The sequence below is a fragment of the Mammaliicoccus fleurettii genome, from assembly GCF_002018435.1.
Classification (GTDB): domain Bacteria; phylum Bacillota; class Bacilli; order Staphylococcales; family Staphylococcaceae; genus Mammaliicoccus; species Mammaliicoccus fleurettii.
In genome coordinates, this window is the sequence record NZ_MWJM01000006.1 from 115,344 (window position 1) to 173,014 (window position 57,671).

The window sequence follows — 57,671 nt, forward strand, 5'->3', positions numbered from 1 at the left end:
TGTGAATTTACCTAAAACTTCAATATAATGTGGATCCATTAATTCTATTAAGTCGTTCATAATAACGTTCATGCAGTCTTCATGAAAGTCTCCATGATTTCTAAAGCTAAATAAGTACAATTTTAAAGATTTAGATTCTACCATTTTAACATTTGGAATGTATGATATATAAATCGTAGCAAAATCTGGTTGACCAGTTATTGGGCATAAAGAAGTGAATTCTGGACAATTAAATTTAACGAAGTAATCTCTACCTTGATGTTTATTGTCGAATACTTCTAACACTTCTGGTTTATATTGATCATGGTATTGATTGTTCTGGTTTCCTAATAATGTGATATCTTTTAATTCTTCTTTATTTCGTCCTTCTGACATTATGATTCTCCTTTTGTAATTGATTCTTTAGGTTTTGGATTTCTTTGAGCTTTTTTGAACATATAATATCCTGCAAGGAATATAATGATGTATCCTAAATAACTTAATAAATCTGGAACTTCTTTAAATATGATGAAACCGAGTAAAGCACTAAATATGACAGATGCGTATACAAATATTGAAATGTCTTTAGCAGCTGCATGACTATATGCGATTGTTATACCAAACTGTCCAACTGTAGCGAATACACCTGACATTAATAATATGATGATTTGTGATAAAGTCATTGGTTCAAATGTGAAAATGACAAATGGGATTAATGCTACTGTTGAAAAGAATGAAAAATAAAATACTGTAGTATAGGATTTCTCACGTTGTCCTAATGGTCGCAAAGCAGTATATGCACCAGCTGCAAAGATTCCGGATAATAAACCGATAACTGCGGGCATTGTATCTGAATCCAATGAAGGCTTAATGATGAAAATTGAACCAGCAATTGCAATAACCATTGCAATAATTTGATATTTCCGAGCTTTTTCATTTAAAAACAACGCACAAAGTAGTATAGTCCAGAATGGATTTAATTTCATTAACATATCCGCATCACTCAATACCATATGATCGATTGCATATATGTTGAGTAAAACACCAATTAAGCCCAGTGTAGAACGTAAAATAAGTAATGGTTGGTTTTCTAATTTTCCGAAAAATGGTGCTTTATATTTGATGACGAAGTAAATAGGTACAATCATCGCGATGAGGTTTCTAAATAGTGATTTTTGAAAAACTGGTAAATCACCAGAAAGTCTGAAGAATACAGCCATTAAACTAAAACCAATTGAAGAAATGAGTATTGCAATGATGCCTTTAACTGTAGAGTTCATTTAAACACCTTCTATTTTTTATCAATGAACATATATTATCATAATTCACTTTAAAAAGTATATGTCATGTTGACTGAAATCATTTTTGAAACTTAATTTTATGAAAGTAATTTTCAAATGTTGATTTATCAACGATTGTCATATGTGGATGGAAAGTCAACCCTATTTTTTTTAAAAAAATAAGGTAATATAAGTGTTATGAATCATTTATAGTGTTATAATAAATCACATAATATAGTATCTACATAAAAAAGCAGACACAATATCTTGTGTTTTGCACATTTAGAATAAAATTGAATAAAGTGTTGGATTTTTTGTATTGTTATTTTATAAATGCAATTTATTAAGTATATATATGTGGCAGGTGAAAGTTAATGAAGATAATTTATTACTCTTTAACAGGTAATGTAAGACGATTCATTCAGAGGGCTGGGTTGTCTGATACAATGGCTCTCACTGAGGCAAACAAAACAAATGCAATTAATGAACCATTTATAATTGTGACAGGTACAATCGGATTCGGACAAGTTCCTGATACTGTACAAGATTTTTTGAATGTAAATCATCAACATCTGAGAGCAGTAGCAGGTAGTGGAAATAGAAATTGGGGACAGAATTTCGCGAAAGCAAGTGAAGAAATCGCGAATAAATATCATGTCCCTTTATTGATGAAGTTTGAATTACACGGTAACCAAGAAATAGCAGATGAATTTAAAGAAAAGGTGGTTAATCTCTATGAAAATGATAAACAAACAGAAGCAAAATCATATTGAATTAAACAATAAAGTGACAAAGAGAAGAGAAGATGGATTTTTTGATATTGAAAAAGACCAAGAAGCATTAGAAGTATATTTAGAAGAAATTGCAGAAAAAACAATTCAATTTAATGACCCAATAGAGCGTTTGCACTTTTTAGTAGATCAAGACTTCTATTATGATCTATTTAAAGAATATAGCGAAGAATCACTAAAAGAGATAAACCAATTTGCAGATTCAATTCCTTTTCAATTTGCAAGTTATATGTCAGCAAGTAAATTTTTCAAAGATTACGCTTTAAAGACGAATGATAAATCAGAATATTTAGAAACTTACAAAGAACACGTTATTATTGTGTCTTTATATTTAGCAAAAGGTAATGTTGAACAAGCTAAGCAGTTTGTTGAAGGTATGATTGAACAACGTATTCAACCAGCTACACCAACATTCTTAAATGCTGGTAGAGCAAGACGTGGGGAACTAGTAAGTTGTTTCTTATTAGAAGTGGATGATAGTTTGAATTCAATTAACTTTATTGATTCAACTGCTAAACAATTAAGTAAAATTGGTGGCGGGGTAGCTATTAATTTATCTAAACTACGTGCTCGTGGTGAAGCAATTAAAGGTATAAAAGGAGTAGCTAAAGGTGTACTTCCAGTTGCAAAATCACTAGAAGGTGGATTTAGTTATGCTGATCAACTTGGTCAAAGACCTGGTGCAGGAGCAGTTTATTTAAATATCTTCCATTACGACGTATTAGAATTTTTAGATACTAAAAAAGTTAACGCAGATGAAGACATTAGACTTTCAACAATCTCTACAGGTTTAATCGTTCCTTCTAAATTCTTTGATTTAGCTAAAGAAGGTAAAGATTTCTATATGTTCGCACCACATACTGTTGAACGTGAATACGGTGTAACACTTGATGATATTAACCTTGACGAGTATTACGATGAACTTGTAGCAAATCCTAACATTATCAAAAAAGCTAAAGATGCTCGTGATATGTTAAATACAATTGCGCAAACTCAATTACAATCAGGTTATCCATACTTAATGTTCAAAGATAATGCGAATAAAGTACACCCAAACTCTGAAATTGGCCAAATTAAAATGAGTAATTTATGTACTGAAATTTTCCAATTACAAGAAACATCCATTATTAACGATTATGGAACAGAAGATGAAATCAAACGTGATATTTCATGTAATTTAGGATCATTAAACATTGTAAATGTAATGGAATCTAAGAAATTTAAAGATTCAGTCCATACAGGAATGGATGCTTTAACAGTTGTGTCTGATGATACAGAAATTAAAAATGCTCCAGGAGTTAGAAAAGCGAACAGTGAATTGCATTCAGTTGGCTTAGGAGTAATGAATTTACATGGTTATTTAGCTAAAAACAAAATCGGATATGAATCAGAACAAGCAAAAGACTTTGCTAATGTATTCTTTATGATGATGAACTACTATTCTATTGAGCGTTCAATGGAAATAGCTAAAGAAAGACAAGAAACATATGCTGATTTCGAAAAATCTGATTATGCTTCAGGTAAATATTTTGAAAAATACATTCAATCTGATATTAAACCACAATACGACAATGTTGGAGCATTATTTGAAGGCATTGAAATGCCAACTGCTGAAGATTGGAAAGCATTAGCAGAGGCAGTTAAAGAAAATGGATTATATCATGCTTATAGACTTGCTATTGCACCAACTCAAAGTATTTCATATGTACAAAATGCTACAAGTTCAGTAATGCCAATCGTAGATCAAATTGAAAGAAGAACTTATGGTAATGCAGAAACATTTTACCCAATGCCATTCTTATCACCAGAAACTATGTGGTATTACAAATCAGCATTTAATACAGATCAAATGAAATTAATTGATTTAATTGCAACAATTCAAGAGCACGTAGACCAAGGTATTTCTACAATCTTATATGTTAATTCAGAAATTTCTACGCGTGAACTTTCAAGATTATACGTATATGCTCATCATAAAGGTTTGAAATCACTTTACTATACACGTAATAAATTATTAAGTGTAGAAGAATGTACAAGTTGTTCAATTTAATCATTTTAATAAGATAGGAGATCTAACATGAAGGCAGTAAATTGGAATACACAAGAAGATATGACGAATATGTTCTGGCGTCAAAACATCTCACAAATGTGGGTTGAGTCAGAATTCAAAGTATCTAAAGATATGGCAAGTTGGGAAACACTGACTGAAGCAGAAAAAAACACATTTAAAAAAGCATTAGCTGGACTTACAGGTTTAGACACACATCAAGCAGATGATGGAATGCCATTAATCATGATGCACACTCAAGATTTAAGAAAAAAAGCTGTATATTCATTTATGGGAATGATGGAACAAATACATGCGAAAAGTTATTCTCATATATTTACTACATTATTGCCATCTAGTGAAACAAATGAATTATTAGATACTTGGGTTGTGGAAGAACCACATCTAAAATATAAATCAGATATGATCGTTGGAAACTACCATAAACTATGGGCTAAAGAAGCATCAATATATGATCAATATATGGCTAGAGTTTCAAGCGTGTTCTTAGAAACATTCTTGTTCTACTCAGGTTTCTATTATCCTTTATATTTAGCAGGACAAGGTCGTATGACAACATCAGGTGAAATTATTCGTAAAATATTATTAGACGAATCAATTCACGGTGTATTTACAGGTTTAGATGCACAAAGCCTGAAAAATGAACTTTCACAAGATGAACAAATTAAAGCAGATAGAGAAATGTATCGCATGCTAGATTTACTATATAAAAATGAGTATGAATATACAAAAACTTTATATGATGATATTGGTTTAACAAACGACGTAATGAATTACGTAACATATAATGCGAACAAAGCATTAGCAAACTTAGGATTTGACCCATATTATGAAGAAAAAGCATTCAATCCTATAATCGAGAACGCATTGAATACAAGCACTAAAAACCACGATTTCTTTAGTGTTAAAGGTGACGGTTACGTTATAGCATTAAACGTAGAAGCCCTAAAAGATGAAGACTTTATCTTTGAAGAAAAATAAGAATATAATGATCGTAGCCGAGACAAGTGAATTGTCTCGGCTCTTTTTTATGTGGAGAAAGTGGGCTTTATAGGGGTGGGCTAGATTATGGGGCGTGGTTGCGGGAGATGATTGTGCGCTAACTGGCAGAATTCCGGATTATGCTCCTTAGATTGCGCTAACTGGCAAAATTCCGAATTATGCTCCTTAGATTGCGCTAACTGGCAAAATTCTGAATAGTGCTCCTTAGAAAGTTCTAACTGGCATAATTCTGAATAATGCTCCTTAGAAAGTTCTAACTGGCATAATTCTGAATAGTGCTCCTTAGAAAGCTCTAACTGGCAGAATTCCGAATAGTGCTCCTTAGAAAGTTCTAACTGGCATAATTCTGAATAGTGCTCCTTAGGTTGTTCTAACTGGCAAAATTCCGAATAATGCTCCTTAGAGATAGCACCTCATACGGACATTATTCGGAATTATGTCCCTAACAGCGCCTCATACGGACATTACTCAGAATTATGTCCCTAACAACACCTCATACGGACATTATTCGGAATTATGTCCCTAACAGCACCTCATACGGACATTACTCAGAATTATGTCCCTAACAGCGCCTCATACGGACATTACTCAGAATTATGTCCCTAACAACACCTCATACGGACATTATTCGGAATTATGTCCCTAACAGCACCTCATACGGACATTACTCAGAATTATGTCCCTAACAGCGCCTCATACGGACATTACTCAGAATTATGTCCCTAACAACACCTCATACGGACATTATTCGGAATTATGTCCCTAACAGCACCTCATACGGACATTATTCGGAATTATGTCCCTAACGACCTCATGCTTTTTATTAATCTGTATTACAAAATAACAACTATTATCTTTTGCCATAAAAAGTTAACATATTTTTCAATATTAATTGATTTTAATAGAAAGTAATTGTTTATAATGAAGGTAATAGATGAAAGGTGGGTTTAATCTTGAAAAGAATTTTACTTGGCTTATTAACAGTATTAGTTATATCTGTGTTAGCTGCATGTGGAAATGATAAGAAGGAAGAAGAGCATAATCATTCGGAGCATAAATCGTCTGATAAACCTCAAGCTTTGGAAGTAGCATTAAATGTACCGAAAGAGGCGGAAAGTGGAGAAGAGGTTGAATTATCAGCTGAAGTTACACTTGGTAAAGAAAAGGTTAAAGATGCAGATGAAGTAATGTTCGAAATTGTGAAAGATGGAGACAAAGGTTCTTCTGAGATGAAGAAAGTTAAAGAAAATAAAGATGGCGTTTATAAATTGAAATACAAATTCAAAGATGCTGGTAAATACAATGTAACCAGTCATGTAACAGCTAGAGATCAACATACAATGCCTAATAAAGATATTGTTATAAAATAATTTTTAAAGAGGCTGAGACAAATTAAATTGTCTCAGCCTCTTATCATTTTTTGAAATAGCATTGCTTTTAATTTTATTCTTCATTACAATAGAGATAATGATAATCGTTATCAACTAATGAGAAGTAGGGTGTGACATGGGAAAATTTTTAATGCGTTTAGATGTTTTGATTGTATTATTAGTTATCACGACATTCTTCTCGATTTTTATAGGTGTGTCCGAAGTAAAACCGTTACACATATTTAACTTATCTGATGAACAAAAAAATATATTAGTATCGAGTAGAATTCCAAGAACAGTGAGTATTATAATTTCGGGTAGTTCTTTAGCAATTTGTGGTCTTATTATGCAACAGCTTACCCGTAATAAATTTGTTTCACCAACAACAGCTGGAACTATGGATTGGGCTAGATTAGGAATCTTAATTGCGCTCATCGCTTTTCCAGACGCAAATATATTAGTCAAATTACTATTTGCTACATTGTTGAGTTTGTGTGGAACAATGTTGTTTATGCAAATTCTTCAACGAATTCAATTCAAAGATGTCATATTCATCCCACTAGTTGGTATTATGCTCGGAAATATTGTTTCTAGTTTTTCTTCTTTTATTGCTTTAAGAACGAATACAGTTCAAAGTATTGGGAACTTTATGCAAGGTAATTTTTCAATTATTACTAGCGGTAGATATGAAATTCTATACATAAGCATTCCTTTTTTAATACTTGCATTTATATTTGCGAACCAATTCACGATTGCCGGAATGGGTAAAGATTTTAGTGTGAATTTAGGGCTTAACTATCAAAAAGTCGTAAATATCGGGCTGATTATCGCTTCGATTATTACTGCATTAGTTGTTGTAACAGTTGGAACAATGCCATTCTTAGGTTTAATTATTCCAAACTTAATTTCTATATTTAGAGGTGATCATTTAAAAAATGCTCTACCACATACTGCTGTATTCGGGGCGTTGTTTGTTATGATTTGCGATGTGTTAGGTAGATTAATCATCTTCCCATATGAAATTACAATTGGATTAACAATTGGCGTAATTGGTAGTTTTATTTTTATAGTAATGCTGATGAAAGGACGTTCAAGAAATGCTCAATAAATTATCGCCCATACATAAATTAATCCTTTTATCCGTATTAACTGTTCTAATTGCAGCTTTGTATTTATTTTATAATATTAATCCGAATATTTTAGAGTACCAATTAACCGGTCGTGTAAGAAAAGTAATCGCTATGTTGTTAGTAGGAGGAAGTATTGCTGTTTCTACAGTGATTTTTCAAACGATAACCAATAACAGAATTTTGACACCATCCATTATCGGTTTAGATGCTGTATATATGTTTATTAAGACTTCACTAATATTTATATTCGGTTCAACTTCATCAATTGTATTAAACTATCATTTGAATTTCATTATTACACTTGTTGGCATGATTTTATTTAGCTTGTTTTTATTCCAAATATTATTTAGATCTAAAGATCAAAATGTATTCTTTATACTATTGCTTGGTATTGTTTTCGGAACATTCTTCTCCAGTTTATCTAGCTTCATTGAAATGATGATTGATCCTGAAGAATTTTTATCTATACAAAGCGCGATGTTTGCAAGTTTTAATGCTATTAATGAAGAATTGCTTACAATATCAGGTGCGGCATTGTTAATTATGATCATTATAGCGTTCAGAATTAGACCATATTTAGATGTATTATCATTAGGAAAAGATCATGCAATAAACTTAGGTGTTAATTATACAAATGTTACGAGATGGCTGATGGTTATGGTTGCATTGCTTGTAACAATTTCAACTGCGTTAGTAGGACCTATTACATTTTTAGGTTTACTCGTAGTTAATCTCGCACATGAATTTATTAAAGAATTTGAACACAAATATATATTGCCAGCTTCTATACTCATAAGTTGGATTAGTTTGTTTCTAGGTCAATGGGTTGTCGAACATTTATTTGAAGGTAATACAGAAATTAGTATCATGATTAACTTTATTGGAGGTATTTACTTTATATTCTTAATTTTAAAGGAGCGTAATGTAGCATGATAAAAGTCGAAGGATTAACAAAAACTTATCATCAAAATAAAGTCGTAGATGATGTTGATATAGAAATTGAAAAAGGCAAAATCACTTCTTTTATAGGTCCTAACGGCGCTGGGAAAAGTACGGTATTAGCTATGGTCAGCCGATTGATTGAAAAAGATAAAGGAAAAATTAAAATAGATAATCAAGATATTGCTTCAATGAAAAGTAACGAACTTGCTAAAAAGCTCGCTATTTTAAAACAAACGAATCATACGGAATTAAAAATTTCTGTAAGACAACTCGTTAGTTTTGGTAGATTTCCATACTCAAAAGGTAAATTAAAAAGACAAGACAATATTATGATTGATAAAGCACTCGATTATTTAGGGTTAACAAATATTCAAAATAAATATTTAAGTGAATTATCTGGTGGACAGAGACAAAGAGCATATATTGCTATGACGATTGCTCAAGATACTGATTATATATTGTTAGATGAGCCATTAAATAATTTAGATATGAAACATTCTGTACAAATTATGAAAATTTTAAGAAGACTTGTTAAAGAAATGAATAAAACGATTGTAATTGTTATACATGATATAAACTTTGCTTCTTGTTACTCGGATAGAATTATCGCGATTAAAGATGGAAAAGTAGAAATCGCTGGTTTTAAAAACGAGGTCATCAATGAACCGGTATTGAGTGATATTTACGATCTAGATATCAAAATACAAGAAATAAATGGACAACGTATATGTGTTTATTTTGATAATGAATACATTGAAGTAGATGAAATTAAAACTTTAGCTATGTAGTTAATAATACTTTAATCATTGAAAGGAGTGATGCTTGATTTTACATGGGCAGATAGGTTCTTGGACACATTTTATATCATTTAATCAGAAGGAGAATCATGAACTATGAAGAAAGTATTTGGTTTTATTATAATTAGCTTGTTATCAGTAGTGCTTGTAGCTTGCGGAAGTAACTCAAACAGCAAAGACGAAAAGTCATCAAAAGATGATACTAAAAGTGGTTCTCAAACTATAGAAATTCAATCGAAATATGAAGTTAGTGGCGAGAAAAAAGACGGCAGTGACTCTAAAAAAATTGAAGAAAAAGTAAAAGTACCAGTAAATCCTAAAAAAGTAGTCGTATTAGATTATGGTGCTTTAGATACAGTAGAAGCTTTAGGTGCTAAAGATGCAGTTAAAGGTGTGCCAAAAGGGGAAAATGGCGCGTCATTACCTGGATTCTTAGACACGTTTAAAGGCGATGACGTTGTGAACACAGGTTCAGTAAAAGAAGTGAATTATGACAAGATTGCTGAAATTCAACCAGATTTAATCTTATTCTCTGGTCGTACAGCAGGTACAGAAGTACAAGATGAATTGAAAAAAGCAGCTCCAGATGCAGCTAGATTATACGTTGGCGCTGATGATAAAAACTTATTAAAATCAGTGGAACAAAATACAACTAATTTAGGTAAAATCTTTGATAAAGAAGATAAAGCAAAAGAATTAATTGCTGGTTTAGATAAGAAAGTAAAAACAGCAAAAGAAAAAGCTGAAAAATCAGATGACAAAGCAATGTACTTACTAGTTAACGAAGGTGAACTATCTACATATGGACCTGGTGCTAGATTTGGTAGCTTAATTTATGATGTACTAGGCGTTAAACCAGTTGATAAAAATATTAAATCAAGTGGTCACGGTCAACCAATCAGTTATGAATATGTAACTGAGAAGAATCCAGACATTATTTACGCAATGGATAGAGGTAAAGCAATCGGTGGTAAAGAAAGCTCAAACAAAGCATTATCAAACGATGTCATTAAAGATGTAAAGGCAATTAAAGATAAAAAAGTAGTTAATGTTGATCCACAATTATGGTACTTAGCTTCAGGTGGCGTAAGAACAACTGAAAAACAAGTAGACGAAGTAATTAAAGGTTTAGAATAAATAAAAAGAGGCTGGCACATAAATACCCATTCTCAAATAAAAAGAGCTAATCCATATTTTCGGATTAGCTCTTTTTTCTTTATTTATAAAATCTACGATTTTGTACGTGCATGCTTGCCTAGGGTATGGTTCGAGCCTGTAGTCTCTCACGCATACTATTCCCTCAGGCGTCAGCACTTTACAAAATCGTGACAAAATATCCATTCTTATACAAAAAAATAAAGCACTTTTAATCTTCTAACTGTTCTCCTATAATTCTAACTTCTCTTTTTAATTCTATGTCGAATTTTTCTTTTACTACATTTTGTACATGTTTTATTATATTTTCATAGTCTGTAGCAGTACCGTTATCTACATTCACTATAAATCCGGCATGTTTTGTAGAAACTTCTACTCCGCCGATTCTATGACCTTGTAAATCTGCATCTTGAATAAGTTTGCCTGCAAAATGATTAGGAGGTCTTTGGAATACACTTCCACATGAAGGATATTCTAATGGTTGTTTATCTTCACGACGTTGTGTTAAGTCATCCATCGTAGCTTGGATTGAATTAATGTCACCGTCTTTTAATTTAAATGTTGCTTCTAATACAACTAAATGTTTACGTTGAACGATACTTGTACGGTAGTCTAATTCTAAGTCTTCACCTTTAATTACATGTAATCGGCCTGTGTCATCAACAGCTTTAATGTGATCTATACAATCTTTCACTTCGCCACCATATGCACCAGCATTCATATAAACTGCACCACCAACAGAACCTGGTATACCACAAGCAAATTCTAGTCCTGTTAAATGATGATCTCTAGCACGTCTTGATACATCTATTATAGCTGCGCCACTTCCACAAGTAATTGTTTGATTATTAACGGTTATTTCGTTGAATTGTAATAAGCTTATTACGATACCTCTTATACCACCATCTCGAATGATGATGTTAGATCCATTTCCTAAAAATGTGAGAGGGATTTGATTGTTATATGCAAACTCTATAATTTTTTGAACTTCAATATGTGAAGTTGGTGATAAATAAAAGTCAGCTTTACCGCCTGTTTTAGTGAATGTATATTTTTTTAGTGGCTCGTTCACTTTTATAAGTGATTTAGGGAGGAAAGTAGATAACGCCTCCAAAATTGTATGATTGTCCAACGTACGACGTCCTTTCTATATTGTGCTCATATTACTATTATATCAAGATTTATAATCTTAAGCGAATAGGTTAATTTTTATGCTCATTTAATAATTGTTGAAACCATTTTTGTTTTTGATTTTCATAGTCTTTAATGCTAAATGAGCTATGTAGTGCTGCTAATTTAAATGAGTCATAAGTTTGTATAATATTTTTATCATTTGTTAAAAGTGACTCTACAGTTAAATAATCATAAAGCATTTGGTTGTTTTGTTCAAGAATATGTAAACGCGTAATTTGTTTTAAGCTGATCAAATCTTCAAATTGAGCCATCATAACTTTTTTGTTATAGCCATTATGTAATCGATATATACGGTGATAGTTCAGTCTTTTTTCATCTAAGCTAGTAATATCATGTAAAGATTTTACAGTTACAAGGACATCAACTATTGGCTCAGTAGAATAATTCGTTTGCTTTGTCCCACCTATATGGTAAACATCTAAAACAGGTGTATCTAATAAATGAATTAATAAATGTTGAATTCTTTCAAAATTTAGTTTAAAATCATCAGTTGACTTTAGTTGAATAAAAGGTTGAGGAAGTTTTAACATAAAGACTCCTTTCTTTAATCATAATTGAATATACAATATAACATTTTAATTATCCATGAAATTAGGTATAATACAAGTGAAACAGAGGTGCAATGATGAAAATTAAATTACTTTATTTAATGATGTTTGTTCTTGTCTTTATTATTGCAGCTTGTGGTAATGAATTACATTCAGATCTTCAAAATTATAAAAAGGATATGAAACCTATTTATAAAAAAGAAAATTCAATTCTTAATGATATAGATAAATTAAACTTAAACCGGTTAGATCAACTTATTGGCACGGAAGTAACAGTTGAGAAGCGTAAAGAGTTGGATGAACTTCAAAATAAGCTTGAAAAGCAGATAATACCTGAAGTCAAAGATCTAAAAAAACAAGCTGAAAATATAGATGCAAAGACAAATGATGTTAAAGATGCTCATAATATATATGTGAGTAACGTAGCAAAGAAAGAAAAAACAATAACAGAATTAAATGAATATATTTCATTGTTCAAAAAATCTATTGAGTCTAATGAAAAAATATTAGAATATACAAGTGTTTTTGAACAAAATAAATCTGATGCAGAGAAAAATGCAAAGCTAGCCAAAAATAATGCAGAAGAAAAAGAAGATTATGAAGCACTCGTTTCAGTTATTGATAAAAACAGTGAAGAGTTAAGTAGTAAAGCAAAATATTTAAATGAAACTCAGAATGTTCAAGATAGAGCAGATTATATTGAGAGTGAAATTATTCCATTGTTTTCTAAAAATGTTAAATCATTAAATCAAACGAATATCTCATCTAAAAGAGTTAATCAAATGAGACAAGCTCAAATAGAGGTATATTATACGCTCATTAATTATTATAAAGAACGTAAAAAAGGGATTGTAATTGAAGATAAACTTCAAAAAATACAAGTATCAAACGGTATGAATGCTCAATTTACTTATCTAGGTAAAGATGAAAAGTATGACAAAGCAATCGAAAGGTTAGATAAATAAAACACACCAAATACATTAATTTTGGTGTGTTTTCTTCATTTTTTATTTATGGTATCTTCATTTTTACGATTCTTTGATAAATATATGTTTTTGCCTACTAATGATACGAACCAAATAGAAAATGCGATTATAAGAATAAACGATAATGCAGGTTGATTTGTAAAATCAAATAAAAACAGTATAGAAATAATAAGTAAACATGCATTAATCGTATCAATCATGCCCCATCTTTTAATAAGTGTGGGTTTAGCATCTTTGGACAAAACTGGCACCTCCTTAATATATAACTAGTATACCAAAATTGTCTTGTGGTTAATATTATAGTTTAAGGGTAAAGATAATAAAGCCAATTATTAAAAATAGAATTTGCCATATAAATGGATAGATGATATAGTGTTCAATTGTATTGGTTAAATTATGATAGAGGTGAATTAAAATGGTCGTGAAATTAACTTCCATCGATCAATTTGAAAAAGTACTCAATGATAATCCAAACGTATTTGTTATGAAACATAGCGGTACTTGTCCTATTTCAGCAAGTGCATATGATCAATTTAACAAATTCTTATATGAAAGAGACATGGATGGTTATTATTTAATTGTTCAAGAAGAAAGAGAATTGTCTGATTATATAGCTGACAAAACTGGAGTCAAACATGAATCGCCACAAGCATTTTACTTTGTAAATGGGAATGCTGAATGGGATGCGAGTCATGAAAATATCACAGTAGCAAGTTTATCGAAAGCAGAAGAGTAATATTGATAATAAGCAAACAGTCAAAAAAGACTGTTTGTTTTTTTGTTAAATGTGTAAAAAAACAGTATAATGAATTATGATAAAAAGCATGAGGTGAAAATTATGAGAGTATTAGTTGCGATGGATGAGTTTGATAGTATTTTATCTAGTTACCATGCAAATCGATTTGTCGAAGAAGCAATAAAGTCTCAATTTAATGAAGCGGATATTGTACAAGTTCCATTATTTAATGGGCAAAGAGAAGTTATAGATTCAGTATTATTATGGCAATCCGGAACAAAATATTCAGTAGATCATCATGATGCATATATGAGACCGAAATCATCTGTATATGTAGTGACTGAACAGAATATAACAGTTATAGAAGCAGGGGATATACTATCTTCAAGTGAAGAAATCATTAGTCCACTTAATACAAGTTCGTATGGATTAGGTGAAGTCATTTTAGAAGCACTGAATGAAGAAAGCAAAGAAATGTTGATATCAGTAGGGAATGTAGCAAGTTATGATGGTGGGCTTGGTATGTTACAAGCGTTAGGTGCTAAATTCTATGACGCAGAAGGCGCTTTAGTAGATGTTAGTAAAGGCGCTAAATGGATGAAATATATTAGAACAATTGATTTATATGATTTAGATAAAAGATTAAAAGATAAAAATATCAAAGTCATTACAGACTTTGAATCTAAATACTATGGTAAAGACAGCCGAATTATGAAAGAGCAAGAATTAAATCAAATTGCTAAAGACGATGCTGTTTCAATCGATAATGCATTGTGGTATATCAGCGAATTATTTAAAAGTCAGCATAAAATATTATTAGGTAAAGAAGAAAGAGGCGGATCAGGAAGCGGATTAGCTGCTTTATTTAATAGTTTATGGGATGCCCAACTTGTTACTGGTGGGGATGTAGTCAATGAGCTTACGTATTTAGATCAATTAATAGAGCAAGCAGATTTAATTGTATTTGGTGAAGGTTTACAACCTAATCAACAATTGTTGGAGACAACTTCAGTGAGAATAGCAGAATTATGTAAAAAACATCAAAAAATAAATATTGCGATATGTGCAACAGATGAAAAATTCGATCAATATTTAGAACAAGATGTTACTGCAATGTTTAAAGTATTTAATAAAGACCAATATACGATGAGTGATTTAGAAATGGGCATTGCCTTGAGACATTTAACAACGCAGTCACTTAGATTACTAAAATCATCGTTATAATTAAAAGATTAAAAAAACCATGCATAGCCGTTAAGTAAATCTTAACAGGTATGCATGGTTTTTTGATTTATTATGATTGCTTTTCAAATTCAGAAACGATACCGATAATTGTGTGGACTGCTTTTTTCATGACATCTATTGAAGCATATTCAAATGGTCCATGGAAGTTTGCTCCGCCTGTAAATAAGTTTGGCGTTGGTAAGCCCATATACGATAATTGTGAGCCGTCAGTTCCGCCTCTTATTGGTTCAATGATAGGCGTTATACCTAATGACTTGATAACTTTCTCTGGTATGTCAACAAGCTCAGGATGTGGCTTGATTTTTTCACCCATATTGAAATATTGATCATGGATCGTTACATTAATCAATTCACTATCATATTTATGATTTAAAATTTTGGCTATATCTAATAAATGATTTTTTCTTCGTTCGAATTGTGCTTTATCATGATCACGAATAATATATTGAAGTGTTGCTTTTTCAACTGTGCCAGACATATCTGTTAGATGGTAAAAACCTTCGTATCCATCCGTTTGTTCTGGTACTTCATGATTAGGAAGTTGATCATTAAAAGCCATGGCTAAAGTATTAGCGTTAACCATAACATCTTTAGCTGAGCCTGGATGAACATTGACGCCATTCACTTCTACTATTGCAGCTGCAGCATTAAAACTTTCAAATTGTAATTCACCTTCAAGACTGCCGTCTAATGTATAAGCAAAATCTGCATTAAATCGTTCAACATCAAAGTTATGTGGACCTTTGCCTATTTCTTCATCTGGTGTAAAACTAAATCTAATGTCACCATGTTTAATTTCAGGATGTTCATTCAAATAAATAATGGCTTCCATAATTTCAACGACACCTGCTTTATCATCTGCACCAAGTAAAGATGTACCATCTGTCGTCATCAAAGTATGTCCAATTACTTTGTTTAATTGTGGAAATGTTTTTGGACTAAGTATTTTATCTGAATTTCCTAATTGTATATCTTGACCGTCGTATTTTTCGACTATTAAAGGTTTAACATTTGATGCGTTATAGTCTGGAGAAGTATCGATATGAGCTAATAAACCTATAGTTGGAACCTTTTTATCGGTATTTGATGGAAGTGTTGCCATTAAATAACCTTTATCATCTACATCTACTTCAAGGTTTAATGCTTTTATTTCTTCTTGAAGCAGATTAATTAAGTCCCATTGCTTCTCAGTAGATGGTGTAGTTTGGCTAGATGGATCAGCTTGTGTATCTATTCTTACATATCTTTCTAATCGATCAATTAGACGTTGTTTCAAATTGCTCGCTCCTTTTTACTTCTATTTACGTATTTATTATACGCTCTTTTGTTTCCTAGAAGCAAAAGAATGCTTTGAACGAACATAGATTTGGAAGATGATTTCTGAACATAAAATACCAAATGCGATAGCACCAGAAATCAATGTAGCTTGTAACGTTGTATTGATTGCAACGTCATAATTATTTATAACTAAATTTTTAGTAGCGTCATATGCTAGACCACCTGGTACAAGAGGAATAATACCGGCTACTATAAATATGATCATTGGTCGTTTGTAATAACGGCTCATAATATGACTCATTAAAGCTAATGCAAAGCTACCATAAAATGAAGCTTGTACTTTATCTATACCAAAATCTAACGAAATTGTGTAAATCATCCAACCCATTGCGCCAACGATACCGCAAGCTATTAAAAGTCTCTTAGGTGCATTGAAAATGACAGAGAAAAATAACGTTGCTGTAAAACTTAATAAAATTTGATATATATAATCTAACATTTAAAGCACCTCCTTAACTTAGTAATAACACGATTGCAACACCAGCACCGATAGCAAAAGCCGTTAGTGCCGCTTCAACGCCTTTTGAAATACCTGCAAGCAGTTGACCAGCCATTAAATCTCGAATTGCATTTGTAATAAGTACACCAGGTACTAGAGGCATTACTGAAGCAATTGTTATTAAGCTTAAATTTACGCCTATAAAGAAATTAACACTTATGGTTGCAATTGTAGCGATAATCAATGAACTTATGAACTCAGTAAAGAATTTAATTCTAATTGTGTTATGAACAATAGACATAGTTAAATATCCTGTACCACCAGCTATAAATGATGGAATCACTTCAGCTTGTTTACCACCAAACATAGGTAAGAAACAAGCTGAAGCAATCGCTGCAGCTAATACTTTTAACCAAAAAGGAAACTGCAATGAAGCATGATGCAAATGTATGAGTTCCGATTTAGCTTCGTCTATCGATAATTCATTATTCGCTATTTTTCGTGAGATTTGATTCGTTAATGAAATTTTTTCTAAATCTGTTGTACGTTCATCTATTCTTATTAGACGAGTGTTTGTTCTGTCGTTAAGAGAAAAGATAATAGCAGTAGAAGTTACGAAGCTATGTGTGTTTTCTAAGCCATAGCTTGTTGCGATTCTTGCCATTGTATCTTCAACTCTATACGTCTCAGCGCCACTCTCTAAAAGTATTCGACCAGCTGTCATGACAACATCAATTATTTTATTTTCATCTATAATAGTGAAGTCTTGTATCTCTTCCATATTAACCTCCAGTTTCACATTGAATTAATGTTAATACATATAATAAAAACTTTCCAACAAAAAACATAGAATTGCTATAGGCAATTCTATGTTCATTTTATAATTTAATAATTGGATTGAACATTACTTTGTTTTGACCTTGTAATTTTGCTTCATGTAACATATCATCGGCATCTTTGAAGACACGACGTTTAGATTTGTTGTCTTGTTCACTTAAGTAACCTACGCCAATAGAAACAGATAACTTTATCGTTTCTTTATTTGGTAAATGGAACGTAGACTGTTGAACACTATCACGAATGCTTTCAGCTAATTTAATCGCACTGTCTAACGTCTCACCAACAATTATAATCGAAAATTCTTCTCCACCGTTACGAAAAGCCTTAACATCTTTTGGTAAATAATTTATCAATAACTGTGACATTTGTTTAAGAACAGCGTCTCCAGCTTTATGACTATATGCATCATTTACATTTTTAAAGCCATCTATATCAATTAATAATAAAGCCATAGATTGATCATTTTCAGTAATTTGTTCTGTAGTCTTGTTTAAATAACGATCAAATTCTTTAACATTTCCTAATCCTGTTAAATAATCTACTGATTCTTCGTTTTCATATCTTGAAATTAAATTTTTCAATATCCAAATGTCTCGATAAACACTTGCACTTATAATACTAAGAATAAAGGAAACGGGTACAAGAAACAACCACTCATTTAGCCATGAGTCTGGATTTAAAAAGATAAGCGTTATAGCTATAATAATGATGCTTATCAAATATAATAATTGAATACTAACGAAATCACTTTGTTTAAGAAATGGACCAATCACACCAACTACAACTGCTATAATAAGCAAATGCAGATTATCTAAAAATGGTGTTCCAAATGCGAACATGTCAACAAGTAATACAACACCTGCACTTAAAACAGAATAAAATAAATTAGTAAACCTTCCTAAGAAGAGAATTGGAATAAAACTTAAAGTAATAACATATTCATGATATTGTATAGGATTTGATACTAATAATATAGAAACACCTGTCATTAAAAGGGTGATATAATTTTGAGAAAAAGTCACTGTTCTTGTTTCGTTATATTGCATTCGATGGTATAGATAAAATGCTGCAATAGTCACTGATATATTAAATATAATTGCTTGTATCATTTAACACCATCCTTCTTTTAGTAAGCCATATGATATTGTAATCTATTAGGTGGCTTTTGTCACGATATAATAGGATATTTTGTTAAAAAAGTTTCTTTTTTCACATGAACGATATAATGTTCTGTTATGCTTTAAAATTCTTCCTACTAAAAAATGTGGTATACTATTGTTTTTATAGCATGTAGAATAAAACTTTGATATTCTAAAAGTAATATATAAATTAAAATAATGCTTCAATTTAAAAATGAAGGTGAATCCATGTTTACTTTGCAACTAATATTACTAACCATGATTGTAAGTTTAATACTAACACCTTTAGTCATTGTTCTTTCAAAAAAAATTGGTGCAGTTGATATGCCAAATGTTAGAAAAGTTCATACTAAACCAGTATCTGTATTAGGCGGATCAGTCATTTTATTATCTTTTCTTATCGGATTATGGTGGGGAAAACCTGTTGAACATGAAACAATTCCTATTATATTAGGTGCAATTGTTATATATTTAATTGGTTTAGTTGATGATCTTTATGATATGAAACCACTTGTTAAACTTGCTGGACAGATTGCAGTTTCTTTAATTGTAGTCTTAAACCATGTAACGCTTGATTTTATTACACTACCTTTTGGTATAGTAATAGAATTTGGTATATTCAGTATTCCAATGACAATATTTTGGGTAGTTGCAGTTATGAATGCAATTAACTTAATTGATGGGTTAGACGGATTAGCGTCAGGAATATCTTGTATAGCTTTAATAACGATAGGATTTATCGCAATACTACAACAAAATATATTTATAATGATGATATGTGGTGTATTAATAGGTTCTTTATTAGGATTCCTAGTATTTAATTCACACCCTGCAAAAATATTCTTAGGAGATAGTGGGGCATTACTTCTAGGGTATATCATTGGTGTCTTATCGTTATTAGGTTTTAAAAATATTACATTAATATCGTTATTCTTCCCAATGGTTATTCTTGCAGTTCCATTTATTGATATGTTATTCGCTGTGATTCGTAGATTACATAATCGACAATCCATCGTACAAGCAGATAAATCACATTTACATCATAAGTTATTAGATTTAGGTTATACACATAGACAAACTGTCGTCTTAATATATATGATAGCTATTCTATTTAGTATATCGAGTGTGATACTTTATTTATCACCACCATATGGCGTCTTAATGATGTTTATTATGATTTTAATTACAATAGAGTTAATCGTAGAATTCACAGGTCTCATAAATGCAAATTACAGACCAATTCTTAACTTTTTAACAAGAACAAAATATAAAAAAGAACGCTAATAGAAATTAGCGTTCTTTTTTATGCGCATGCTTTTCGCGGGAAAAATAAGTATATAGGTTTTTAACGGCAAGTTTTGTGAGTATTGCTTGTTAGACTATATAAACAACCTTGATTAGCGTTCTTCTTCTTTATTATATGGAAATGGTAAGGCAATCATATCTTGTTTCGTTAAGTCATATTTTCCTTGATTAACTTCATTTAAGAAAGAGATGAAGTTGTCTTCTTCTGATGCGATGACGTTAATTGTATATGTTACTTTGTCTGTATATGATGTGTCGACTAATTGATAATCTGTTTGTTGTAATTCGTGTTCGAAGCGTCCTGTTTGATCGTAATCGAGTGTGATTTCAAATGGAATAGCGTCTAATAATATGATGCGTCCTATTTCTTTAATGACTTGGCTAACTGCGCTACCATATGCTCTAATAAGTCCGCCGGCACCTAATTTAATGCCACCAAAATATCTTGTAACGACGACTACGACATTGTGGAGCTGCTGCTTTTTTAATACTTCTAACATTGGTACACCAGCAGTTCCTGATGGTTCTCCGTCATCATTGGCTTTTTGTATAAGCATGGTTGGACCTATAATATAACTTGAACAATTGTGAGTGGCATCATGATGTTCTTTTTTCTTGCTTTGTATAAACGCTTTAGCTTCTTCTTCTGTTTCTGCAGGATATATACTTGCAATAAACCTTGATTTATTGATAACAATCTCAGTTTCATGTGCTGATTTAATTGTAATTAGTCCTTCTGCCATGTTTATACTTCTCCCTTTACATCTTAATCTGTTACGATATATTATATACTATTAAAAATGGACGGGAAAGGATTGTATGAATTGAAGAATAAATTATTACTTTTATGTATAGTGTTATCGTTAGTGTTAGTGGCTTGTGGTTCAAAAGAAGAGGAGAAACCAACGACTGATGAAGCAGGAGATAAACATGGTATAAAAATAGATGAAAAAGGAAATCCTAAAGAAACAATTCAAGTGAATGATAAGACTGAAAAGGCAGTAAAAGAAGTGATAGAACAAAATAGAAAGTCTTTAAATGAAGGGAATGTCGATGAATATATAAAAACAATAGATTCAAATTCTAAACAACTTGATGTTAAAGAAGAAGAAAAAGTATTAAAAGATACACTTAAAAATTATAAGTTTGATAAAAAGATATCCAATATTAAATTCTTAGAGGATAAAAAAGACCAAGTTGTTGTATTTTATAGTACAGAAACAACAGCACATCCAAAAGATGGTAGTAAAGAAGAGAAGAAATCCTTTAAAGAAGCTGTAACACTAATTAAAAAGGGCGATACTTACAAAATTAGTCATGTAGAACCGTATGCAATTTAGTCAATAAACTCCTTTTCAAATAAGTGAGAATTAGATATGATTGATATGGAAGAGAATCAAGGAGGATAACTTTATGAAAATTGCTGTTCTAACAGATTCAACAGCATATTTAGATCAAGCTTATTTAGATAAATATCAAATTAAAACAGTCGCGCTAAACGTTATTTTTAATGATGAAACATATAAAGAATTATCGGAACTGAAGACAGATGATTTTTATAAAAGAATGAGAAATGAAACGCAATTGCCGACAACTTCTCAACCTGCTATGGGTGAATATGTCGAGTTGCTCGAAAGCTTAAAAGAAGATGGCTATACAGATGTAATAGCCGTTCACTTATCAAGTGGTATAAGTGGTACTTTCCAAAGTGCAGTAACAGCAAATGCTATGGTTGATGGAATTCAAGTTCATCCATTCGATTCTGAAATTTCTTGTGCTGTTCAAGGGTTCTATGCTTTAAAAGCTGCTCAGCTTGTAGAACAAGGCATGACAGTTGTAGATAATATACTTGAACAATTAGAAAGCATGAAAGAAACGACAAACGCTTATTTCATAGTTGATGATTTAAACAACTTGAAAAAAGGCGGACGTTTAAACAGTGCACAGGCTTTAGTAGGTACAATGTTACAAGTTAAGCCTTTGTTACACTTTGAGGACACTAAAATTGTTCCATATGACAAAGTGAGAACTAAGAAAAGAGCTATAAAACGTATCGAAGAACAAATTGCTACAGAAGTGGAAGGTTACAAAAACTTATCTATTGTTATTATTCATGCTAATGACAAAGAAAGTGCAGTTTCTTGGAAAGCACAAATAGAAGAGAAGTTTCCTGAAGCGAATGTTATATTGAGTTATTTCGGACCAGTAATTGGCACACACTTAGGTGAAGGTGCATTAGGATTAGGATTTACAACGACAGAATTAGATTTATCTATATAAAATAACTACAGCACAAAAAGCTTAAGCTTTTTGTGCTTTTTTATTGGAGGTTACGATGAAATTATATGGACGAATATGTCATGATTTAAACAATTTAACAACGGAAACAGTAAAAGTCAGTAAACCTGGTGTTTCAAAGGTACATGAAAAATATATTTGTAACCAATGTGGTAACACTGATCAAACGTTATTCTTTAATTATTATTGTCATCATTGTAATGCAACAACAACTTATTGCAGATACTGTATAAACCTAGGCAAAGTTCAAAGTTGCAAAGCTATTTATATCATTGAAAGTGAGAGACAGAAATCATTATGTAAATATCGATTGAATTTTGAGCTTAGTGAACAGCAAAGACATGCATCAGACAAAATTAAACAAGCGGTATTAAACAGTGAACATTTATTACTTCATGCGGTGACTGGTGCAGGCAAAACAGAAATGATATTTGAAGGTATTTCAGTAGCTAGACAAAATGGAGATAACGTTGCTGTAGTTTCTCCAAGAGTCGATGTTGTTAAAGAAGTATATTTAAGATTAGCAGAGGCTTTTAAAGATGAGCAAATCGATTTAATGTATGAAGGCAATTTTGGTCAATATAATAGTACTTTTGTTGTAGCAACTGTACATCAATTAATGCGTTATGATAGTCATTTTGATGTTGTTATTGTCGATGAAGTTGATGCATTTCCTTTAGATATGGATAATCAACTTATGCATACGATTCATAAAGCATCTACACTTCACGCAAGTCACATTTATTTAACTGCAACTCCAAATCAACAACTCCAAGCGAAATTTACGGATTCTCAAATAATTAAACTTCCAGCAAGATATCACGGTCATTCTTTACCCCTTCCTGAATTTCAATTCAATGCGATAAAAGAAACAAAATTAAATCAAAAATTGCTAAAACTATTAAAGAAACAAATAGAAGATAAAAGGAAAACTTTTGTGTTTTTCCATGATATAAGTTACATGAAAAAAGTATTTAATATGTATGAACACTACTTTTCAAAAATTGAGTATGTTTCAAGTGTTGATTCAGAGCGGCATGAAAAAGTTAGCCTATTAAGAAATGATGAGATCGACATCATGTTTACGACGACGATTTTAGAGAGAAGTGTCACGCTTGAATACTTAGACGTCGTTATCGTGCATACTGAAAAATTTACAAGCAGTGCAATTATTCAAATAGCTGGTCGGGTGGGGCGTAAATTATCATGTCCTACTGGAAAAGTTGTTTGCTACCACGAAGGTATTACGAAAAATATGTTACATGCAAAAAATGAAATCTCAAAAATGAATAGTCTTGCACGTAAGAAAGGATGGATAACATGAAGAAATGTGTTATATGTCAAAATTCAATAAATGAAGAGATAAATTTATTGAATCTTTTTTCGTCCACATCTACTATATGTAAAAATTGTGAGCCACAACTTACCTTTAATCTCAATGATAGACGTTGTAAACGTTGTTTAAAAGTGCTTTCTTCAGAGGAAAATGAATGTCTAGATTGTCTTTGGTTATCCAATAGGTATCAATTAATCAATCAACTTTATACGATATATGATTACCAAGGACTTATAAAAGAATTAATGCATCAATACAAATTTATGGGAGACGTTGCAATTGCTCAAATATTTCAGTTACCTAAAAATATTTTGAAACAGTATGACTACATAATTCCTGCACCAATTCATCCAAATAAACTCGCAACTAGAACATTTGATCATGTTACTTTCGTATTAGATATTCAAAATGTAAATTATATACAAATATTTGAGACTGAACTCAGACAAAAACAATCTGATTTAACAAAAAAACAAAGGTCTTTACAACTCAACCCATTTAGAATAAATCAAGAAATAGAATTAGAAAATAAATGTATTTTACTCGTAGATGATATTTATACAACAGGGCTGACAATTCACCAATTAGCTGAACTTTTATTTATTAGAAAAATCAGAAAAATAGATACCTTAACATTTGCAAGAGGGGGAAATAATGGTAAAATATAAGTAGGAAGAAACACAAGAGAAATAGAGCGTTAAAGGAGTCGGTGCTTTATGATCAGATTTGAAATTCATGGTGAAAACATCACAGTGACTGATCCGATAAGAAATTATATTGAGGACAAAGTAAGTAAACTTGAAAGATACTTTACTAATGTCCCAGAGGCAATAGCTCATGTTAAAATTAAAACTTATCAGGATTCTCGCAGTAAAGTTGAAGTAACTATTCCGTTGAAAGATGTTACTTTAAGAGCTGAGGAAAGACATGAAGATTTATATGCTGGAATCGACTTGATAACAAACAAACTTGAAAGACAAGTGCGTAAGTACAAAACAAAGGTCAACAGAAAGTATCGCGATAAAGGGCGAGATAAAGATGTATTTGCAACAAGTGTAGATGCATCATCACCAGTAGAAAGTGAAGATAACGATAGTGATAATGAAATTGAAATTATCCGTTCTAAACAATTTGCGTTAAAACCTATGGATTCTGAAGAAGCAGTATTACAAATGAATTTATTAGGACATGATTTTTACATTTTCACAGATGCAGAAACAGATGAAACAAGTATTGTTTATAAACGTAAAGATGGAAAATATGGATTAATTGAAACTTCTATACAATAAAGTAAGAACACAAGGACTGGTGCAGAATTTCTGCATCAGTTTCTTTGTCTATTAATAGCTTTTCATTTACAGAGGTGGTAATCTTAAATAGTATAAAAAGTGATATAAAAGTGTTATGATATATTGTTGTAAGATTACTAGTTTCCTAGTTGAAGGAGAGAACAAAATGGGTTTTTTATCAAAAATAGCTGATGGTAATAAACGAGTAGTAAAATCACTCGAGAAGTTAGCAAATCAAGTCATTAATTTTGAAGATGAAATTGCTAAGTTAACAGATGAGCAATTAAGAGAAAAGACAGAACAATTTAAAAAAGAATTAGCTGAAATAGAAGATTATAAAAAGCAAGAAAAGTATTTAGAAAAATTACTACCAGAAGCATATGCAATTGTTAGAGAAGCGTCTACAAGAGTATTCAAAATGACACCATTTAAAGTGCAAATTATGGGTGGTATTGCGATTCATCGTGGCGATATTTCTGAAATGAAAACTGGTGAAGGTAAGACATTAACAGCAACTATGCCTGTTTATTTAAATGCATTAACAGGTAGAGGTGTTCATGTTGTTACTGTCAATGAATATTTATCAAGTTCACAAAGTGAAGAAATGGCACAACTATACAATTTCTTAGGACTATCTGTAGGTCTGAATTTAAATTCAATGAATACAGATCAAAAGCGTGAAGCATACGCATCAGATATTACGTATAGTACAAATAATGAGCTTGGGTTCGATTATTTAAGAGACAACATGGTTACTTATAAAAAAGACCGCGTTATGAGACCATTAAACTTTGCAATCATTGATGAGGTCGATTCAATTTTAATCGATGAAGCGAGAACGCCACTTATCATTTCTGGTGAAGCTGAAAAATCAACAACTTTATATACTCAAACAAACGTGTTTGTAAAAATGCTTAAAGATGATGATGACTTTACTTATGATGAAAAGACTAAAGCAATCACATTAACTGAGCAAGGTATTGATAAAGCAGAACGCATGTTTAAAATAGATAATTTATTCGACGTTAAAAATGTGAACTTAATGCATCATATTAATATAGCTTTAAAAGCAAACAGAACGATGTTTAAAGATAAAGATTATGTTGTTGAAGATGGCGAAATTATGATTGTTGACCAATTTACTGGTCGTACAATGCCTGGACGTCGATTCTCAGACGGTTTACACCAAGCAATTGAAGCTAAAGAAGGTTTAGAAATTCAAAATGAATCTAAAACAATGGCTTCTATTACATTCCAAAACTTCTTTAGAATGTACAATAAGTTGTCTGGTATGACTGGTACAGCTAAGACGGAAGAAGAAGAATTTAGAAATATTTATAATATGACAGTTACACAAATACCTACAAATAGACCGATCCAACGTCTAGATGAAGCGGATTTAATTTTTTCATCTCAAAAAGGTAAATTCGATGCTGTTGTTAATGACGTTATTGAATTTTACAAAAAAGGACAGCCTGTATTATTAGGTACTGTGGCTGTAGAAACAAGTGAGTATATTTCACAACTATTGAAGAAAAAAGGCGTTAGGCATAATGTATTGAATGCTAAAAACCATGAACGTGAAGCAGACATCATTTTAAATGCTGGTCAAAAAGGTGCAGTTACAATCGCAACAAACATGGCTGGTCGTGGTACAGACATCAAACTTGGAGACGGTGTTGTTGAATTAGGTGGACTAGCAGTAATCGGTACAGAACGACATGAATCAAGACGTATCGATGATCAGCTAAGAGGTCGTTCTGGTCGTCAAGGTGACGTTGGGCGAAGTAGATTCTACCTATCACTACAAGATGAATTAATGGTCAGATTCGGTTCTGAACGTATGCAATCACTAATGGGTAAATTAGGAATGAATGATGATACACCTATCGAATCTAAAATGGTTTCTAGAGCAGTTGAATCAGCTCAAAAACGTGTTGAAGGTAATAACTTTGATGCTCGTAAACGACTATTAGAATATGATGATGTATTAAGAAAACAACGTGAAATCATTTATGGTGAACGTAACGATATAATTGAAAAAGAAGACGTACAAGATATTGTGAAAGATATGATTAAATCATCTCTAGAACGTGGCGTTAATTATCATTTATCAAATAATGAAGAAGAAATTGATTATGATGCACTCGTACAATTTATCGATGATTCTTATTTACAACAAGATTCAATTAAAGCAGATGATATTCGTGGTAGAGATTATGAAGATATCATTGAAATTGTTCTTGAAAAAATTAAGGCTCAATATGATGCACAACAAGAAGACTTTGGTGACCAAATGTCTGAATTTGAACGCATGATTGTTTTAAGAACAATTGACCGTAAATGGACAGACCATATCGATACGATGGACCAATTACGTACAGGTATTCATTTAAGATCTTATGGCCAAATCAATCCACTTCGTGAATATCAAAACGAAGGATTAGATTTATTTGAAACGATGTTGAACGAAATTGAAGATGAAGTAAGTAAATATATTCTTAAGTCAACAATTGATCGCGGAGAACAAGTTGAACGTGAACAAGTTGAAATAGGCGAAGCTAAACACGTAGGTGCCAATGATGGTAAAGAAAAAGTCAAACCTAAACCTATCGTTAAAGATGAACAAGTAGGTCGTAATGATCCGTGTCCATGTGGAAGCGGAAAAAAATATAAAAACTGTCACGGCCAAGCATAAAGGAGTAAACTTATGGAATTAACGGAAATTAGACAAACTTTAAATAAAAACAATGAAAAATTAATGAATATCAGGGGGTCTCTTTGACTTAGAAAATAAAGAGACTAACATTCAAGAATATGAAGAGATGATGGTTGATCCGAGCTTTTGGGACGATCAAAATAAGGCGCAAGATATTATTAATAAAAATAATGCTTTAAAATCAGTAGTAGGAGATTATCATAAATTAGAACAACAAACGGATGATTTATTAACTACTGTTGAACTTCTTCAAGAAGAATATGACGAAGATATGCATGAAATTTTAGAGCAAGATTTAAAAACATTAAAATCAGACATCGATCAATTTGAATTAAAATTATTGCTTAATGGAGAACATGATGAAAATAATGCGATTTTAGAGCTACATCCTGGAGCTGGTGGAACTGAATCACAAGATTGGGGATCCATGTTACTTCGGATGTATCAACGATTTGCTGAACAAAAAGGATTCAAAGTTGAAACATTAGACTACCAATCAGGCGATGAAGCTGGAATTAAGAGTGTTACAATTCTAATTAAAGGACATAACGCATATGGCTACTTAAAAGCTGAAAAAGGTGTTCATAGATTAGTGAGAATTTCTCCATTTGATTCATCTGGAAGAAGACATACATCTTTCGTTTCATGTGATGTTACACCTGAATTTAATAATGAAAAAATTGAAATTGAAGTTAATTCTGAAGATATTACAGTTGATACGTATAGAGCATCAGGAGCAGGTGGACAGCACGTAAACACTACTGACTCTGCAGTACGTATCACACACCAACCAACAGGAATAGTCGTAACTTGTCAAAACGAAAGATCTCAAATTAAAAATAGAGAACAAGCGATGAAAATGTTGAAAGCTAAACTTTACCAAAAAGAACTTGAAGAACAAGCTGCAGCCCTTGATGAAATTAGAGGGGAGCAAAAAGAAATTGGATGGGGCAGTCAAATACGTTCATACGTATTCCACCCATACGCTATGGTTAAAGATCATAGAACTAATGAAGAAACTGGTAACACTAATGCAGTGATGGAGGGAGATATAGAACCTTTCATTGATGCATATTTAAGAAGTCAAATTGATGAAAAGTAATATTGAGTTGAATGAGGCTGGGACAATTTAATTGTCTCAGCCTCTACTCATTGTATTGGCAGTAGCTGACTGGATTGAGCGGTGTGTCGTATATATGCATGATTTTGATTGTGAATTCTTGCACAAAAGGATACCTAATTACTAAATTTCATGATAAAATATATTTGATAATATATTGAATGGAGTGTTATACATGAAAATCAAAATGGGCATGATTTCTGTATTGGCATTATCATCGTTAATCTTTGCTGGTTGTGGTCAATCAAACGATGATAGTAAGACGGAGGAATATAGTTCAAAAGGGGAAAAGATTTTTAAAAATAATTCTTGTGTTGGATGTCATGGTAAAGATCTTGATGGTGCTTCTGGTCCTTCATTAAAAAAAGTTGGGGCTAAAATGTCAGAAGCAGATATCGAAAAGATAATTAATGAAGGTAAAGGTAGTATGCCGAGCAAAGTTGTAGATGAGAAAGAAGCTAAAGAAGTAGCAAAATGGTTGGCAGAACAAAAATAATACAACTCATTTAAACCTTATAAATAATATATTAGATGTGTTATTTATATGAAATGGAAAATTTTTAGATAAATATCATCACCTTTTCAAATGTATAAATAGAGTAAAAAAGCGCACCATTAATTGTAAAAATACAATTAATGGTGCGCTTTTAAATACTTTCATGACAGTCTTTAGTAACAATTTTTTCTGAAAAATTATCAGACAGTAACGTTTATATTACGAATTTGTAACAAAGAAAAATGAGGTTCGATTATATGATATATTATTTCCAGTATTAGTTGAGGGGAACCCTATAAAATAAAAATATAAATTAAATCATATAAAACTTGGGAGGATATGTCATCATGAAGAAGACATTCATTACTTTAGCGTCAGTCACAGCTTTAACTACATTATCAAATACTACTGCATTTGCATCGGATATTAAAGTTAAAGATGGAGAAACTTTAGAAACAATTGCACAGGAATACGGGACTTCAATTTCAGAACTTAAATCATTAAACAATATCACAGGCGATGTTACAGTCGGACAAAACTTAAAAGTGTTAGAAGATAATATATATACAATTCAAGAAGGCGATACACTTAATACAATAGCTGAGAAATTTGATGTATCTGTTACAGAATTAAAAGAATGGAACAATTTGACTTCTGATTTGATTATTGTTGGAGAGAAATTATCAGTAGCTCAAGAAGGTTCAGAAGCGACAGCTCAACCTACTAGTTTAACAATTCATGCACCAGAGGCATCATCACAAGAAGAAACTGTCTTGAGAAATGTATCTGAACAAACTTCAAATGAAAATGTATTTAATAGTGAAGATGCACATGCTTATGAAGTACCAACGTTTAATTCAAATAACTCAACTCAAACTGCACAACAAACACAACATGCTCAAGCAACACAAGATGCACAACCAGCACAACAAACACAACAAACACAACAAGTATCATACAGCAGACCTTCTTCAGGTGGAGGTAATAACTTGTATACTTCAGGTCAATGTACTTATTATGCATTTAGTAAACGTCCTGATATTGGAAACACTTGGGGAAATGCAAATAACTGGGCGAATGCAGCAGCTCAATCAGGTTATACTGTAAATAATAACCCATCTGCAGGGGCTATATTACAGTCAACTGCTGGAGGATATGGTCACGTTGCATATGTTGACAAAGTGAATTCTGATGGATCTATCCAAGTTTCTGAAATGAATTATCAAGGTGTTGGTATTGTGTCTTCACGTACAATTTCAGCATCAGCAGCAGGAGCTTATAACTATATTCATTAGGTTTTAAAATTAGATCATATTTCAAGCAAGTAGTTAATTCTATGTAAGAATTTTAACTATTTGCTTTTTTTTATAACTATAGTTGATATAATAAACGTAAATAAGTGTATTGAGGTTTGAAAACATGAAAAAATGGTTAAAAATCATACTAGTATTATTTTTAATAAGCTTAATCGGTATTAGTGTATATAAAGTACTTGATATTAATAAGTTTCAAACTAAAGAACAGTTTAAAGAACAACAAGGGAAGAAGTCATTTCAAAACAGTCATCCTGCAACAGGTTTAAATGTAAATGATGAAACAGTTAAGAAATTTACAACGCAAAAGGCTACAAATTTAAAAGAAGTTACTTCTAAAAATGATATAACTATTATTAATTTGTTTGCTTCTTGGTGTGATCCTTGTAAAAGAGAAATGCCTGAACTTGTTAAATATGCAAAAAATAAAGAAAATGGTGTCGAGCTGATTGGTTTAAACGTAAAAGATAAACGTAAATCAGCTGAACAATTAATTAATGATGTAAATGTAAACTATAATGTTTATATTGCAGAAGATGATTTTCTTAAGAAATTTAAATCATATAATATCCCTACGACATTATTCGTAGATAAAAATGGCAAAATAAAAAAAGTGTATTTAGGTGAATTATCTGAGAAGACACTGAACAACTTAGTTACACAAGTTAAGGAGGAAAATTAATGGGGGTACATCAATATTTTAAAAGTTTATCTGACTTGGAAAAATTAGTGAGATGTCCAGGTAAATTTAAATATCAAGACCATAACGTTGCAGCTCACTCGTTTAAAGTAACAAAAATCGCCCAATATTTGGCGACAGTTGAAGAACAAAATGGTCAAGAAATAGACTGGAAGCTTGTATACGAAAAAGCATTGAACCATGACTATCCTGAAATATTTACTGGTGATATCAAAACGCCTGTTAAATATGCCTCTTATGAAATTAAAAAATTATTTTCTCAAGTTGAGGAAGAAATGATAGATAAATTTATAACTGAAGAATTTCCAGAGCAGTATCAAGATATATATAGACATAGATTGCAAGAAGGCAAGGATGATAGTATAGAAGGGCAAATACTTAGTGTTGCAGATAAAATCGACTTATTATATGAATCTTTTGGTGAGATACAAAAAAGAAACCCAGAACCATTATTCTTTGAAATATATGAAAGTTCATTAGAAACGATTATGCAATTTGATCATTTGTCATCTGTACAAGATTTTATACAGCATATTATACCTGATATGCTACAAGAAAAATTTATTCCACGTTCGGAATTAAGAGAAATAACAATGACAATTCTTGAAAAACGTGAAACAAAAAGGAGTTAGTGAGTTGAATGATTTGGCCGATTCTAGCTTTGTTTCTCCCTTGTTTAATGGTTATTATTTTTACACAAATTGCTCAAAATAAATGGATTGGATTACTCGTATCCAGTATAATAATTGGTGTTTCTGTTTATAAAGGCTTCTTTAATGATGAAGTGATTATCCTATTAGATGTTGTAAGTTTAGTAATAGGTTTTTATATAGTGGATTCACTCGAAATCGATAAAATTGAATCAAGATAGAAAAGAGGATTAATCAATATGATTTTTCCTCTTATTTGTATTTAATAAACAATTAAACGAACAAATGTTTGGTCATTTTTACAAATTTTTGATAAAATATATTTATATATTACAAAATTTAAGGAGGTTACTATGCAGCATTATCCTTTTAAAATACATTCAGATTATTCACCTCAAGGAGATCAACCTGAAGCAATAAAATCACTCGTTAAAGGTATAAAAGATGGAAAAAGACATCAAACATTATTAGGTGCAACAGGAACAGGTAAAACGTTCACTATGAGTAATGTTATTAAAGAAGTTGGAAAACCAACACTTATAATTGCACATAATAAAACATTGGCTGGCCAATTATATAGTGAGTTTAAAGAATTCTTTCCTGAAAATAGAGTTGAATACTTTGTAAGTTATTATGATTATTATCAACCAGAAGCATATGTACCTCAAACAGATACATTCATAGAAAAAGATGCATCAATTAATGATGAAATAGATAAATTACGACATTCTGCTACAAGTGCATTATTTGAACGAGATGATGTTATTGTTATAGCGAGTGTCAGCTGTATTTATGGTTTAGGTAACCCAGAAGAATATAAAGATTTAGTTGTAAGTACACGTGTAGGAATGGAAATGGAACGTAATGAATTATTAAGAAAGCTTGTCGATAACCAATATTCAAGAAATGATATCGATTTTAGACGCGGTACTTTTAGGGTAAGAGGAGATGTAGTTGAAATATTTCCTGCATCAAGAGATGAATTATGTGTGAGAGTTGAATTTTTTGGTGACGAAATTGACCGAATTAGAGAAGTGAACTATTTAACGGGTGAAGTTATTGCTGAAAGAGAGCATTTTTTATTTTATCCGGCATCTCACTTCGTAACTCGTGAAGAAAAGATGAAAGAAGCAATTGAACGTATTGAAAAAGAACTTAAAGAACGATTAGAGGATCTTAGAAAAGATAATAAATTATTAGAAGCACAACGTTTAGAGCAAAGAACGAATTATGATTTAGAAATGATGAGAGAAATGGGATTTTGCTCAGGAATTGAGAACTACTCAGTTCATTTAACTTTAAGACCTAAAGGGTCAACACCGTACACTTTAATGGATTATTTTGGTGATGATTGGCTTGTTATGATTGATGAATCACATGTTACGATTCCTCAAATTAGAGGGATGTATAACGGAGACCAAGCTAGAAAAGGTGTTTTGGTTGAACATGGATTTAGACTACCAAGTGCGTTAGATAATAGACCACTTAAATTTGAAGAATTTGATCAAAAAACAAAACAACTCGTTTACGTTTCAGCAACTCCAGGTCCTTATGAAATTGAACATACTGATGAAATGGTTGAACAAATCATTCGTCCTACTGGATTGTTAGATCCGATAATAGAAGTTAGACCAAGTGAAAATCAAATTGATGATTTAATGGCTGAAATTAATGAACGTGTCGAAAGAAATGAACGCGTATTAATTACAACATTAACGAAAAAAATGAGTGAAGACTTAACGACTTATTTGAAAGAAGCGGGTGTCAAAGTAAATTACTTACACTCTGAAATTAAAACATTAGAACGAATAGAAATTATTCGAGATTTAAGATTGGGTGTTTATGATGTATTAGTCGGTATAAACTTGCTTCGTGAAGGTTTAGATATACCTGAAGTATCATTAGTAACTATTTTAGATGCCGATAAAGAAGGTTTCTTAAGATCAGAACGTTCACTTATACAAACAATTGGACGAGCAGCACGTAATGATAAAGGTAAAGTAATTATGTATGCAGACAAAATTACTGATTCAATGAGAACGGCATTAGATGAAACTAATAGAAGACGTGAAACACAACAAGCCTATAACGAAGAACATAGTATTACACCACAAACAATTAATAAAAAAATTCGCGATGTAATCTCAGCAACTGTAGATACAGATGAAGTAAACGAAAAAGATAAGAAAAAAGCACCGAAGAAACTTACGAAAAAAGAAAGAGAAAAGACAATCGAGCGCATAGAGAAAGAAATGAAAGATGCAGCGAAGGATTTAGACTTCGAGCGTGCATCTGAATTACGAGACATACTATTTGAATTAAAAGCAGAAAGGTGACTGAGATGAAAAACAAATCCATCATCGTAAAAGGTGCAAGAGCACATAATTTAAAAGATATAGATATTGAAATACCAAAAGATCAACTTATTGTTATGACTGGTTTATCAGGTTCAGGAAAGTCATCATTAGCGTTTGATACAATTTATGCTGAAGGTCAAAGAAGATATGTTGAATCTTTAAGTGCCTATGCTAGACAATTTTTAGGGCAAATGGATAAACCAGATGTAGATTTAATTGAAGGTCTATCTCCGGCAATATCAATAGATCAAAAGACTACAAGCAAAAACCCTAGGTCAACGGTAGCAACGGTAACAGAAATATACGATTATTTAAGATTGTTATATGCCAGAGTTGGTAGACCAATTTGTCCCAACCATGGTATTGAAATTAAATCACAAACTGTACAACAAATGGTCGATCAAGTTATGGAGTTAGAAGAAAGAACTAAAATACAAATTCTGTCTCCAATAGTTTCAGGCCGTAAAGGTACGCATAAAAAATTAATCGATGACATTGCTAAAAAAGGTTATGCAAGATTAAAAGTTGATGGTGATATTTTAGATGTAGACGATGTTCCAGAACTAAATAAAAATAAAAATCATTCAATTGATGTTGTAATAGATAGACTGGTTATTAAACCGGGGATAGAAGCGAGATTAGCTGATTCATTACAAACAGCATTAGAATTAGCTGAAGGAAATGCAATTGCAGATATTATTGATGGTGATGAAATTAAATTTTCTGAACATCATGCATGTCCTATTTGTGGATTTTCGGTAGATCAATTAGAACCTAGAATGTTCTCATTTAATAACCCATTTGGTGCTTGCCCATCTTGTGATGGATTAGGTAGTAAATTAACTGTAGATATAGATTTAGTTGTACCAGATAATACTTTAAGTTTGAATGAGGGAGCTTTATTACCTTGGCAACCAATTAGTTCGAATTATTATCCAACTTTATTAAAACAAGCATGTGAACATTTTAAAATTGATATGGATAAACCTTTTAATAAGCTAACTAAAAAAGAAAAGAACATCATCTTACGCGGTCATGAAGATGAAATTGAATTTAAATTTAATCAAGATTATGGCGTTAAAACTAATCGAACGAGAACAATGGCTTTTGAAGGTGTGTTAAATAACATTGAAAGACGTTATCATGATTCACCATCAGAATACGTAAGAGAAGTAATGCAAAAATATATGGTCGAAAAAACATGTGAAACATGTGATGGCTATCGATTAAATGAAAAAGTTTTATCAGTTAAAATTGATGGACAACATATTGGTGAAGTTGTGAGATATTCAATTTATAATGCAATTGAACACTTTGATCATTTGAATTTAGATGAAAGAGAACAAAAAATTGCTAAACTGATTTTAAAAGAAATACATGAAAGATTATCATTCCTAAATAATGTTGGTTTAGAATACTTAACATTGAATCGTGCTTCAGGAACGCTATCAGGTGGTGAAGCGCAACGTATCAGATTAGCAACACAAATTGGATCAAGATTGTCTGGTGTATTATATGTGTTGGATGAGCCTTCAATTGGGCTTCATCAAAGAGACAATGATCGTTTAATAGATACATTGAAATCCATGAGAGATATGGGTAATACTTTAATCGTTGTTGAACATGATGAAGATACAATGAAAGCTGCAGATTATTTAGTCGATATTGGTCCGAAAGCTGGGGTCCAAGGTGGTCAAGTTGTTGCGAGTGGTACACCAGAAGAAGTAATGAACAATGAAAATTCATTAACTGGTCGATATTTAAGTGGTAAAGAAAAAGTATTTGTACCTTCAGAACGAAGAAAAATAACAAAACGAAAAATATCTGTTAAAGGTGCTTCAAGTAATAACTTGAAAAATATTGATGTGGATTTCCCATTGTCAGTATTGACATGTGTTACGGGTGTTTCAGGTTCAGGTAAAAGTTCATTAGTAAATGAAGTATTATATAAAGGGTTACAAAAACAATTGTATAATACTAAAACAAAACCTGGTGCTCACAAATCTATCAAAGGTGTTAAAGAAATAGAAAAAATTATAGACATCGACCAATCTCCAATTGGTAGAACACCACGTTCGAATCCAGCAACATATACAGGCGTGTTTGATGACATTAGAGATGTGTTTAGTCAAACTAATGAAGCAAAAGTTAGAGGCTATCAAAAAGGTAGATTTAGTTTTAATGTTAAAGGTGGCCGTTGTGAAGCTTGTAAAGGTGACGGAATTATTAAAATTGAAATGCATTTTCTACCAGATGTATACGTACCATGTGAAGTTTGTGATGGAAAAAGGTATAATAGAGAAACATTAGAAGTAACTTACAAAGGAAAAAGTATTTCTGATGTGTTAGAAATGACTGTAGAAGATGCTTATCACTTTTTTGAAAGTTTACCGAAGATAAATAGAAAGTTAAAAACTATCGTTGATGTTGGTCTAGGATATGTTAAATTAGGCCAACCAGCAACAACATTATCAGGCGGTGAAGCACAACGTGTTAAACTAGCATCAGAGCTTCATAGACGCTCAAACGGTAAGTCGTTATACATTCTTGATGAACCAACAACTGGTTTGCATGTAGATGATATTAAACGCTTGTTAAGTGTATTGAATAGACTTGTTGAAAATGGTGACTCTGTCATAATTATAGAACATAATTTAGATGTCATTAAAACAGCTGACTATATCATTGACTTAGGTCCTGAAGGTGGAGATGGTGGTGGTGAAATTATCGCAACTGGAACACCAGAAGATATAGTGAAAGTAGACGCATCTTATACTGGTAAATATTTAAAACCGATCCTAGAGAGAGATCGAACATAAACCGGGAGGGAATTATATGAACGAAGTACAATTAAAGATATTAGACCTTATTGAAAGTGGTAAAGTAACAGTAGATGAAGCGGTGAAATTACTTGAAGCAACTTCAAATAATCAAAAGAATGCTTCAGCTTACACGAGTAAATCTAAAGAAAATGTAGAAAATTTATTTGAAGATTTGTTGAGTAAAGTTAAAACAACTGCTAAATCAGGTAAAACTGAATTTGATAAACAGTTTAACGATAGAGAAACAACTGACCAAGACCCAATACAGCAACTAGACGAATCTTTAAAAAATATTATAAGATCATTCAATAAAAATAATGATCAAAATACTGGTATTTAATCAATAATCAAAGGGACACTGGTCCTTTTCACAAGTAAATTCTCCCAGTCTGTTATATATTTAATGGACTGGGAGAATTTTTGTGTATTGAATACTAAATAATGCTCCTTAGATAGTTCTAACTGGCATAATTCTGAATAGTGCTCCTTAAAAAGTTCTAACTGGCAAAATTCTGAATAATGCTCCTTAGAAAGCTCTAACTGGCAAAATTCTGAATAGTGCTCCTTAAAAAGTTCTAACTAGCAGAATTCCGAATAATGCTCCTTAGAAAGTTCTAACTGGCAAAATTCTGAATAATGCTCCTTAAAAAGTTCTAACTGGCAAAATTCTGAATAGTGCTCCTTAAAAAGTTCTAACTGGCAAAATTCTGAATAGTGCTCCTTAAACAGCACCTCATACGGACATTACTCAGAATTATGTTCTATTAAAGATACTGTCCTAATATTTATAATGATTGCAGTTATTGTTAAAGTTCATTAGAATTAATATATATTAACCTAGAGGTGAACCCTATGATATCAAGTAGTAAATTAATAGAACAATTTAATATGGAAGTCCTTGCAGGTAAAGTAGGACTACATCGTAAAATAACTGAGACTGATTTATCACGCCCAGGCTTAGAGATGGCGGGGTATTTTTCGCATTACTCATCTGACCGAATTCAAGTATTAGGTACAACTGAATTATCTTTTTATAATTTATTACCAGATGAAGAAAAACAAGGTAGAATGGCTAAATTATGTCGTCCTGAAACACCAGCAATTATTATTACGCGTGGATTAGATGCTCCAGAAGAATTAATCCAAAGTTGTAATGAGACCAATACACCGCTTCTAAAAAGTGAATCTTCAACGACGAAATTAATGGGGCAAGTAACAGGATATTTAGAAAGAGAATTAGCTCCTGAAACTTCTTTACATGGTGTATTAGTTGATGTGTATGGTGTTGGTGTTCTTATTACAGGAGATAGTGGTGTTGGTAAAAGTGAAACTGCACTAGAACTTGTAAAACGTGGTCACAGACTTGTAGCAGATGATAATGTCGAAATTAAAGAAATTAATAAGAATGAACTAATTGGGAAAGCACCAAAAATAATTGAACATCTGCTTGAAATAAGAGGACTTGGCATTATTAATGTTATGACTTTATTTGGAGCTGGATCTATATTAATGGAGAAAAGAATTAAGCTGAATATTAATCTTGAAACTTGGAATAAAGAAAAGATTTATGACCGAGTTGGATTAAATGAAGAAACTTTAAAAATATTAGATTCTAAGATTACTAAGAAAACCATTCCTGTTAGACCGGGTAGAAACTTAGCTGTTATTATCGAAGTTGCTGCAATGAATTATCGATTAAACAACATGGGTATTAATACGGCAGAGGAATTTAATAATCGACTTAATGCAGAAATTTTGAAAAATGCACGTAAGGAGAATGAATAATGGGTGTGTTAGGTATTGACCCAGTAGCGGTACAATTAGGACCTCTAGCAATAAGATGGTATGGCATCATTATTGCTTCAGGTATCTTAATCGGCTATCTATTAGCTCAAAGAACGGCGAAAAAAGTTGGAATAAAGGAAGAAACATTAATTGATTTAATTATTTGGTGCGTTGTTATGGCAATAATATGCGCAAGGATTTATTATGTAGCATTTGAGTGGGGTTATTATAGTCAGCATTTAGTAGAGATACCACTTATTATGAACGGCGGAATTGCAATTCATGGTGGGTTAATTGGAGCGTTTATAACTGGATTCATAATATGTAGAATGAAAAATTTATCATTTTTCCAAATGGTTGATATTGTGGCACCAAGTATTATATTGGCACAAGCTATTGGTAGATGGGGAAATTTCATGAATCAAGAAGCACATGGTGGTCCTGTATCACGTAGTTTCCTTGAAGATTTACATATACCAGAATTTATAATTAACCATATGCAAATAGATGGTATTTATTATCATCCAACATTCTTATACGAATCTGTCTGGAATATAGTTGGTTTTATTTTATTATTATTAATACGTCCACAATTGAAAATTGGTGAGACTTTCTTTGCTTATTTAATTTATTATTCAATTGGTAGGTTCTTTATTGAAGGTTTAAGAACGGATAGTTTAATGCTTACAGAAAGCTTGAGAATCGCTCAAGTGATTTCGATTGTTATCATTGTTGTTTCAATAGCATGTATTATTTATAGAAGAATACGTTATAATCCGAAAAAATTCAGAGATGTTAAAGGTTATTATCATAACTAAACTGAAAGAAGTGTTTATGTGAGAGCATTAAAAACTAAAAAAGTATCTGGGGCAAACCCATTATGGAAAATGTACGAAACAATACGTTTTATAAAAGTTTTGAAAAATGTTATTATCATTGAACTTAGTAGATATATGCCGAGTGTTAAATGGAAGCATTTTATATACAGAAAAGGGTTGAATATGAAAATTGGTCAAGAGACAGCTTTTGCATTTAAAGCTACACCTGACATCATGTATCCAGAGTTAATCACAATCGGTGAAAATTGTATTATAGGTTACAACGCTACCATTCTATGTCATGAATATTTAGTAGAAGAATATAGAATTGGGAATGTGAATATAGGGAACAATGTATTAATCGGAGCAAATGCAACGGTACTAGCAGGTGTTAATATAGGGAATAATGCGGCTATTGCTAGTGGGACAATCGTTACGAAAGACGTTCCCGATGGCTTGATGGCATATGGTAATCCTATGCAACTTAAACAGAGGTGGTGAGTTAATCGTTGGGAGACAATTCAAATATAATACATGTAAAGTTTGATAAAGACTTTTACTATCATAAGGCAATGGAAAAAATGAGAGAACAAGAATATGTATATGCTGAGTCTTTATTTAAAAAAGCACTTGAACAATCACCTGATGATTTTGTAATTATACCACCTTATACTGAGTGTCTAGTGGAACTTAACCAAACTACAAGAGCAGAAGAAATGATGTATGATCAAATAGCAAAAGATAATTATGTTACAGATTATTATTTTTATTTGAGTCAAATGTTTATAAAGACGAACGAACCTAATAAAGCATTTTTATTTGGGCTTCGCTATGTAACAGAAGAAGATGATCAAGATTATTTTGAAGAAATGATTCAAATGTTCGAAGTGAAGTATGATAATCAAACGGTCGTTGAAGAAGAGGCTGAAAGATTTGTAATTCAACATATTTTTCAATATTTATTTGCAAATGGTAGGCTACAAGAAGCAAATGATTATATAGAAAGACAACGTGCAACAATTCAAGAAGACAAACATATCATGAATTTAAAAGCGATGTCGATGCTTTATAATAATCAATATGAAGAGGCTGAAGCGTTACTTCAAACGATATTGGAAGATAATCCGTCAGATATATATGCTTTATGTCATATGACTTTATTGTTATACAATACGGAACAGTTAGAACGCTTTCAACAATATTTAAAGCAATTAAGTAAATTACATCCAATTAACGATGAGGAATCCTTCAAGTTAGGTGTTGTTCTAAGCTATTTAGGAAGACACAAGCCTTCAAATGAGTTGCTCGTTCCACTTTTGAAAAAAGCACAAGCTTCAATGCCACAACTTCATCATGCATTAAGTTATAACTACTACCATTTAGGCTTTGAAGAAGAAGCAAAAAGACATTGGCAAAAATTTGAAGATAGTGTACAATATCATAGTCAATTACCACCTTGGAAAATTGATGAACTTAAAGAAATGTTAGATAGCCATGTATTACCGTTATTAAAAGATGAAGACTACAGGTATAGATTGTATGGCATATTTTTAATAGGTCATATGAAGCACCGTGAACTTGTAATGTCACATGAATTATGGGAAGTCTTAGAAAGTCTACCTGACTATGAAAGGTTATATATAACATATACTTTTCAAAATCTGCATCTCAATAAATTAGGTTTTATTGATAAAGGTATGAAACTCATTGAACAATCAGAATATCAACATTATGGGAAAGAATTATTTGTATCATGGATTGAGCATGCTGAGATGTTAATAGCAGATAATGAATCAATAGAACAAGTTGATCATTATGTAGCAGCCTCAGTTTATATTTATTTGAAAATGTTAAATATAAAAGTAACAAAAAAAGAAATTAAAAATTCATTCAATATAACGACGTATCGCTTAAATAAAGCAATCGATGCTATAGTGAGCATATAGTTATACTTAATAAAAATATTGATGTACAATTTTACTGAATTAATAAGAGGAGGCAGTTTATAAATGACTACACAAGTAGATTATGATGTAATTATAGTTGGAGCAGGCCCTGCAGGAATGACAGCTGCTGTTTATGCTTCAAGAGCAAATTTATCAACTGTAATGATAGAACGCGGTATGCCAGGTGGACAAATGGCAAATACAGAAGATGTAGAAAACTTCCCAGGATTTGATTTAATTACAGGTCCAGATTTATCAACTAAAATGTTTACACATGCCCAAAAATTTGGTGCTAAATATGAATATGGGGACATAAAAAATATAGAAGATAAAGGTTCTTATAAAGTTGTTAATATGGGAGACAAATCATTAACAGCGCACGCTATCATTATTGCAACAGGTGCAGAATACAAAAAAATCGGCGTTCCAGGTGAACAAGAACTAGGTGGCCGTGGTGTAAGTTATTGTGCAGTATGTGACGGTGCATTCTTTAAAGGTAAGAACTTATATGTAATTGGTGGCGGAGACTCAGCAGTAGAAGAAGGTATATTCTTAACTAAATTCGCTGACAAAGTTACAATCGTTCATAGAAGAGATGAGTTAAGAGCTCAAAAAATCATTCAAGACCGTGCATTTAAAAATGAAAAAATTGATTTTATTTGGAACACAACATTAAAAACAATCAATGAAAAAGATGGTAAAGTAGGATCTGTTACTTTAGTTTCTACTGAAGATGGTACTGAAACAGAACATCAAGCTGATGGTGTGTTTATTTATATTGGTATGAAACCATTGACTAAACCATTTGAATCATTAGGTATATTGAATGAGAACGGTTATATTGAAACAAATGACGAAATGGAAACTAACGTACCTGGTGTATATGCAGCAGGCGATGTTCGTGAAAAAACATTACGTCAAATCGTTACAGCAACTGGTGATGGTAGTATTGCAGCACAAAATGCACAAGCATATATTGAATCACTTGAAGACGAAGAACAATTAATATAATTTATAAAGAGCAGGAATTCATTATTAAAATTGAATTCCTGCTTTTATTTTTTATGAAAATCATTGTGGCAACTATAGACTTTGTTGGCATTTTTTATGCGCATGCTTACACTTCTTTCGACTTGTGTGAATACAGATATCCATGTTTACACTTCTCTTCACTTATGTGAATATGGACATCTTTACATACACTTCTACTGACTTGTGTGAATATAGATACCCTTACTTACACTTTTTTCAATTTGTGTAAATATATATACTTAAGATTAATTGCCTTTGACATAAATGTCCTAGTATTTTAATGATAATCATTTAGCTAGCTCTTAGAAAAAACTGTTTTCTATATAAAAATAAATATTTCCAACGATTTTGTAAGTGCGGACGCCTGAGGGAATAGTATGAGTGAGAGACTACAGGCTCGAGCCATACCCCTAGGCAAGCATGCACGTACAAAATCGTAAGATATGCTTATTTATTTTGAGTTAGGATTTAAATCCCAAGCACTTTTTATGTATGATTTTTCCTTTACTTGATATAGTTTAAAAAGGCGGGTATACATTTAAATAGACCATTTATTTAATGTTTTTTATAGCATTATCATGTAAGATTAAGATACATATGATAGTTAAAGGAGAAGTGCTATGCAACTTACCGACAAAAGTAATGTAAAAAATGAATTGCTTGTAGTTACTGGTATGTCTGGTGCGGGGAAATCTGTCGCATTACAAGCATTAGAAGATTTAGGATATTTTTGCGTTGATAATTTACCTCCAATTTTATTACAAAAGTTTGTTGATTTAATGGATCAAGGTAACCCTTCTTTATCAAAAGTGGCAATTGGAATTGATTTAAGAGGTAAAGATTTCTTTGGTGACTTAAGAAAAGAATTGGATTTTATACAAAGTGAAAAAAGAGTTATCGTAGATATTATATTTTTAGAAGCAAGTGATAAAAAATTAATTTCAAGATATAAAGAAACGAGAAGAACCCATCCTTTAAGTGAAAAGGGTAGCTTATTATCTGCTATTGAAGAAGAAAGAGATCTCTTGAATGATATTAAAGGTATAAGCAATTTCGTAATAGATACGACTGAAATGAAACCGAAAGCTTTGAAAGAAGAGTTGAATGCAACATTTGAAAAAGATCCTTCTACAACATTCCAAGTAAGGGTGTTAAGTTTCGGTTTCAAACACGGAATGCCGATTGATGCGGATATCGTATTTGATGTAAGATTTCTACCTAACCCATATTATGTACAAGAATTAAGACCGTTGACTGGATTAGATGACGAAGTTTATCAGTACGTTATGAAATGGAAAGAAACAAATACATTTTATAAAAAGTTTAGTGACCTATTAATGTTTATGTTGCCAGGCTACAAAAAAGAAGGTAAATCTCAATTAACAATTGCAATTGGTTGTACAGGTGGTCAACATAGATCTGTCGCACTTGCAAAACGTTTAGGAGAAGATATTAAAGAAAACTTTGACTATGCTGTGTATACGTCACATCGCGATGCACATATTGAAAGTAAAAAGAAAAAATGAAAAAATTAAAAGTTGTATTAATTGGAGGCGGAACAGGTCTTTCTGTTTTAGCGAGAGGACTGAAACAGTTTCCAATAGATATTACAGCCATCGTAACGGTTGCAGATGATGGTGGTAGTACAGGTAGAATTCGTGATGTGATGGATATACCTGCTCCTGGAGATATAAGAAATGTGCTGGCAGCTCTAAGTGACACTGAACCTATGTTAGAAGAACTTTTTCAACATCGTTTTGAAGAAGAAAAATTTGGTGGACATTCAATAGGAAATTTATTATTAGCAGCAATGACAAATATTACGGATGATTTTGGTCATGCAGTTAAAGAGTTAAGCAAAATATTAAATATTAAAGGCCAAGTCATTCCATCAACAACTAAAAGTGTTGTATTAAATGCAGTAATGTCTGATGGTGAAATTATAGTAGGGGAATCTAATATCCCTAAAACATCTAAAAAAATTGAAAAAGTCTTTTTAACACCTGAAGATATCGAACCAATGAAAGAAGCCATTGATGCAATAGAAGAAGCGGATTTAATCGTTATGGGACCAGGATCACTATATACAAGTATAATACCTAATTTGATTTTAGATAAAGTTAAAGACGCTATTATACATACTGATGCTGAAAGGTTATATGTATGTAATCTTATGACTCAAAAAGGTGAAACAACTGGATATTCAGTTAGTGACCACGTGAAAGCTATTCATGATCATGTTGGCCAAGAATTTATCGATTTTGTAATCTGTCAAAATGAACGCTTTAATAAAGATATTTTAATGAGATATGAAGAAGAAGATGCAAAGCAAGTTCATTTTGATGGAGATAAATTAAAAGAGATGGGTGTACAATGCATACACGACAATAATTTAGTGAGCATTACGCCTCATCAATATATTAGACATAATAATAAAGTGCTTGCTCAACTTATATACGAAATAGCTTTACGAGAAATTAGTACAATACAATATAAGATAGACAAATAAATTTGAAATATAGAGGGTAGGATAATGACATCTTTTTTTAGAATGAGATTTCTGTCCCGCGCTCTATATTTTTATATAGAAATAAAGTAGAATCAATGTAAGAGCTTTCAAAAAGAGGTGATCATTGATGAAGAATGTTCAAATCATGATGGTATTAATAGGTTGTATATTTCTGCTTATTGGTTTAATTGCAAATCAACAAATAGGTATAAGTTTCTTAATAATTGGTTTAATAATGTTGTTATTTGGTGTAATCAAAGAGGCTACAAAAAAATAATCAATTGTATAAGTTGAAAAACTTGATACGCCCGGCTATTCCATGTAAGATAAAATAGATACAAAACGTATGATATGTCTTTCGGCATATCATTATTTTTATGTACATATAAATTAAGAAAGGATGATCTGCTGTGAGCTTTGCTTCAGAAATGAAAAATGAATTAACAAGAATTGAAGTAGATGACTGTTGCGCAAAAGCAGAACTTTCAGCTTTGATTAGAATGAATGGGAATTTGAGTATTTCTAATCAACAATTTGTCATAAATGTACAAACTGAAAATGCAGCGATAGCACGCCGTATATTTTCGCTCATAAAAAAATGCTTCGGAGTGGAAGTAGAATTATTAGTAAGAAAGAAAATGAAACTTAAAAAAAATAATATATATATCAGTAGAATAAAAGTAAAAGCTAAAGAAATATTAGATGAGTTAGGTATACTACAAGAAGGTATGTTTAAACAAGAAATAGATAAAGATATTTTACAAAAAGATTGTTGTAAAAGAAGTTACTTAAGAGGTGCGTTTTTAGCAGGAGGATCGGTGAATAATCCAGAAACATCTTCTTATCACCTTGAAATTTTTTCATTATATGAAGAACATTCAGCGGATTTAACAGCATTAATGAATCAATATGGTTTAAACGCTAAACAGTTAGAACGTAAAAAAGGTTATATCAGTTATTTAAAAGAAGCAGAAAAAATAGCTGACTTTTTAAGCTTAATTGGCGGATATCAAGCATTACTTAAATTTGAAGATGTTAGAATTATTCGTGACATGAGAAATTCTGTAAATAGATTAGTTAATTGCGAAACAGCTAATTTAAATAAAACAGTAAGTGCTGCAATGAAACAAGTAGAAAGCATTAAACTTATAGATAAAGAAATTGGAATCGATAATTTACCGGATCGGTTACGAGAAGTAGCGAAATTAAGAATAGATAACCAAGATGTATCTATCAAAGAATTAGGAGAAATGGTGAGTACAGGAAAAATATCTAAATCAGGTATAAACCATAGACTACGTAAACTCAATGAAATGGCAGATAAAATTAGAAGCGGCGAAACAATAAAATAAGCTAATAAGAAAAAAGCCCAGACATAGTCGATTGCCTGGACTTTTTAATATAGAATTAATGACCTTAGCAAGATGTTAGTTAATCAGAATTTGCAAATTTTAAAAAGAGTCAAGACGTAGATTAATTTCGCTAAACTACAAAAAAACACCCAAAACTTAAGTTTCGGGTGTTTTTTGTATATTAAATTTATTTCATATCTTCTGGATGCATTACATCATCGATTAAACCGTATTCTTTAGCTTCATCAGCTGTTAAGAAGTTATCACGATCTGTGTCTTTTTCAATTTTTTCAATTGGTTGTCCAGTTCTTTCAGATAAAATTTTGTTTAATTTTTCACGAGTACGTAAAATGTGACGAGCTGCGATTTCAATTTCTGTAGCTTGTCCTTGTGCGCCACCTAATGGTTGGTGAATCATCACTTCACTGTTAGGTAATGCGAAACGTTTACCTTTTGCACCAGCTGATAATAGGAATGAACCCATTGATGCTGCCATACCGATACAAATTGTTTGTACATCTGGTTTAATATGTTGAATTGTATCATAAATAGCAAAACCAGCTGTTACACTTCCGCCTGGTGAGTTAATATATAAATAAATGTCTTTCTCAGAATCTTGTGCTTGTAAAAATAACAATTGTGATACGATTGAGTTCGCTACATTGTCATCAATAGCTGATCCTAACATAATAATGCGGTCTTTCAATAAACGTGAGTAAATATCATAAGCGCGTTCCCCACGATTTGTTGTTTCTATAACTGTTGGTATTAAATTCATCAGTTAAATCCTCCTTTGAATATCTTAATGACCATATCATACACTATAAAGTCAAACATGGTCAAAATATATGACCTACTGATGAATATTATAACTTAAATAGCTGATTTATACACAGGAAATTTGCGACAAATGTTGTCAATGTTTGCATAAATGATATAATAGTTTCCGTAATCAACAAGCTGAGTGCAGTGAATTTGAGTGACTTGCATATTAAAATGTTCACATCTTTTTCGAATGATGTTTTCTGCTTGATTAGTGGTCATAATTCTTCACTCCTTATAGTTGATACTTCTATTATATTCGTAAGATGTTAAGTGATTATAAATTAATAATTAAGATTTATCTCTCCGTAGTGTAAAGGATAACACGCAAGATTCCGGTTCTTGAAATGGGCGTTCGATTCGTCTCGGGGAGGCTTATTATAACGAAGGATGATTTTATGGATATCAAATTTTATATTGGTTCAAATTGCGGTTTATGTGACGATGCAAAAATACAATTAGATTTTTTCAGAGATGAATATGATCATGAAATTAAAATTGTTACTATTAATATAGAAGAAGATGATACATTACATGAAAAATATATGCTTAGAGTACCAGTAGTTGAGTATAACGGTGTTGTCTTACAAGAAGGAAACGTGGATTTTGTTACATTGATTGAGGCGTATGATGAATTGAAATAAAGAGTAACGCATTTATCTTGCAATCTTATAGTCATGGGTGTATTATAAAACTGTAAACAGATATTATTTTTTTGACCCGCATGGGACGAAAAACGTCTAACCTAGGTTAGATTATGCCCATCTGTTAATCTTAGAGGAGGCGACTTGTTTATGGAAGATTTATTAAAGGTACAACATAGACTCGTTCCTGACTTGATTGACAAGATGTATCGACGCTTTAATATCTTATCGACGATTGAGAAGAAACAACCTATTGGTCGAAGATCGTTAAGTGATGTTATGAATATTACTGAACGGGTATTGAGAACTGAAATTGAAATGTTAAAACAACAAGATTTACTCAGCGTTCAATCAACAGGCATGAAATTGACCGAAACAGGTGAACAAATTCTTTCTTCGTTATCACATTATTTAACACTTTATTCTAGCTTTAATCATATTGAGGATGAAATATTTAATCGATATGGTGTGAAAGCACATATAGTGAGAGGTAATTCGGATTCAGATGAGATGGTTAAAGCAGAAATGGGTAATGTTACAGCAGAACTACTAGAACAGTCATTGTATGATCGAGCTTCAGTTTCAGTAACGGGTGGTTCAACAATGGCTAGAGTTAGTGAGTCATTACATCCATTGAATAAAGACATTTTGTTCACGCCAGCGCGTGGTGGTTTGGGAGAAAACGTAGTATTCCAGGCTAATACAATTTGTGCAAGTATGGCAAATCGAACAGGTGGGTCGTATAAGGTCTTGTATGTTCCTGACCAAGTAAGTGAAAGTTCGTATGAAACGTTGTTGACAGAACCTGCAGTAATAGAGGTGCTTGATGCAATACGTCATTCAGATTTTATAATTCACGGTATTGGTGATGCGCTGAAGATGGCACAAAGAAGAAAAACATCAGAAGAAGTATTAAGCCAATTGAAACATCATCATGCAGTCGGAGAAGCTTTTGGATATTATTTTAATTCCAAAGGTGAAGTCGTACATCGCGTTAAAACAATCGGTTTGCAACTAGAAGATTTAGCAACTAAGACAAATATTTTTGCAGTAGCAGGGGGTGCTTCTAAAGCAGAAGCTATTAAGGCTTATCTTGAGATAGCACCTAAGAATACTATCCTTATAACAGATGAAGGTGCTGCAAAAGCAATGATTAACTTGGAATAAAAGGTTTAATCGCCTTTTTGAAATAACAAATATAAAGGAGGCCATCAATAATGGCAACTAAAGTAGCAATTAATGGATTTGGCAGAATAGGTCGTTTAGCATTTAGAAGATTACAAGAAGTAGAAAACATCGAAGTAGTAGCAATCAACGATTTAACAGATGACGCAATGTTAGCTCATTTATTAAAATATGATTCTACACAAGGCCGTTTCAAAGACGAAGTAGAAGTTATCGAAGGCGGATTCCGCGTAAACGGTAAAGAAATCAAAACTTTCGAAAATCCTAACCCTAAAGAATTACCATGGGGCGATTTAGATATCGACGTAGTATTAGAATGTACTGGTTTCTTCGCTGACAAAGAAAAAGCTTCAGCTCACATCGATGCAGGTGCTAAAAAAGTATTAATTTCAGCTCCAGCTTCAGGCGATTTAAAAACTATCGTTTATAACGTTAACCATGACGAATTAGATGGTTCAGAAGAAATCGTTTCTGGTGCATCTTGTACAACTAACTGTTTAGCTCCAATGGCTAAAGTATTAAATGATCAATACGGTATCGTAGAAGGTTTAATGATGACTATCCACGCATACACTGGTGACCAAAATACTTTAGACGCTCCACATTCTAAAGGTGACTTCCGTCGTGCTCGTGCTGCGGCTCAAAACATCGTACCTAACTCAACTGGTGCTGCTAAAGCTATCGGCTTAGTAATTCCAGAATTAAAAGGTAAATTAGATGGATCAGCTCAACGTGTACCAGTAGCAACTGGTTCAGTAACTGAATTAACTGCAGTATTAGACAAAGAAGTTTCAGTAGAAGAAATCAATGCAGCAATGAAAAATGCTACAAATGATTCATTCGGTTACACTGAAGATGAAATCGTATCTTCTGATATCATTGGTATCACTTACGGTTCATTATTCGATGCAACTCAAACTCGTGTAATGACTGTTGGAGATCGTCAATTAGTTAAAACTGTATCTTGGTATGACAATGAAATGTCTTACACTTCACAATTAGTTCGTACTTTAGAATATTTAGCAGCTCAAGCTAACAAATAATTTAAATAAATGAACTAAATAGGTTATGCTTATAAGTAAGCGGGGAGCACATCGCTTCTCCGCTTATTTTTAATCATGTTGTATTTTCTATTATCTAGAGGAGGAAGACAAATCATGTCAAAGAAGAATGTTAAAGACGTAGATTTAAAAGGTAAAAAATTACTTGTAAGAGCAGATTTTAATGTACCAATGAAAGATGGTGCAATTACAAACGACAACAGAATCGTTCAAGCGCTTCCTACAATAAAATACATTATCGAGCAAGGCGGTAAAGTAATTTTATTCTCACATTTAGGTAAAGTGAAAACTGAAGAAGACAAAAAAGAATTATCACTTAAACCAGTAGCAGAACGCTTAAGTGAACTATTAAATAAAGAAGTAACATTTGTACCAGAAACACGTGGAGAAAAATTAGAAAATGCTATCGATACATTAGCTGAAGGCGATGTATTAGTATTTGAAAATACACGTTTCGAAGATGTTGATGGTAAAAAAGAATCTAAAAATGATTCTGAGTTAGGTAAATATTGGGCTTCATTAGGTGACGTGTTCATTAATGATGCATTCGGTACAGCTCACCGTGAACATGCTTCAAATGTTGGTATCGCATCTAACATTGAAACAGCATCTGGTTTCTTAATGGATAAAGAAATCAAATTTATCGGTGGCGTTGTAAGTGAACCAGAACGTCCTTTAGTAGCAATTTTAGGTGGAGCGAAAGTTTCAGATAAAATTGGTGTAATTGAAAACTTATTAACTATTGCAGATAAAGTTATTATCGGTGGCGGAATGGCTTATACATTCTTCAAAGCTCAAGGTAAAGAAATAGGATTATCACTTTTAGAAGAAGATAAAGTTGATTTTGCTAAAGAATTACTTGAACGTGCTGGCGACAAAATTATCTTACCAATAGATTGTAAAGTAGCGAAAGAATTTTCAAATGACGCTGAAATTACGGTCGTTTCTGCTGATGAAATTCCAGCTGATCAAGAATCAATGGATATCGGTCCTAAATCAGTTGAATTGTTTAGTGAAGCATTAGAAGGTGCAAACACAGTAGTATGGAACGGACCTATGGGTGTGTTTGAATTAAGTAACTTTGCTAAAGGTACAATTGGTGTATGTAAAGCAATTGCTAGCTTAGAAAATGCAACAACAATTATCGGTGGTGGAGATTCTGCAGCAGCTGCTATGGACTTAGGATTTGCTGATGACTTTTCACACATTTCAACAGGTGGCGGAGCTTCTCTAGAATACTTAGAAGGTAAAGAACTACCTGGCATCGTAGCTATTTCTGAAAAATAATCATAAAAGGAGTTTTTATATCATGAGAAAACCAATTATCGCAGGTAACTGGAAAATGAATAAAACAGTTCAAGAAGCAAAAGATTTTGTTAATGAACTACCAGCATTACCAGATACTAACGAGGTAGATTCAGTAATTTGTGCACCAACTTTACAATTAGATGCACTTGTTAATTTAACTAAAGAAGGCGTAGCACAAGGCTTACAAATTGGTGCTCAAAATGCATACTTTGAAGATAATGGAGCATTCACTGGTGAAACTTCTCCAGCAGCACTTGAAGATTTAGGCGTTAAATATGTAGTATTAGGACATTCTGAACGTCGTGAATACTTCGGTGAAACTGACGAAGATGTTAATAAAAAAGCATTAGCAGTATTTTCTCATAATATGACACCAATCATTTGTGTTGGTGAAACATTAGAAGAAAGAGAAGCTGGTAAAGCTGAATCAGTAGTAGGCGGTCAGGTAGAAGCAGCACTTAAAGGATTTTCTAAAGATCAAGTAAAATCTACAGTAATCGCTTATGAACCTATTTGGGCAATTGGTACTGGTAAATCTTCTACTTCAGAAGATGCAAACCAAATGTGTGCACACGTACGTAACGTTGTAGCAGGAGCTTTCTCTCCAGAAGAAGCAGAGGCTTTACGTGTTCAATACGGCGGTAGTGTTAAACCAGAAAATATTAAAGAATATATGGCTCAATCAGATATCGATGGCGCATTAGTTGGCGGCGCTTCATTAAAAGTTGATTCATTCGTTGCATTATTAGAGGGTGCTAAATAATGGCTAAACAACCAACAGCGCTTATCATTCTTGACGGTTTTGCTAATCGTGAAGAAGAGCATGGTAATGCGGTAAAACAAGCCAACAAACCAAATTTTGATAGATATTACAACAAATATCCACATAATGAATTATCTGCATGTGGCTTAGATGTTGGTCTACCAGAAGGACAAATGGGTAATTCTGAAGTAGGTCATTTAAATATTGGTGCTGGTAGAGTCGTATACCAAAGTTTAACAAGAATAAATAAATCGATTGAAGATGGCGATTTCTTTGAAATTGAAGAATTAAAAGCTGCGATGAACCATGTCGTTAAAAATGATTCTACATTACATTTAATGGGTCTATTATCTGATGGCGGTGTACACAGCCACTATAAACATTTATTTGCACTTTTAGAATTAGCGAAAAAACAAGGCGTTAAAAAATTATATGTACACGGTTTTCTTGATGGACGTGACGTTGATCAAAAATCTGCTCTTAAATTTATTGAAGAAACAGAAGATAAATTTAAAGAAATAGGTATCGGTCAATTCGCTTCAATTTCTGGTCGTTATTATGCAATGGACAGAGATAATCGTTGGGATCGTGAAGAAAAAGCTTATGATGCTATGTCTAATGGTGAAGGTCCTGTCTTCAAAACTGCCATTGAAGGTGTAGAATCAAATTATAAAGAAGGTTTAACAGATGAATTCGTCGTGCCATTTATCGTTAAAGACGAAGAAAAAAATGTTGAAAACACTGGTGTTAACAGCCATGATTCAATGATATTCTTTAACTTCCGTCCTGATAGAGCGGCTCAACTTAGTCAAGTTTATACAAATGAAAAATTCGAAGGTTTCGAACTTAAACGTAAACTAGAAGATTTATACTTTGTAACATTCACAAACTACAGTGACGATGTATTCGCTGAAGTTGCATTTAAACCAGTTGATATTAAAAATACTATCGGTGAAGTTGCTGAAAAGCATAACTTAAACCAACTTAGAATTGCAGAAACTGAAAAATTCCCTCATGTAACATACTTTATGAGTGGTGGTAATCATTCAGAGTTTAAAGGTGAACGTCGCGTTCTTATCGACTCACCAAAAGTTGCAACTTATGACTTGAAACCTGAAATGAGTGCTTACGAAGTTAAAGATGCATTAATTGGTGAATTAGATAAAGGTGATTTAGATTTAATTATCTTAAACTTTGCTAATCCTGATATGGTAGGACATAGTGGTATGCTTGAACCTACTATCAAAGCAATTGAAGCAGTCGATGAATGTTTAGGTGAAGTAGTAGATAAGATTTTATCAATGAATGGTACAGCTATCATTACAGCAGACCATGGTAACTCTGATGAAGTGTTAACAGATAGTGAATCACCTATGACAACTCATACAACAAACCCTGTTCCTGTTATAGTTACAAAAGAAGGGGTAGAAGTTAGAAGTGGTGGTCGTCTTGCTGACTTAGCACCAACACTACTAGACTTACTTGGAGTAGAACAACCAGAAGATATGACTGGAAAAACATTAATTAAATAATAATCAATTAACATTATAAAGGAGTTTTAATTATGCCAATTATTACAGATATTTATGCACGCGAAGTTTTAGATTCACGTGGTAATCCAACAGTAGAAGTAGAAGTATTAACTGAAAGTGGGGCTTTTGGTAGAGCATTAGTACCATCAGGAGCTTCAACAGGTGAATATGAAGCAGTAGAATTACGTGACGGAGACAAAGAACGTTATTTAGGTAAAGGTGTTCTTAAAGCTGTAGAAAACGTTAACGAAATCATTGCACCAGAAATTATTGAAGGTGAATTCTCAGTATTAGAACAAGTTTCTATCGATAAATTAATGATCGCTTTAGATGGTACACCTAACAAAGCTAAATTTGGTGCTAATGCTATCCTTGGTGTTTCTATGGCTGTAGCTCGTGCTGCATCTGATTTCTTAGGACAACCTTTATATAAATATCTTGGTGGATTCAATGGTGTTCAATTACCAGTTCCAATGATGAACATTGTAAACGGTGGTTCTCACTCAGACGCACCAATCGCATTCCAAGAATTCATGATTTTACCAGTTGGAGCTCCAACATTTAAAGAAGCTTTACGTTGGGGAGCAGAAATCTTCCATAACTTAGCTAAAATCTTAAAATCTCGTGGATTAGTAACTGCAGTAGGTGACGAAGGTGGTTTCGCTCCTAAATTTGAAGGTACTGAAGATGGCGTTGAAACAATATTAGAAGCTATTAAAGCTGTTGGTTTAGAGCCAGGTAAAGATGTATTCTTAGGATTTGACTGTGCAGCTTCAGAATTCTTCGAAAATGGCGTTTATGACTACGCTAAATTTGAAGGTGAAAACGGTGCTAAACGTTCTTCAGAAGAACAAGTAGACTTCTTAGAAGAATTAGTTAACAAATACCCAATTATCACTATTGAAGATGGTATGGACGAAAACGATTGGGACGGATGGAAAATCCTTACTGAACGTATCGGCGACCGTGTACAATTAGTAGGTGACGACTTATTCGTTACTAACACTGAAAAATTATCTGAAGGTATCGAAAAAGGTATCGGTAACTCAATCTTAATTAAAGTTAACCAAATCGGTACATTAACAGAAACATTCGAAGCAATCGAAATGGCTCAAAAAGCTGGTTACACTGCAGTAATCTCACACCGTTCAGGTGAAACAGAAGATACTACAATTTCTGATATCGCAGTAGCAACAAACGCTGGCCAAATCAAAACAGGTTCTTTATCAAGAACTGACCGTATTGCTAAATACAACCAATTATTACGTATCGAAGACGAATTATTTGAAACAGGTAAATTTGAAGGAATCAAAGCTTTCTATAACTTATCAAAATAATTGAGCATATAAAATGATTTATAAAGAGCACAAAAGGTGTAGACTCACCTTTTGTGCTTTTTTATTTTGAATAAATAAAGTGAGGTAGCTCGTGAACTTATCAAGACTTGGCAGACATGATAAATAGAGAGGCTTAATATTGCAAGACATGGTAAACATGATAAATAGAGCGGTTGAATATTGCAAGACGAGGCTAACATGATAAATAGAAGGCGTGAATTTATCAAGACATGGCAAACATGATAAATAGAGAGGCTTAATATTGCAAGACATGGTAAACATGATAAATAGAACGGTTGAATATTGCAAGACGTGTCAAACATGATAAATAGAAGGCGTGAATTTATCAAGACGAGGCTAACATGATAAATAGAGCCTTACTTCACTACACAAAAATACATTAACTCACGACATATTCTTTAACGCTTTAAACTAGCAATATTTTGTCGTTTCATTCCATATCAAAATGTTCTATAATAGAGACAATGAATTTTTTAGGAGGATCATAGATGACGATTAATTTAAAAAGTGCTAAATCACCATGGTCTAGTTTAGATGGAGTAGAAGCTTTAACACTTCATCCTATCAACCAATCTTTTAATAAAGAAGTAATTATTCCAGGAAGTAAAAGTGTAACTAATCGTGCTTTTATATTAGCAGGATTTAGTAATGGCACTTCAAAATTATCTGGATACTTAAAAAGTGATGATACGTATTGGTGTATGGAATCATTGAAAAAATTAGGAGCTACTTTCAAATTTATCGAAGATGAGATTCATATAACAGGAATTAATCATGCAGAATTGCCAGATAAGCAGCAAATATTTATTGGTTCTGCTGGTACTACTGCGAGATTCTTACCAGGTATATTAGGTACACAAGAAAAAAGTGAAATTACAGTTACTTCAACTGAACAATTAGCAGTAAGACCTCATCAAACACTTCATGAAGCATTACAACAACTTGGAGTAGAGGTTAAATATCTTGAAGAAGAAGGTCAATTACCTATTACTATAAAAGGTACAGCGCAAACAGGTGGGAAAGTTTCAATTGCTGGTAACCAATCGAGTCAATTTATTAGTGGATTATTAATGGCTGCTCCTTTATTTAATCGTCCAACTGAAATAGAATTAACTACTAATATTGTTCAAAGTGCTTACGTTGATATAACAATTGAGATGATGCACCAATTTGGAATTAATGTTGATGTCTCAGATGACTATAAACATATGAAAGTTGAACAAGGTCAATATCAACCAGCTACATTACCTTTAGAAGCTGATTTATCAACTGCTTGCTATTTTATGGCGTTGGCTGCATTAAATAAATCAACAATTAAAATTAATCATTTAAACATGGAAAGTCATCAACCTGATTTAGAAGTTGTAGATATTCTTGAGAGAATGGGCGCAACTGTTGAAAAAGGTTCTGACTACGTCGTGATTTCTGGTCCTGAACAATTAAAAGGTCATTTAACGATAGATATGAATGCATGTTCTGACCAAGCTTTAACCATTGGTACGTTAGCTGCTTTTGCTGATGGTCCAATTACGATTACAGGAGTTGAGCATATTCGTCATCATGAATGTAATCGTGTTTCAGCATTAACTGAAAGTCTTTCTAAATTAGGTATCGATGTAGTTGAACATCAAGATGGATGGACTATCACGCCAGGTCAAATTGAAGCAGCGACTTTAGACACATTTGACGATCATCGAGTAGCTATGTCACTAAGTTTAGTTGGTACTAAAATTGATGGAGTTAAGTTGCTAGACCCATCATGTGTTTCTAAGACTTGTCCTACTTATTTTGAAATGTTAAAATCATTAGGTATTTCAGTTGAGTATAATTAACGAAAACTTGAGTGAATAATGTAAATATGCTATAATTCTACTGTTATAATAGACAGGAGGACCGAGTCCATGCATACATTTTTAATCGTCTTATTAATCATCGTTTGTATTGCATTGATTACCGTCGTGTTACTTCAAGAAGGTAAGAGTACTGGATTATCTGGTGCAATTAGTGGCGGAGCAGAACAATTATTTGGAAAACAAAAACAACGTGGAGTAGATTTATTTTTACACAGAGTTACAATTATTTTATCAATTTTATTTTTCTTATTAATGTTAGCAATAACTTACTTTAAAATGTAGTGGTCCGACTGTCTTGTCGGACTTTTTTGTTTGTTTA

At 32.1% G+C, this 57,671-nt stretch carries 56 protein-coding genes (1 of these 56 only partly in view); 45 read left to right on the forward strand and 11 right to left on the reverse strand.

Features of this window, described 5'->3' with window-relative positions:
• Together queF and B2G86_RS06740 are read right to left on the reverse strand one after the other, a co-directional pair.
• Positions 1-375: the 5' portion of a preQ(1) synthase gene (queF, locus tag B2G86_RS06735; protein WP_078357364.1), read on the reverse strand. It extends 126 nt beyond the left edge of the window; only the first 375 of its 501 coding nucleotides appear in the window; the start codon lies at positions 373-375; its stop codon lies off the left edge, out of view.
• Positions 375-1,259, reverse strand: coding sequence for a DMT family transporter (locus tag B2G86_RS06740; protein ID WP_078357365.1), 885 nt, complete (start codon positions 1,257-1,259; stop codon positions 375-377). Before B2G86_RS06740 ends, queF begins: the two co-directional genes overlap by 1 nt.
• Positions 1,260-1,633: 374 nt before the next feature.
• On the opposite strand from B2G86_RS06740, the gene nrdI reads away from it, so the two are divergent.
• From nrdI to B2G86_RS06780, 8 genes are all read left to right on the forward strand, one after another.
• A complete protein-coding gene (nrdI, locus tag B2G86_RS06745; protein WP_078357366.1) occupies positions 1,634-2,032 on the forward strand; it encodes a class Ib ribonucleoside-diphosphate reductase assembly flavoprotein NrdI in 399 nt (132 codons plus the stop codon).
• Positions 1,995-4,100, forward strand: coding sequence for a class 1b ribonucleoside-diphosphate reductase subunit alpha (gene nrdE, locus B2G86_RS06750; RefSeq protein ID WP_078357367.1), 2,106 nt, complete (start codon positions 1,995-1,997; stop codon positions 4,098-4,100). The genes nrdI and nrdE overlap by 38 nt, the downstream gene beginning before the upstream one ends.
• 27 nt (positions 4,101-4,127) lie before the next feature.
• Positions 4,128-5,099: a class 1b ribonucleoside-diphosphate reductase subunit beta gene (gene nrdF / locus B2G86_RS06755; RefSeq protein WP_078357368.1), complete on the forward strand. Its 972-nt coding sequence runs from the start codon at positions 4,128-4,130 to the stop codon at positions 5,097-5,099.
• Between the two features lie 974 nt (positions 5,100-6,073).
• Positions 6,074-6,490, forward strand: a complete 417-nt coding sequence (locus B2G86_RS06760; protein WP_078357369.1) for a FixH family protein — start codon at positions 6,074-6,076, stop codon at positions 6,488-6,490.
• Between the two features lie 136 nt (positions 6,491-6,626).
• Entirely contained in the window at positions 6,627-7,598 is a 972-nt protein-coding gene (locus B2G86_RS06765; RefSeq protein ID WP_078357370.1) for an ABC transporter permease, read from the forward strand.
• Entirely contained in the window at positions 7,588-8,553 is a 966-nt protein-coding gene (locus B2G86_RS06770; protein WP_078357371.1) for an iron chelate uptake ABC transporter family permease subunit, read from the forward strand. The genes B2G86_RS06765 and B2G86_RS06770 overlap by 11 nt, the downstream gene beginning before the upstream one ends.
• A complete protein-coding gene (locus B2G86_RS06775; RefSeq protein WP_078357372.1) occupies positions 8,550-9,350 on the forward strand; it encodes an iron ABC transporter ATP-binding protein in 801 nt (266 codons plus the stop codon). Before B2G86_RS06770 ends, B2G86_RS06775 begins: the two co-directional genes overlap by 4 nt.
• 105 nt (positions 9,351-9,455) lie before the next feature.
• On the forward strand, positions 9,456-10,496 hold the full coding sequence (locus B2G86_RS06780; RefSeq protein ID WP_078357373.1) for a ferrated catecholamine ABC transporter substrate-binding lipoprotein SstD: 1,041 nt from the start codon (positions 9,456-9,458) through the stop codon (positions 10,494-10,496).
• Between the two features lie 229 nt (positions 10,497-10,725).
• On the opposite strand, the gene murB is transcribed toward B2G86_RS06780, so the two are convergent.
• Together murB and B2G86_RS06790 are read right to left on the reverse strand one after the other, a co-directional pair.
• Positions 10,726-11,646: a UDP-N-acetylmuramate dehydrogenase gene (gene murB / locus B2G86_RS06785; protein ID WP_078357374.1), complete on the reverse strand. Its 921-nt coding sequence runs from the start codon at positions 11,644-11,646 to the stop codon at positions 10,726-10,728.
• Between the two features lie 70 nt (positions 11,647-11,716).
• A complete protein-coding gene (locus tag B2G86_RS06790) occupies positions 11,717-12,238 on the reverse strand; it encodes a GrpB family protein (RefSeq protein WP_078357375.1) in 522 nt (173 codons plus the stop codon).
• Between the two features lie 95 nt (positions 12,239-12,333).
• Here B2G86_RS06790 and B2G86_RS06795 point away from each other — a divergent pair, with 95 nt between their 5' ends.
• On the forward strand, positions 12,334-13,221 hold the full coding sequence (locus B2G86_RS06795; RefSeq protein ID WP_078357376.1) for an EMYY motif lipoprotein: 888 nt from the start codon (positions 12,334-12,336) through the stop codon (positions 13,219-13,221).
• 35 nt (positions 13,222-13,256) lie between these two features.
• On the opposite strand, the gene B2G86_RS06800 is transcribed toward B2G86_RS06795, so the two are convergent.
• Positions 13,257-13,484 carry a hypothetical protein gene (locus B2G86_RS06800; protein ID WP_078357377.1) on the reverse strand — a complete coding sequence of 76 codons (228 nt, stop codon included), beginning with the start codon at positions 13,482-13,484 and terminating at the stop codon, positions 13,257-13,259.
• 173 nt (positions 13,485-13,657) lie between these two features.
• On the opposite strand from B2G86_RS06800, the gene ytxJ reads away from it, so the two are divergent.
• Complete coding sequence (gene ytxJ, locus B2G86_RS06805) at positions 13,658-13,978, forward strand: bacillithiol system redox-active protein YtxJ (protein WP_078357378.1); 321 nt, start codon at positions 13,658-13,660, stop codon at positions 13,976-13,978.
• A gap of 102 nt (positions 13,979-14,080) precedes the next feature.
• Entirely contained in the window at positions 14,081-15,202 is a 1,122-nt protein-coding gene (locus tag B2G86_RS06810; RefSeq protein ID WP_078357379.1) for a glycerate kinase, read from the forward strand.
• A 70-nt stretch (positions 15,203-15,272) separates the two neighbouring features.
• Here the strand turns inward: B2G86_RS06810 and pepT are convergent, their stop codons facing one another.
• From pepT to gdpS, 4 genes are all read right to left on the reverse strand, one after another.
• The gene (gene pepT, locus B2G86_RS06815; RefSeq protein WP_078357380.1) at positions 15,273-16,499 is read right to left on the reverse strand and encodes a peptidase T; all 1,227 of its coding nucleotides are present in this window, start codon (positions 16,497-16,499) and stop codon (positions 15,273-15,275) included.
• 36 nt (positions 16,500-16,535) lie between these two features.
• Positions 16,536-17,000: a threonine/serine exporter family protein gene (locus tag B2G86_RS06820; RefSeq protein WP_078357381.1), complete on the reverse strand. Its 465-nt coding sequence runs from the start codon at positions 16,998-17,000 to the stop codon at positions 16,536-16,538.
• 13 nt (positions 17,001-17,013) lie between these two features.
• A complete protein-coding gene (locus B2G86_RS06825) occupies positions 17,014-17,781 on the reverse strand; it encodes a threonine/serine exporter family protein (RefSeq protein ID WP_078357382.1) in 768 nt (255 codons plus the stop codon).
• Positions 17,782-17,878: 97 nt separating this feature from the next.
• Positions 17,879-18,949 (reverse strand): GGDEF domain-containing protein GdpS, encoded by a 1,071-nt coding sequence (gene gdpS / locus B2G86_RS06830; RefSeq protein ID WP_078357383.1) that lies wholly within the window; start codon positions 18,947-18,949, stop codon positions 17,879-17,881.
• A 258-nt stretch (positions 18,950-19,207) separates the two neighbouring features.
• Between gdpS and B2G86_RS06835 the strand changes: the two genes are divergently transcribed.
• Positions 19,208-20,263, forward strand: coding sequence for a glycosyltransferase family 4 protein (locus B2G86_RS06835; protein WP_078357384.1), 1,056 nt, complete (start codon positions 19,208-19,210; stop codon positions 20,261-20,263).
• 113 nt (positions 20,264-20,376) lie between these two features.
• Here the strand turns inward: B2G86_RS06835 and B2G86_RS06840 are convergent, their stop codons facing one another.
• Positions 20,377-21,027, reverse strand: coding sequence for a YigZ family protein (locus B2G86_RS06840; protein WP_078357385.1), 651 nt, complete (start codon positions 21,025-21,027; stop codon positions 20,377-20,379).
• 81 nt (positions 21,028-21,108) lie between these two features.
• Between B2G86_RS06840 and B2G86_RS06845 the strand changes: the two genes are divergently transcribed.
• From B2G86_RS06845 to whiA, 24 genes are all read left to right on the forward strand, one after another.
• The gene (locus B2G86_RS06845) at positions 21,109-21,624 is read left to right on the forward strand and encodes a hypothetical protein (protein WP_078357386.1); all 516 of its coding nucleotides are present in this window, start codon (positions 21,109-21,111) and stop codon (positions 21,622-21,624) included.
• Positions 21,625-21,697: 73 nt separating this feature from the next.
• The gene (gene fakB1 / locus B2G86_RS06850; RefSeq protein WP_078357387.1) at positions 21,698-22,564 is read left to right on the forward strand and encodes a fatty acid kinase binding subunit FakB1; all 867 of its coding nucleotides are present in this window, start codon (positions 21,698-21,700) and stop codon (positions 22,562-22,564) included.
• A 55-nt stretch (positions 22,565-22,619) separates the two neighbouring features.
• On the forward strand, positions 22,620-23,906 hold the full coding sequence (locus tag B2G86_RS06855; protein ID WP_142242927.1) for a DEAD/DEAH box helicase family protein: 1,287 nt from the start codon (positions 22,620-22,622) through the stop codon (positions 23,904-23,906).
• The gene (locus B2G86_RS06860) at positions 23,903-24,586 is read left to right on the forward strand and encodes a ComF family protein (RefSeq protein ID WP_078357388.1); all 684 of its coding nucleotides are present in this window, start codon (positions 23,903-23,905) and stop codon (positions 24,584-24,586) included. Before B2G86_RS06855 ends, B2G86_RS06860 begins: the two co-directional genes overlap by 4 nt.
• A gap of 48 nt (positions 24,587-24,634) precedes the next feature.
• On the forward strand, positions 24,635-25,207 hold the full coding sequence (gene hpf / locus B2G86_RS06865; RefSeq protein WP_078357389.1) for a ribosome hibernation-promoting factor, HPF/YfiA family: 573 nt from the start codon (positions 24,635-24,637) through the stop codon (positions 25,205-25,207).
• A 166-nt stretch (positions 25,208-25,373) separates the two neighbouring features.
• Positions 25,374-27,905: a preprotein translocase subunit SecA gene (gene secA / locus B2G86_RS06870; protein WP_078357390.1), complete on the forward strand. Its 2,532-nt coding sequence runs from the start codon at positions 25,374-25,376 to the stop codon at positions 27,903-27,905.
• A gap of 12 nt (positions 27,906-27,917) precedes the next feature.
• Positions 27,918-29,028, forward strand: a protein-coding gene (gene prfB / locus B2G86_RS06875) for a peptide chain release factor 2 (protein WP_142242928.1) whose coding sequence is annotated in 2 segments (ribosomal slippage) — positions 27,918-27,989 and positions 27,991-29,028 — 1,110 coding nt in all. Because the reading frame shifts where the segments join, the coding sequence is not laid out codon by codon here.
• Positions 29,029-29,221: 193 nt separating this feature from the next.
• Positions 29,222-29,542, forward strand: a complete 321-nt coding sequence (gene cccB, locus B2G86_RS06880; RefSeq protein ID WP_078357392.1) for a cytochrome c551 — start codon at positions 29,222-29,224, stop codon at positions 29,540-29,542.
• Between the two features lie 347 nt (positions 29,543-29,889).
• Positions 29,890-30,837: a LysM peptidoglycan-binding domain-containing protein gene (locus B2G86_RS06885; protein ID WP_078357393.1), complete on the forward strand. Its 948-nt coding sequence runs from the start codon at positions 29,890-29,892 to the stop codon at positions 30,835-30,837.
• A 124-nt stretch (positions 30,838-30,961) separates the two neighbouring features.
• On the forward strand, positions 30,962-31,537 hold the full coding sequence (locus tag B2G86_RS06890) for a TlpA family protein disulfide reductase (protein WP_078357394.1): 576 nt from the start codon (positions 30,962-30,964) through the stop codon (positions 31,535-31,537).
• Complete coding sequence (locus tag B2G86_RS06895) at positions 31,537-32,187, forward strand: HD domain-containing protein (protein WP_016912676.1); 651 nt, start codon at positions 31,537-31,539, stop codon at positions 32,185-32,187. Before B2G86_RS06890 ends, B2G86_RS06895 begins: the two co-directional genes overlap by 1 nt.
• Positions 32,188-32,195: 8 nt before the next feature.
• The gene (locus B2G86_RS06900) at positions 32,196-32,426 is read left to right on the forward strand and encodes a DUF2198 family protein (protein ID WP_078357395.1); all 231 of its coding nucleotides are present in this window, start codon (positions 32,196-32,198) and stop codon (positions 32,424-32,426) included.
• Positions 32,427-32,558: 132 nt separating this feature from the next.
• Positions 32,559-34,541: an excinuclease ABC subunit UvrB gene (gene uvrB, locus B2G86_RS06905; RefSeq protein WP_078357396.1), complete on the forward strand. Its 1,983-nt coding sequence runs from the start codon at positions 32,559-32,561 to the stop codon at positions 34,539-34,541.
• A 5-nt stretch (positions 34,542-34,546) separates the two neighbouring features.
• Complete coding sequence (gene uvrA / locus B2G86_RS06910; protein WP_078357397.1) at positions 34,547-37,381, forward strand: excinuclease ABC subunit UvrA; 2,835 nt, start codon at positions 34,547-34,549, stop codon at positions 37,379-37,381.
• A gap of 16 nt (positions 37,382-37,397) precedes the next feature.
• Positions 37,398-37,724, forward strand: coding sequence for an SHOCT-like domain-containing protein (locus B2G86_RS06915; protein WP_078357398.1), 327 nt, complete (start codon positions 37,398-37,400; stop codon positions 37,722-37,724).
• A 512-nt stretch (positions 37,725-38,236) separates the two neighbouring features.
• Positions 38,237-39,169: an HPr(Ser) kinase/phosphatase gene (gene hprK, locus B2G86_RS06920; protein ID WP_078357399.1), complete on the forward strand. Its 933-nt coding sequence runs from the start codon at positions 38,237-38,239 to the stop codon at positions 39,167-39,169.
• Positions 39,169-39,987, forward strand: a complete 819-nt coding sequence (gene lgt, locus B2G86_RS06925) for a prolipoprotein diacylglyceryl transferase (RefSeq protein ID WP_078357400.1) — start codon at positions 39,169-39,171, stop codon at positions 39,985-39,987. Before hprK ends, lgt begins: the two co-directional genes overlap by 1 nt.
• An 18-nt stretch (positions 39,988-40,005) precedes the next feature.
• Positions 40,006-40,488 (forward strand): acyltransferase, encoded by a 483-nt coding sequence (locus B2G86_RS06930; protein ID WP_078357401.1) that lies wholly within the window; start codon positions 40,006-40,008, stop codon positions 40,486-40,488.
• A gap of 8 nt (positions 40,489-40,496) precedes the next feature.
• Complete coding sequence (locus B2G86_RS06935; protein ID WP_078357402.1) at positions 40,497-41,933, forward strand: tetratricopeptide repeat protein; 1,437 nt, start codon at positions 40,497-40,499, stop codon at positions 41,931-41,933.
• A gap of 63 nt (positions 41,934-41,996) precedes the next feature.
• On the forward strand, positions 41,997-42,944 hold the full coding sequence (trxB, locus tag B2G86_RS06940; RefSeq protein ID WP_078357403.1) for a thioredoxin-disulfide reductase: 948 nt from the start codon (positions 41,997-41,999) through the stop codon (positions 42,942-42,944).
• Positions 42,945-43,585: 641 nt separating this feature from the next.
• The gene (rapZ, locus tag B2G86_RS06945; protein WP_078357404.1) at positions 43,586-44,491 is read left to right on the forward strand and encodes an RNase adapter RapZ; all 906 of its coding nucleotides are present in this window, start codon (positions 43,586-43,588) and stop codon (positions 44,489-44,491) included.
• The gene (locus tag B2G86_RS06950) at positions 44,488-45,474 is read left to right on the forward strand and encodes a gluconeogenesis factor YvcK family protein (RefSeq protein WP_078357405.1); all 987 of its coding nucleotides are present in this window, start codon (positions 44,488-44,490) and stop codon (positions 45,472-45,474) included. Before rapZ ends, B2G86_RS06950 begins: the two co-directional genes overlap by 4 nt.
• 127 nt (positions 45,475-45,601) lie before the next feature.
• Positions 45,602-45,751, forward strand: a complete 150-nt coding sequence (locus B2G86_RS13380) for a hypothetical protein (protein WP_170167672.1) — start codon at positions 45,602-45,604, stop codon at positions 45,749-45,751.
• Between the two features lie 133 nt (positions 45,752-45,884).
• Positions 45,885-46,826: a DNA-binding protein WhiA gene (gene whiA / locus B2G86_RS06955; protein WP_078357406.1), complete on the forward strand. Its 942-nt coding sequence runs from the start codon at positions 45,885-45,887 to the stop codon at positions 46,824-46,826.
• Positions 46,827-47,013: 187 nt separating this feature from the next.
• On the opposite strand, the gene clpP is transcribed toward whiA, so the two are convergent.
• Positions 47,014-47,604: an ATP-dependent Clp endopeptidase proteolytic subunit ClpP gene (gene clpP, locus B2G86_RS06960; RefSeq protein ID WP_078357407.1), complete on the reverse strand. Its 591-nt coding sequence runs from the start codon at positions 47,602-47,604 to the stop codon at positions 47,014-47,016.
• Between the two features lie 442 nt (positions 47,605-48,046).
• On the opposite strand from clpP, the gene B2G86_RS06965 reads away from it, so the two are divergent.
• From B2G86_RS06965 to secG, 9 genes are all read left to right on the forward strand, one after another.
• Positions 48,047-48,292, forward strand: a complete 246-nt coding sequence (locus tag B2G86_RS06965) for a glutaredoxin family protein (RefSeq protein WP_078357408.1) — start codon at positions 48,047-48,049, stop codon at positions 48,290-48,292.
• 150 nt (positions 48,293-48,442) lie between these two features.
• Positions 48,443-49,459, forward strand: coding sequence for a sugar-binding transcriptional regulator (locus tag B2G86_RS06970; RefSeq protein WP_078357409.1), 1,017 nt, complete (start codon positions 48,443-48,445; stop codon positions 49,457-49,459).
• A gap of 50 nt (positions 49,460-49,509) precedes the next feature.
• Positions 49,510-50,520 (forward strand): type I glyceraldehyde-3-phosphate dehydrogenase, encoded by a 1,011-nt coding sequence (gap, locus tag B2G86_RS06975; RefSeq protein ID WP_078357410.1) that lies wholly within the window; start codon positions 49,510-49,512, stop codon positions 50,518-50,520.
• A 114-nt stretch (positions 50,521-50,634) separates the two neighbouring features.
• Complete coding sequence (locus B2G86_RS06980; protein ID WP_078357411.1) at positions 50,635-51,825, forward strand: phosphoglycerate kinase; 1,191 nt, start codon at positions 50,635-50,637, stop codon at positions 51,823-51,825.
• Between the two features lie 22 nt (positions 51,826-51,847).
• Entirely contained in the window at positions 51,848-52,609 is a 762-nt protein-coding gene (tpiA, locus tag B2G86_RS06985) for a triose-phosphate isomerase (protein WP_078357412.1), read from the forward strand.
• Entirely contained in the window at positions 52,609-54,141 is a 1,533-nt protein-coding gene (gpmI, locus tag B2G86_RS06990) for a 2,3-bisphosphoglycerate-independent phosphoglycerate mutase (RefSeq protein WP_078357413.1), read from the forward strand. Before tpiA ends, gpmI begins: the two co-directional genes overlap by 1 nt.
• 32 nt (positions 54,142-54,173) lie before the next feature.
• Positions 54,174-55,478: a phosphopyruvate hydratase gene (gene eno, locus B2G86_RS06995; RefSeq protein ID WP_078357414.1), complete on the forward strand. Its 1,305-nt coding sequence runs from the start codon at positions 54,174-54,176 to the stop codon at positions 55,476-55,478.
• Between the two features lie 509 nt (positions 55,479-55,987).
• Positions 55,988-57,331, forward strand: a complete 1,344-nt coding sequence (gene aroA, locus B2G86_RS07000) for a 3-phosphoshikimate 1-carboxyvinyltransferase (protein WP_078357415.1) — start codon at positions 55,988-55,990, stop codon at positions 57,329-57,331.
• A gap of 69 nt (positions 57,332-57,400) precedes the next feature.
• Positions 57,401-57,634 carry a preprotein translocase subunit SecG gene (gene secG / locus B2G86_RS07005; protein WP_078357416.1) on the forward strand — a complete coding sequence of 78 codons (234 nt, stop codon included), beginning with the start codon at positions 57,401-57,403 and terminating at the stop codon, positions 57,632-57,634.
• The last annotated feature ends 37 nt before the right edge of the window (positions 57,635-57,671 follow it).

Bases quoted from the DNA above. Each gene is read 5' to 3' on its own strand.
- B2G86_RS06740 (WP_078357365.1), bottom strand. From the start codon at position 1,259: ATGAACTCTACAGTTAAAGGCATCATTGCAATACTCATTTCTTCAATT.
- nrdI (WP_078357366.1), top strand. From the start codon at position 1,634: ATGAAGATAATTTATTACTCTTTAACAGGTAATGTAAGACGATTCATT.
- nrdE (WP_078357367.1), top strand. From the start codon at position 1,995: ATGAAAATGATAAACAAACAGAAGCAAAATCATATTGAATTAAACAAT.
- nrdF (WP_078357368.1), top strand. From the start codon at position 4,128: ATGAAGGCAGTAAATTGGAATACACAAGAAGATATGACGAATATGTTC.
- B2G86_RS06765 (WP_078357370.1), top strand. From the start codon at position 6,627: ATGGGAAAATTTTTAATGCGTTTAGATGTTTTGATTGTATTATTAGTT.
- B2G86_RS06770 (WP_078357371.1), top strand. From the start codon at position 7,588: ATGCTCAATAAATTATCGCCCATACATAAATTAATCCTTTTATCCGTA.
- B2G86_RS06775 (WP_078357372.1), top strand. From the start codon at position 8,550: ATGATAAAAGTCGAAGGATTAACAAAAACTTATCATCAAAATAAAGTC.
- B2G86_RS06780 (WP_078357373.1), top strand. From the start codon at position 9,456: ATGAAGAAAGTATTTGGTTTTATTATAATTAGCTTGTTATCAGTAGTG.
- B2G86_RS06790 (WP_078357375.1), bottom strand. From the start codon at position 12,238: ATGTTAAAACTTCCTCAACCTTTTATTCAACTAAAGTCAACTGATGAT.
- B2G86_RS06795 (WP_078357376.1), top strand. From the start codon at position 12,334: ATGAAAATTAAATTACTTTATTTAATGATGTTTGTTCTTGTCTTTATT.
- ytxJ (WP_078357378.1), top strand. From the start codon at position 13,658: ATGGTCGTGAAATTAACTTCCATCGATCAATTTGAAAAAGTACTCAAT.
- B2G86_RS06810 (WP_078357379.1), top strand. From the start codon at position 14,081: ATGAGAGTATTAGTTGCGATGGATGAGTTTGATAGTATTTTATCTAGT.
- B2G86_RS06820 (WP_078357381.1), bottom strand. From the start codon at position 17,000: ATGTTAGATTATATATATCAAATTTTATTAAGTTTTACAGCAACGTTA.
- B2G86_RS06825 (WP_078357382.1), bottom strand. From the start codon at position 17,781: ATGGAAGAGATACAAGACTTCACTATTATAGATGAAAATAAAATAATT.
- gdpS (WP_078357383.1), bottom strand. From the start codon at position 18,949: ATGATACAAGCAATTATATTTAATATATCAGTGACTATTGCAGCATTT.
- B2G86_RS06835 (WP_078357384.1), top strand. From the start codon at position 19,208: ATGTTTACTTTGCAACTAATATTACTAACCATGATTGTAAGTTTAATA.
- B2G86_RS06840 (WP_078357385.1), bottom strand. From the start codon at position 21,027: ATGGCAGAAGGACTAATTACAATTAAATCAGCACATGAAACTGAGATT.
- fakB1 (WP_078357387.1), top strand. From the start codon at position 21,698: ATGAAAATTGCTGTTCTAACAGATTCAACAGCATATTTAGATCAAGCT.
- B2G86_RS06855 (WP_142242927.1), top strand. From the start codon at position 22,620: ATGAAATTATATGGACGAATATGTCATGATTTAAACAATTTAACAACG.
- B2G86_RS06860 (WP_078357388.1), top strand. From the start codon at position 23,903: ATGAAGAAATGTGTTATATGTCAAAATTCAATAAATGAAGAGATAAAT.
- hpf (WP_078357389.1), top strand. From the start codon at position 24,635: ATGATCAGATTTGAAATTCATGGTGAAAACATCACAGTGACTGATCCG.
- secA (WP_078357390.1), top strand. From the start codon at position 25,374: ATGGGTTTTTTATCAAAAATAGCTGATGGTAATAAACGAGTAGTAAAA.
- cccB (WP_078357392.1), top strand. From the start codon at position 29,222: ATGAAAATCAAAATGGGCATGATTTCTGTATTGGCATTATCATCGTTA.
- B2G86_RS06885 (WP_078357393.1), top strand. From the start codon at position 29,890: ATGAAGAAGACATTCATTACTTTAGCGTCAGTCACAGCTTTAACTACA.
- B2G86_RS06890 (WP_078357394.1), top strand. From the start codon at position 30,962: ATGAAAAAATGGTTAAAAATCATACTAGTATTATTTTTAATAAGCTTA.
- B2G86_RS06895 (WP_016912676.1), top strand. From the start codon at position 31,537: ATGGGGGTACATCAATATTTTAAAAGTTTATCTGACTTGGAAAAATTA.
- B2G86_RS06900 (WP_078357395.1), top strand. From the start codon at position 32,196: ATGATTTGGCCGATTCTAGCTTTGTTTCTCCCTTGTTTAATGGTTATT.
- uvrB (WP_078357396.1), top strand. From the start codon at position 32,559: ATGCAGCATTATCCTTTTAAAATACATTCAGATTATTCACCTCAAGGA.
- uvrA (WP_078357397.1), top strand. From the start codon at position 34,547: ATGAAAAACAAATCCATCATCGTAAAAGGTGCAAGAGCACATAATTTA.
- B2G86_RS06915 (WP_078357398.1), top strand. From the start codon at position 37,398: ATGAACGAAGTACAATTAAAGATATTAGACCTTATTGAAAGTGGTAAA.
- hprK (WP_078357399.1), top strand. From the start codon at position 38,237: ATGATATCAAGTAGTAAATTAATAGAACAATTTAATATGGAAGTCCTT.
- lgt (WP_078357400.1), top strand. From the start codon at position 39,169: ATGGGTGTGTTAGGTATTGACCCAGTAGCGGTACAATTAGGACCTCTA.
- trxB (WP_078357403.1), top strand. From the start codon at position 41,997: ATGACTACACAAGTAGATTATGATGTAATTATAGTTGGAGCAGGCCCT.
- rapZ (WP_078357404.1), top strand. From the start codon at position 43,586: ATGCAACTTACCGACAAAAGTAATGTAAAAAATGAATTGCTTGTAGTT.
- B2G86_RS06950 (WP_078357405.1), top strand. From the start codon at position 44,488: ATGAAAAAATTAAAAGTTGTATTAATTGGAGGCGGAACAGGTCTTTCT.
- B2G86_RS13380 (WP_170167672.1), top strand. From the start codon at position 45,602: ATGAAGAATGTTCAAATCATGATGGTATTAATAGGTTGTATATTTCTG.
- clpP (WP_078357407.1), bottom strand. From the start codon at position 47,604: ATGAATTTAATACCAACAGTTATAGAAACAACAAATCGTGGGGAACGC.
- B2G86_RS06965 (WP_078357408.1), top strand. From the start codon at position 48,047: ATGGATATCAAATTTTATATTGGTTCAAATTGCGGTTTATGTGACGAT.
- B2G86_RS06970 (WP_078357409.1), top strand. From the start codon at position 48,443: ATGGAAGATTTATTAAAGGTACAACATAGACTCGTTCCTGACTTGATT.
- gap (WP_078357410.1), top strand. From the start codon at position 49,510: ATGGCAACTAAAGTAGCAATTAATGGATTTGGCAGAATAGGTCGTTTA.
- B2G86_RS06980 (WP_078357411.1), top strand. From the start codon at position 50,635: ATGTCAAAGAAGAATGTTAAAGACGTAGATTTAAAAGGTAAAAAATTA.
- tpiA (WP_078357412.1), top strand. From the start codon at position 51,848: ATGAGAAAACCAATTATCGCAGGTAACTGGAAAATGAATAAAACAGTT.
- gpmI (WP_078357413.1), top strand. From the start codon at position 52,609: ATGGCTAAACAACCAACAGCGCTTATCATTCTTGACGGTTTTGCTAAT.
- eno (WP_078357414.1), top strand. From the start codon at position 54,174: ATGCCAATTATTACAGATATTTATGCACGCGAAGTTTTAGATTCACGT.
- aroA (WP_078357415.1), top strand. From the start codon at position 55,988: ATGACGATTAATTTAAAAAGTGCTAAATCACCATGGTCTAGTTTAGAT.
- secG (WP_078357416.1), top strand. From the start codon at position 57,401: ATGCATACATTTTTAATCGTCTTATTAATCATCGTTTGTATTGCATTG.